At 42.2% G+C, this 57,671-nt stretch carries 56 protein-coding genes (1 of these 56 running past the window's edge); 47 read left to right on the forward strand and 9 right to left on the reverse strand.

From position 1 onward, the window contains the following. The first annotated feature begins 255 nt into the window (after positions 1–255). From SST62_RS0100550 to ftsY, 3 genes are read left to right on the forward strand one after another with little or no spacing between them, the layout of a single operon-like run. Positions 256–1,065 carry a Cof-type HAD-IIB family hydrolase gene (locus tag SST62_RS0100550; RefSeq protein WP_029185878.1) on the forward strand — a complete coding sequence of 270 codons (810 nt, stop codon included), beginning with the start codon at positions 256–258 and terminating at the stop codon, positions 1,063–1,065. Next, positions 1,055–1,867 carry a Cof-type HAD-IIB family hydrolase gene (locus tag SST62_RS0100555; protein WP_029185879.1) on the forward strand — a complete coding sequence of 271 codons (813 nt, stop codon included), beginning with the start codon at positions 1,055–1,057 and terminating at the stop codon, positions 1,865–1,867. The genes SST62_RS0100550 and SST62_RS0100555 overlap by 11 nt, the downstream gene beginning before the upstream one ends. A 1-nt stretch (position 1,868) precedes the next feature. Beyond that, entirely contained in the window at positions 1,869–3,143 is a 1,275-nt protein-coding gene (gene ftsY / locus SST62_RS0100560) for a signal recognition particle-docking protein FtsY (protein ID WP_029185880.1), read from the forward strand. 84 nt (positions 3,144–3,227) lie between these two features. Here ftsY and SST62_RS0100565 read toward each other — a convergent pair whose 3' ends face one another. From SST62_RS0100565 to SST62_RS1000000112740, 5 genes are all read right to left on the reverse strand, one after another. Then, positions 3,228–3,902 carry a DNA alkylation repair protein gene (locus SST62_RS0100565; protein ID WP_029185881.1) on the reverse strand — a complete coding sequence of 225 codons (675 nt, stop codon included), beginning with the start codon at positions 3,900–3,902 and terminating at the stop codon, positions 3,228–3,230. A gap of 199 nt (positions 3,903–4,101) precedes the next feature. Further along, the gene (zwf, locus tag SST62_RS0100570) at positions 4,102–5,589 is read right to left on the reverse strand and encodes a glucose-6-phosphate dehydrogenase (protein ID WP_029185882.1); all 1,488 of its coding nucleotides are present in this window, start codon (positions 5,587–5,589) and stop codon (positions 4,102–4,104) included. Between the two features lie 78 nt (positions 5,590–5,667). Next, entirely contained in the window at positions 5,668–6,483 is an 816-nt protein-coding gene (locus tag SST62_RS0100575) for a TIGR03943 family putative permease subunit (RefSeq protein ID WP_029185883.1), read from the reverse strand. Then, on the reverse strand, positions 6,480–7,385 hold the full coding sequence (locus SST62_RS0100580; protein ID WP_029185884.1) for a permease: 906 nt from the start codon (positions 7,383–7,385) through the stop codon (positions 6,480–6,482). The genes SST62_RS0100575 and SST62_RS0100580 overlap by 4 nt, the downstream gene beginning before the upstream one ends. A gap of 1 nt (position 7,386) precedes the next feature. Beyond that, complete coding sequence (locus tag SST62_RS1000000112740; protein WP_002936026.1) at positions 7,387–7,533, reverse strand: SPJ_0845 family protein; 147 nt, start codon at positions 7,531–7,533, stop codon at positions 7,387–7,389. Between the two features lie 122 nt (positions 7,534–7,655). Between SST62_RS1000000112740 and ligA the strand changes: the two genes are divergently transcribed. From ligA to SST62_RS0100735, 30 genes are all read left to right on the forward strand, one after another. After that, a complete protein-coding gene (ligA, locus tag SST62_RS0100590) occupies positions 7,656–9,614 on the forward strand; it encodes an NAD-dependent DNA ligase LigA (RefSeq protein WP_029185885.1) in 1,959 nt (652 codons plus the stop codon). A gap of 10 nt (positions 9,615–9,624) precedes the next feature. After that, complete coding sequence (locus SST62_RS0100595; protein ID WP_029185886.1) at positions 9,625–10,668, forward strand: diacylglycerol kinase family lipid kinase; 1,044 nt, start codon at positions 9,625–9,627, stop codon at positions 10,666–10,668. A gap of 136 nt (positions 10,669–10,804) precedes the next feature. Further along, positions 10,805–11,005 carry a F0F1 ATP synthase subunit C gene (locus tag SST62_RS0100600; RefSeq protein WP_002936021.1) on the forward strand — a complete coding sequence of 67 codons (201 nt, stop codon included), beginning with the start codon at positions 10,805–10,807 and terminating at the stop codon, positions 11,003–11,005. Between the two features lie 36 nt (positions 11,006–11,041). After that, positions 11,042–11,758, forward strand: coding sequence for a F0F1 ATP synthase subunit A (gene atpB, locus SST62_RS0100605; RefSeq protein ID WP_024407435.1), 717 nt, complete (start codon positions 11,042–11,044; stop codon positions 11,756–11,758). 17 nt (positions 11,759–11,775) lie between these two features. Continuing rightward, complete coding sequence (atpF, locus tag SST62_RS0100610) at positions 11,776–12,282, forward strand: F0F1 ATP synthase subunit B (protein ID WP_002939801.1); 507 nt, start codon at positions 11,776–11,778, stop codon at positions 12,280–12,282. Then, positions 12,283–12,816: a F0F1 ATP synthase subunit delta gene (locus SST62_RS0100615; RefSeq protein ID WP_024400742.1), complete on the forward strand. Its 534-nt coding sequence runs from the start codon at positions 12,283–12,285 to the stop codon at positions 12,814–12,816. It begins immediately after the preceding gene. Between the two features lie 3 nt (positions 12,817–12,819). Next, entirely contained in the window at positions 12,820–14,340 is a 1,521-nt protein-coding gene (gene atpA / locus SST62_RS0100620; RefSeq protein ID WP_032499267.1) for a F0F1 ATP synthase subunit alpha, read from the forward strand. 11 nt (positions 14,341–14,351) lie between these two features. After that, a complete protein-coding gene (locus SST62_RS0100625) occupies positions 14,352–15,230 on the forward strand; it encodes a F0F1 ATP synthase subunit gamma (protein WP_002936012.1) in 879 nt (292 codons plus the stop codon). Positions 15,231–15,249: 19 nt separating this feature from the next. Then, a complete protein-coding gene (atpD, locus tag SST62_RS0100630) occupies positions 15,250–16,656 on the forward strand; it encodes a F0F1 ATP synthase subunit beta (RefSeq protein WP_024407431.1) in 1,407 nt (468 codons plus the stop codon). A 9-nt stretch (positions 16,657–16,665) separates the two neighbouring features. After that, complete coding sequence (locus tag SST62_RS0100635) at positions 16,666–17,082, forward strand: F0F1 ATP synthase subunit epsilon (RefSeq protein WP_002936007.1); 417 nt, start codon at positions 16,666–16,668, stop codon at positions 17,080–17,082. 59 nt (positions 17,083–17,141) lie between these two features. Then, a complete protein-coding gene (locus tag SST62_RS0100640) occupies positions 17,142–17,366 on the forward strand; it encodes a DUF1146 family protein (protein WP_029185888.1) in 225 nt (74 codons plus the stop codon). Between the two features lie 16 nt (positions 17,367–17,382). Continuing rightward, positions 17,383–18,666: a UDP-N-acetylglucosamine 1-carboxyvinyltransferase gene (murA, locus tag SST62_RS0100645; RefSeq protein ID WP_029185889.1), complete on the forward strand. Its 1,284-nt coding sequence runs from the start codon at positions 17,383–17,385 to the stop codon at positions 18,664–18,666. After that, on the forward strand, positions 18,659–18,850 hold the full coding sequence (locus tag SST62_RS0100650) for a DNA-directed RNA polymerase subunit beta (RefSeq protein ID WP_012775177.1): 192 nt from the start codon (positions 18,659–18,661) through the stop codon (positions 18,848–18,850). Before murA ends, SST62_RS0100650 begins: the two co-directional genes overlap by 8 nt. Positions 18,851–18,879: 29 nt before the next feature. Continuing rightward, a complete protein-coding gene (locus SST62_RS0100655; protein ID WP_029185890.1) occupies positions 18,880–19,719 on the forward strand; it encodes a DNA/RNA non-specific endonuclease in 840 nt (279 codons plus the stop codon). A gap of 186 nt (positions 19,720–19,905) precedes the next feature. Further along, positions 19,906–21,459, forward strand: coding sequence for an MFS transporter (locus SST62_RS0100660; RefSeq protein ID WP_029185891.1), 1,554 nt, complete (start codon positions 19,906–19,908; stop codon positions 21,457–21,459). 55 nt (positions 21,460–21,514) lie between these two features. Further along, positions 21,515–22,543 carry a sugar kinase gene (locus SST62_RS0100665; protein WP_029185892.1) on the forward strand — a complete coding sequence of 343 codons (1,029 nt, stop codon included), beginning with the start codon at positions 21,515–21,517 and terminating at the stop codon, positions 22,541–22,543. Positions 22,544–22,558: 15 nt separating this feature from the next. Further along, complete coding sequence (gene uidA / locus SST62_RS0100670; protein ID WP_029185893.1) at positions 22,559–24,358, forward strand: beta-glucuronidase; 1,800 nt, start codon at positions 22,559–22,561, stop codon at positions 24,356–24,358. Between the two features lie 45 nt (positions 24,359–24,403). Beyond that, a complete protein-coding gene (locus SST62_RS0100675; RefSeq protein WP_029185894.1) occupies positions 24,404–25,120 on the forward strand; it encodes a FadR/GntR family transcriptional regulator in 717 nt (238 codons plus the stop codon). Positions 25,121–25,242: 122 nt separating this feature from the next. Next, positions 25,243–25,863, forward strand: coding sequence for a bifunctional 4-hydroxy-2-oxoglutarate aldolase/2-dehydro-3-deoxy-phosphogluconate aldolase (locus SST62_RS0100680; RefSeq protein WP_029185895.1), 621 nt, complete (start codon positions 25,243–25,245; stop codon positions 25,861–25,863). A 1-nt stretch (position 25,864) separates the two neighbouring features. Further along, on the forward strand, positions 25,865–27,265 hold the full coding sequence (gene uxaC / locus SST62_RS0100685; RefSeq protein ID WP_029185896.1) for a glucuronate isomerase: 1,401 nt from the start codon (positions 25,865–25,867) through the stop codon (positions 27,263–27,265). 13 nt (positions 27,266–27,278) lie between these two features. Beyond that, on the forward strand, positions 27,279–28,379 hold the full coding sequence (locus SST62_RS0100690; RefSeq protein WP_029185897.1) for a mannonate dehydratase: 1,101 nt from the start codon (positions 27,279–27,281) through the stop codon (positions 28,377–28,379). A gap of 1 nt (position 28,380) precedes the next feature. Beyond that, positions 28,381–29,220 carry an SDR family oxidoreductase gene (locus SST62_RS0100695; protein WP_029185898.1) on the forward strand — a complete coding sequence of 280 codons (840 nt, stop codon included), beginning with the start codon at positions 28,381–28,383 and terminating at the stop codon, positions 29,218–29,220. Continuing rightward, positions 29,220–30,020 carry an HAD family hydrolase gene (locus SST62_RS0100700; protein ID WP_029185899.1) on the forward strand — a complete coding sequence of 267 codons (801 nt, stop codon included), beginning with the start codon at positions 29,220–29,222 and terminating at the stop codon, positions 30,018–30,020. The genes SST62_RS0100695 and SST62_RS0100700 overlap by 1 nt, the downstream gene beginning before the upstream one ends. Before the next feature lie 46 nt (positions 30,021–30,066). Beyond that, positions 30,067–31,857 (forward strand): glycoside hydrolase family 3 protein, encoded by a 1,791-nt coding sequence (locus SST62_RS0100705; protein WP_029185900.1) that lies wholly within the window; start codon positions 30,067–30,069, stop codon positions 31,855–31,857. A gap of 10 nt (positions 31,858–31,867) precedes the next feature. After that, entirely contained in the window at positions 31,868–33,592 is a 1,725-nt protein-coding gene (locus SST62_RS0100710; protein WP_029185901.1) for a glycoside hydrolase family 3 protein, read from the forward strand. Between the two features lie 412 nt (positions 33,593–34,004). Continuing rightward, entirely contained in the window at positions 34,005–35,048 is a 1,044-nt protein-coding gene (pheS, locus tag SST62_RS0100715; protein ID WP_029185902.1) for a phenylalanine--tRNA ligase subunit alpha, read from the forward strand. Between the two features lie 571 nt (positions 35,049–35,619). Further along, a complete protein-coding gene (locus SST62_RS0100720) occupies positions 35,620–36,141 on the forward strand; it encodes a GNAT family N-acetyltransferase (protein WP_029185903.1) in 522 nt (173 codons plus the stop codon). Between the two features lies 1 nt (position 36,142). Continuing rightward, positions 36,143–38,542, forward strand: coding sequence for a phenylalanine--tRNA ligase subunit beta (gene pheT / locus SST62_RS0100725; protein ID WP_029185904.1), 2,400 nt, complete (start codon positions 36,143–36,145; stop codon positions 38,540–38,542). A 44-nt stretch (positions 38,543–38,586) separates the two neighbouring features. After that, positions 38,587–38,853, forward strand: a complete 267-nt coding sequence (locus SST62_RS0100730) for a DUF2087 domain-containing protein (RefSeq protein ID WP_029185905.1) — start codon at positions 38,587–38,589, stop codon at positions 38,851–38,853. Positions 38,854–39,065: 212 nt separating this feature from the next. After that, a complete protein-coding gene (locus SST62_RS0100735; RefSeq protein ID WP_029185906.1) occupies positions 39,066–42,869 on the forward strand; it encodes a LysM peptidoglycan-binding domain-containing protein in 3,804 nt (1,267 codons plus the stop codon). A gap of 39 nt (positions 42,870–42,908) precedes the next feature. Here the strand turns inward: SST62_RS0100735 and SST62_RS0100740 are convergent, their stop codons facing one another. Next, entirely contained in the window at positions 42,909–43,211 is a 303-nt protein-coding gene (locus SST62_RS0100740) for a hypothetical protein (RefSeq protein ID WP_029185907.1), read from the reverse strand. A gap of 196 nt (positions 43,212–43,407) precedes the next feature. Between SST62_RS0100740 and SST62_RS0100745 the strand changes: the two genes are divergently transcribed. Together SST62_RS0100745 and SST62_RS0100750 are read left to right on the forward strand one after the other, a co-directional pair. Continuing rightward, positions 43,408–44,151: a polyphosphate polymerase domain-containing protein gene (locus tag SST62_RS0100745; protein ID WP_029185908.1), complete on the forward strand. Its 744-nt coding sequence runs from the start codon at positions 43,408–43,410 to the stop codon at positions 44,149–44,151. Further along, positions 44,138–44,815, forward strand: coding sequence for a DUF4956 domain-containing protein (locus tag SST62_RS0100750; protein WP_029185909.1), 678 nt, complete (start codon positions 44,138–44,140; stop codon positions 44,813–44,815). The genes SST62_RS0100745 and SST62_RS0100750 overlap by 14 nt, the downstream gene beginning before the upstream one ends. 64 nt (positions 44,816–44,879) lie before the next feature. On the opposite strand, the gene SST62_RS0100755 is transcribed toward SST62_RS0100750, so the two are convergent. Continuing rightward, positions 44,880–45,362 (reverse strand): NUDIX hydrolase, encoded by a 483-nt coding sequence (locus tag SST62_RS0100755; protein ID WP_029185910.1) that lies wholly within the window; start codon positions 45,360–45,362, stop codon positions 44,880–44,882. A 167-nt stretch (positions 45,363–45,529) separates the two neighbouring features. On the opposite strand from SST62_RS0100755, the gene folE reads away from it, so the two are divergent. Genes folE through SST62_RS0100780 form a run of 5 tightly spaced genes read left to right on the forward strand, consistent with a single transcriptional unit; the run spans position 45,530 to position 49,092 of the window. Beyond that, on the forward strand, positions 45,530–46,093 hold the full coding sequence (folE, locus tag SST62_RS0100760; RefSeq protein WP_002938082.1) for a GTP cyclohydrolase I FolE: 564 nt from the start codon (positions 45,530–45,532) through the stop codon (positions 46,091–46,093). An 8-nt stretch (positions 46,094–46,101) separates the two neighbouring features. Then, entirely contained in the window at positions 46,102–46,914 is an 813-nt protein-coding gene (folP, locus tag SST62_RS0100765) for a dihydropteroate synthase (RefSeq protein WP_029185911.1), read from the forward strand. Further along, positions 46,907–47,269, forward strand: a complete 363-nt coding sequence (folB, locus tag SST62_RS0100770) for a dihydroneopterin aldolase (RefSeq protein WP_012027113.1) — start codon at positions 46,907–46,909, stop codon at positions 47,267–47,269. Before folP ends, folB begins: the two co-directional genes overlap by 8 nt. Next, complete coding sequence (gene folK / locus SST62_RS0100775) at positions 47,266–47,760, forward strand: 2-amino-4-hydroxy-6-hydroxymethyldihydropteridine diphosphokinase (RefSeq protein WP_029185912.1); 495 nt, start codon at positions 47,266–47,268, stop codon at positions 47,758–47,760. The genes folB and folK overlap by 4 nt, the downstream gene beginning before the upstream one ends. Before the next feature lie 21 nt (positions 47,761–47,781). Then, positions 47,782–49,092 carry a GntP family permease gene (locus SST62_RS0100780; RefSeq protein ID WP_029185913.1) on the forward strand — a complete coding sequence of 437 codons (1,311 nt, stop codon included), beginning with the start codon at positions 47,782–47,784 and terminating at the stop codon, positions 49,090–49,092. Positions 49,093–49,162: 70 nt separating this feature from the next. On the opposite strand, the gene SST62_RS0100785 is transcribed toward SST62_RS0100780, so the two are convergent. Further along, the gene (locus SST62_RS0100785; RefSeq protein ID WP_029185914.1) at positions 49,163–50,311 is read right to left on the reverse strand and encodes a cobalamin-independent methionine synthase II family protein; all 1,149 of its coding nucleotides are present in this window, start codon (positions 50,309–50,311) and stop codon (positions 49,163–49,165) included. A 202-nt stretch (positions 50,312–50,513) separates the two neighbouring features. On the opposite strand from SST62_RS0100785, the gene SST62_RS0100790 reads away from it, so the two are divergent. Next, positions 50,514–51,680, forward strand: coding sequence for an MFS transporter (locus SST62_RS0100790; RefSeq protein WP_029185915.1), 1,167 nt, complete (start codon positions 50,514–50,516; stop codon positions 51,678–51,680). A gap of 98 nt (positions 51,681–51,778) precedes the next feature. Here the strand turns inward: SST62_RS0100790 and SST62_RS01000000111335 are convergent, their stop codons facing one another. Beyond that, positions 51,779–51,949, reverse strand: coding sequence for a DUF3042 family protein (locus tag SST62_RS01000000111335; RefSeq protein WP_002941416.1), 171 nt, complete (start codon positions 51,947–51,949; stop codon positions 51,779–51,781). Positions 51,950–52,017: 68 nt separating this feature from the next. Here SST62_RS01000000111335 and miaA point away from each other — a divergent pair, with 68 nt between their 5' ends. From miaA to SST62_RS0100825, 6 genes are all read left to right on the forward strand, one after another. Then, positions 52,018–52,902: a tRNA (adenosine(37)-N6)-dimethylallyltransferase MiaA gene (miaA, locus tag SST62_RS0100800; protein WP_029185916.1), complete on the forward strand. Its 885-nt coding sequence runs from the start codon at positions 52,018–52,020 to the stop codon at positions 52,900–52,902. Further along, positions 52,895–54,145, forward strand: a complete 1,251-nt coding sequence (gene hflX / locus SST62_RS0100805; RefSeq protein ID WP_029185917.1) for a GTPase HflX — start codon at positions 52,895–52,897, stop codon at positions 54,143–54,145. Before miaA ends, hflX begins: the two co-directional genes overlap by 8 nt. Next, the gene (locus SST62_RS0100810) at positions 54,129–54,758 is read left to right on the forward strand and encodes a cystathionine beta-lyase (protein WP_029185918.1); all 630 of its coding nucleotides are present in this window, start codon (positions 54,129–54,131) and stop codon (positions 54,756–54,758) included. The genes hflX and SST62_RS0100810 overlap by 17 nt, the downstream gene beginning before the upstream one ends. Before the next feature lie 10 nt (positions 54,759–54,768). Then, positions 54,769–55,698, forward strand: coding sequence for a ribonuclease Z (rnz, locus tag SST62_RS0100815; RefSeq protein WP_029185919.1), 930 nt, complete (start codon positions 54,769–54,771; stop codon positions 55,696–55,698). Beyond that, positions 55,695–56,450, forward strand: a complete 756-nt coding sequence (locus SST62_RS0100820) for an SDR family NAD(P)-dependent oxidoreductase (RefSeq protein WP_029185920.1) — start codon at positions 55,695–55,697, stop codon at positions 56,448–56,450. The genes rnz and SST62_RS0100820 overlap by 4 nt, the downstream gene beginning before the upstream one ends. A 143-nt stretch (positions 56,451–56,593) precedes the next feature. Continuing rightward, positions 56,594–57,671: the start of a copper-translocating P-type ATPase gene (locus SST62_RS0100825; RefSeq protein WP_029185921.1), read on the forward strand. 1,112 nt of this gene lie beyond the right edge of the window; 1,078 of the gene's 2,190 nt are visible here — the first part of the coding sequence; its start codon is at positions 56,594–56,596; its stop codon lies off the right edge, out of view.

Genomic DNA, 57,671 nt, shown 5'->3' on the forward strand with positions numbered 1-57,671 from the left:
AAAAAGGATAGCCAAACTCCTTGTCCCACAAGGGGTTAGCTATCCTTTGCATTTTTTTATGTGATAAAGTCGGGCAGGAATCTGGCGTGTCCAAGATTGTGTCGGTCAAACTGAAAGATGTGGAAGACTATACAGATTAAGAACTTGAAAAACTTGGAATTTTCCAGGTTTTTTCTTGATGGAAATTCGACTAGACGAAAGGGAAATAGGGCGAAATATGGTATAATAAAAGGAAAAGGACGGAGGTTGTTTGTTATGTATAAGAAAATCATTGCAACGGATATGGATGGGACATTTTTACGAAATGACCATGGATTTGATGCCAGTCGTTTTCGAAGTCTGCTGGCTCAGTTTAAGGAAAAGGGCTATTTGTTTGTAGCGGCTAGCGGTCGTTCTCTGCCGAGTCTCAAACAGTTGTTCGAGGAATTTTTAGACGATATTGCTCTGGTTGCTGAAAATGGGGCTGTTGTTGTCTATCGAAACCAAACCATCTATATAGATGATCCTATTCAGCCATCGACCTATCTAGCCTTGGTGGACGAGCTGGTTAAGAGTGGTTATGTTCATCCGCAGCATGTTACCTTGTCTGGCTTGAAGGCTTCTTATATGTTGGATAAAGTTGAAGATGGGTTATATAGAGAATTATCTGGTTTTTATCATGACATTCAATTGGTGCCGAGTTTTGAAGAGGTTTCTGAAGAGATTATCAAGTTAAATCTTTACATCGATGAAGCTATTCGTGTAGAAGCGCAGGACTGGATCAATCATCATTTTAAACAATTGACCGCTGTGACTACCGGCTTTACATCGATTGATATCATCTTGTCAGGTGTGCATAAGGGAATTGGTCTTTCTCACCTCTGCCAGCACTTAGGGGTGACTGGAGAAAATCTGATTGCCTTTGGGGACAATCAAAATGACTTGGAAATGTTGAAACTGGCGGCCTATTCGGTTGCGACAGAAAATGCTATTGATGAAGTGAAAGCGCAAGCAGATCTGGTCATTGGGCATTGCAATGATGAGGCAGTCATGGCTTATATGGAGGAATTAGTAAATGGCAATTAAGTTGATTGCATTGGATTTGGATGGAACGCTTTTGACGTCGGACAAACGGATTTCAGAAGCTAATAAAAAGGCTTTGCAGGCTGCGCGTGAGCGTGGAGTTTATGTAGTTCTGACAACAGGACGGCCCTTGCAAGCTATCGGTAGTTTTCTAGAAGAATTAGATTTACTTGGTGAAAACCAGTATTCCATCACCTTTAATGGTGGTCTGGTCCAGGAAAATACAGGTCAGGTTTTGGATAAGGTTGGCTTCACTATTGAAGATGTCCGTGCCATCCGTCGTGTGACAAATGATTTGAACTTGCCTTTGGACGTTCTCTATGGTGGCGATGTCTATTCGCTACCTGCTGCCCATGAGTCTCTCTATCTAACAGCCAACCCACTTCTGAATAAAATCCCTGTGACAGATGAGGAACTGCCAGAAGATTTTGTTTACAATAAAGCTGTTTCAGCTGTGGCAGCAGACTTTTTAGATGGGCAAATTCCAAGAATTCCTGCGGAACTTCACGAGCGTTTCGAGATTTTCAAATCGCGTGATATCTTGCTTGAATGGAGTCCAAAAGGTGTCCATAAGGCAAATGGTTTGGCCAAGTTGATCGGACATCTGGGGATTGACCAGTCAGAAGTTATGGCTTGTGGCGATGAAGGAAATGATCTTTCGATGATTGAATGGGCTGGTTTGGGTATTGCCATGGCGAATGCGACTGATGAAATCAAGTCTGCGGCCAACCTTGTCCTGCCAAAAAACAATGATGAAGATGGCATTGCTTGGGCCATCGAGCACTATGTATTGAATGAGGACTAATATGGGATTATTTGATCGATTATTTGGACATGAAAAACAAGAGGAGCAAGTTGCTCTTGTTGAAGAAGTAAAAACGGAGCAGTCGGCTTCAAGCGAAGATACTGCACCTACTGAAGTTGAGTCAGCTACTCAAGAAACGGAAGTGTTCCAGTCTGAAGAAGCAAAGCCTGAATTGACTGCCGAGCAGGAAGCTCAGAAACAACGGACCTTAGACATGATGGCTCAATATTATGCAGCCAAGGAAGCTGCTGCGGCTCGAGTGAAGGAAGCGCAGGAACAAGGCTTTGACCCTGCTATTCAAACCAAGGTCAAGGAAGAGCCTGTTGAGGAAGTTGTTCCAGTAGAGCAAGAAAGTGAGCAGGACAAGTACCAGCGGACCTTGAAAAAGACCCGCACAGGCTTTGGGGCAAGGCTCAATGAATTCTTTGCCAATTTCCGTTCGGTTGATGAAGAATTTTTCGAAGAGTTGGAAGAAATCCTGATTTTGTCAGACGTAGGTGTGCAAGTTGCCTCTACTCTGACAGAGGAGCTCCGCTATGAAGCCAAGCTACAAAATGCCAAGAAGACAGATGAACTCCGTCGGGTTATCATCGAAAAATTGGTGGATATTTACGAAAAAGATGGCCAGTTCAGCGAGCAGATCAATTTCCAGGATGATTTGACAGTCATGCTCTTTGTGGGTGTTAACGGTGTTGGGAAGACGACCTCTATCGGTAAGTTGGCCTACAAGTACAAGCAGGCTGGTAAGAAGGTCATGTTGGTCGCGGCGGATACCTTCCGTGCGGGTGCGGTAGCCCAGCTGGTCGAGTGGGGTCGCCGAGTCGATGTGCCAGTGGTCACAGGTCCAGAAAAGTCAGACCCAGCCAGTGTGGTCTTTGATGGGGTAAAACGTGCCGTGGCAGAAGGCATGGATATTCTCATGATTGACACAGCAGGTCGCTTGCAAAATAAAGAAAACCTCATGGCAGAGCTGGAAAAAATCGGTCGCATCATCAAACGGACCCTGCCTGATGCACCGCATGAAACCCTCTTAGCACTGGATGCCTCCACAGGTCAAAACGCCCTTAGTCAAGCCAAGGAATTTGCAAAAATTACCCCATTGACAGGCCTAGTCTTGACCAAACTGGACGGTACTGCAAAAGGTGGTGTCGTCCTTGCTATCCGTCAGGAACTGGATATTCCAGTCAAGCTGATTGGTTTCGGTGAGAAAATCGATGACATCGGAGAATTCAAATCCGAAGAGTTCATGCGTGGGCTTTTGGAAGGATTGGTGTAGAAAAAAGTCGTTAGTTCAATGAACTAGCGACTTTTTCTATCTGTATGCAGTAGTGAGTAAATGGCGATGTCCACAATACCACGATTATTTCCTCTTCAACAATGCTTCTATCCAGTCTGGTGCGTAGGCAGAAGTACAGCCTTTTGGTACTTTCATGTCCACATAGACAGCGAGCTCCTGACCGATTGCAATACCTTGTTCCAGGTAGTCGGGATAGGCAACTGCAATCTCCACCAAACCTTGGTTCATGGTCCATTGGATAAGCGGGTCTGCGGTTTGTAAATGCTGGCGAATGTGGTCTAGAGATTCTTCGATTTCTTGATTGGAGGCAGTTTTTCCAGCAAAATATTTAGCACGTAGGAACCAGCCAATGCGTTGAAAAATGGCTGAATTTTTGTCCAGCAAGTAGGCTTCCCAATCCTTACTGTCTTTTCGTTTGCTAAGAATGATGGAAGCCAGCTTATCGAGGACATTGACCGAAACTTCTTCATTGAGGCAAGTTTCTAAAGCAGTAGAAGTCAGCTGGTCAGGTTTTGTTTTGGCAATTTGAATAGCTAAATATTGTGCCTCGAGGACCCCTGTTTGCCAGAGTGGAGCAAACAAGTCCAGTCGATTTTTATAGGCCTTGGCGATACCAGAAATAGCTCCCATCGGAACGCCGTAGTAGGGCTTAGTTTCGCCAATTTTTTCATAACGCTTGAGGGTGCCAGCATGGCTGGCTGCTTCAAGTTGGGTGAGAATAGTGTTTAATTCAGTCATAAATATCTCCGAAAAAAACTGGATTGCTCCAGTTTTCATATGTAGTCGTTTAGTTTGCTTTTAGTACAAGGCAACGAGGTGCAGGTTGCTAGAACAGCCTAGAGGCTGTTCTAGGTTGGAAATAAGACATGCGAAGCAAGTCACTTTCGTGGAGTACGGCAAAGCGAGTTAACGAAGTAATCAAAGATAAACTAAATGACTATTTCAACAAACCACGTTCACGATACCAGACGTCTGGAGTCCAAACCCACTTGCAACCGTAGCTTTCTAGCAAGTCAAAGGCTGCTTGTGGTCCCATGGTACCAGCTGGATAGGTGTGGAGTGGGACTTGGTTGCTTGCCCACAAATCAACAATGCGGTCAATCAAGCTCCAGCTAGCTTTCACTTCTTCCCAATGACTAAAGTTAGTAGAATCACCATTTAGGACATCGAAAAATAGTTTTTCGTAGGCTTCAGGTGAATTTCCAAGAGCAGTAGCATTGTGGCGGAAGTTGAGTTTGGCAGGAGTAAGAGCAAAGTGGGAACCAACTTCCTTACCGTTGATAGAGAGCATAAAGCCTTCGGTTGGTTGGATGAAGATGGTCAAGACATTGGCCTCAGAAGGCTGACCAAAAATATCTTCCGCATGCTTGAAGGTGATAGTCACGCGCGTGCCCTTTTCTGTCAGGCGTTTACCTGTACGGAAGAAGAAAGGTACATCACGGAATCGGTCAGTATCGACGAAGAAGACGCCTCCAGCAAAGGTTTCTGTCTGAGAAGCTTCGGCAATATTTGGTTCATCCAAGTAGCTAACGTAGTCTTTTCCGTCGATGGAACCTGCTGCATATTGACCACGGATGAAGTTGCGCTTGAGGTCTTCGTCAGAAGGCTGACGCAAGTGTTGGAAGACCTTGATTTTCTCAGCGCGGACATCTTCCTCCTTGAAGCTGGCTGGCTTATCCATTGCTAGAAGGGAAAGAACTTGAAGGGCATGGTTTTGCACCATGTCTTTTAAGGCGCCAGAATGATCGTAGTAGCCCCCACGATCCTCAACACCAATCGCTTCAGCAAATGTAATTTGGACGTTATCAATGTAATCGCGGTTCCAGATATGCTCAAAAATGATATTGGCAAAGCGAACCGCAAAGATATTTTGCACCATTTCCTTGCCAAGATAATGGTCGATACGGTAGATTTGGTCTTCGTTGAAGGCAGCTGCCAATTCATCATTGAGTTTGCTTGCGGTTGCAAGGCTAGTTCCGAATGGTTTTTCAATAATCAAGCGTTCAAAACCTTGGCCATCAACGATTTGTTCAGATTTAAGGTGTTTGGCAATAGTTCCGAAAAATTCAGGTGCCATAGAGAGGAAGAAGACCTTGTTGTGCTGGGTATCGTATTTTTCACACAAGTCGTCCTGCAATTTCCGAAGAGCTACATAATGTTCCGTGTCATTGACATCATGGCTTTGGTAGTAGAAATGACTTGCAAACTCATGGGCCTGACGTGGTGTGTCAGGCAAATCACCCAGTGATTCGATGACAGTCTGCTCAAAAAATTCCTTGGTCCAAGGTCTGCGGGCTGTTCCAATAACAGCAAAATTTTCTCGGATATGTCCTGCCTTATACAGACGGAAAAGGGATGGATAAAGTTTGCGTTTGGCAAGGTCGCCACTAGCACCAAAAATTGTAAACAATACATGTGATGACATAATTTCATTCCTATCTGTTGAGTATAGACACTATTATAGCACAAATTGTCAGAAAATTCACTTTTTGAATTGGAATTATTAGAAAACACGGTAGACATACGGGGAATCTGGCTGTTCAATCTGAACCATCGATTGTAATTCAAGTGTTGGGAGATTTTGTTTCAACGATGTGTGGTAGGCAATCTTGATTGTTCCTCTGGCTTTTACCCAAGTATTGTTAGGAAATTCTGTGGTAGCACCCGTAGAGAGTAAGCCATATACTCCAGAATCAGCGATGCAGTGAATAATACCAAAGCGGAAAAGGAAAAATTGCTGGCTATTGTCAGGGTCATTGTAGACAAATCCAATCATTTCAATCGTTTTTCCTGAAAATTCCGTAGGATAGTCGTAGATTGCTTCCATCACTTCCATATAGTTTTCATTAGTAACGACAATGGTTTCTTCAGCCAAGTATTTATCAGCAATTTCACGCATCTGGTTTTGATAGGCAGATTTCGTAAAATAAATAGAAGTATCAGGCTTGAGATACTGAACAGTCGTCCCTTCTTGGTTTTGTGTATTAGCATCGTTTTCTGCTGCTAGTGGGAAATGATAGCCCTTGGCAGCAACAGTTGTTGAATCTAGGCTTACCGTGGGAAAGAGCCAGGTTATAGCAAGAGGAATGAGCAATAGTCCAATGCTTGATAGTTTGGCAATTTTGCTTTTTAAATGGCTATGTACTCGAATTTCTTTTACCCAGACATACAATTGTACGATGGCAAGTATGAAAGATAAAACCATGGATAGATAGGCTAGATAGCTATAGTGCAGATTAATGTATTGGTCTAATTTTCCAGAGACATAAAGATACATGGTCATCTCAAAATAGCCTGCAAGAATTAAAAAACGAATCATACTACACCTCCAAGTATCAGACTATATCCCAAAATAACGAGAGTGATAGTAATGATAAAACCGGCTATAAATTTCCCTTTGAAATAATGTTTCATCATGAGCAAGTTTTTAACATCCACCATGGGTCCGATAACTAAGAAAGCCATTACTGAGGCAAATCCGAAGCTGGATAGTAGTGATGCACCAATAAAGGCATCGGCTTCAGAACATAGGGAAAGAAGAAAGGCCAGCAACATCATCAGTAAAATAGCTGTTAATGGACTGTGACCGATGGTAGTCAGGACAGCAGTTGGAATATAGACTTGTACGAGACTGGCAAAGAGACAACCAAAGACTAGGTAACGTCCCGTATCAAAAAATTCATCGATGGCATGAATAAGTGCGAAGCCAACTTTTTGCCAGCTGGTTTTATCTGAATAATCATGCTGGTGCTGGTCAAACTTGCTTCCTTTAAGAATGGGTCCTTTTACGAAAAAACCAAGAATGATTCCCAATACTAGGGATACAATGATGGCTCCTAGGGCTCTATAGAAGGCGAAAAGTAGGGAATTGCCAAAAGCAGTAAAGGTTGCAAAAAGGACGATGGGATTAATCACAGGAGCCGTTACTAAAAAGGGAACAGCAGTATAACTAGGTACTTTTTTCTCTAATAGCCGATTGACAATAGGGACAATACCACATTCGCAAGACGGAAAAATGAAGCCGATAAAGGTTCCAAATAGAATGGCAAGAAACTTGTTCTTGGGAAGGAGTTTATGGACTTTTTCAGGGGTGATAAACACATCAATAAAGCCAGAAATCAATGCTCCAATCAACACAAAGGGCAAGGCTTCAATCATGATAGACAGGAAAATAGCCCCCGCCTGTAGGACGGAGGTAGGTAATTGATCAAGACCGAACATATTATTTTTTATCCTGATTCAAGTTGTTTTTCTCGGAATTTTCTTTTGATTTTGGATCAGGATACTCAATTTCTTCCAGTTTTTCAAATGAAGCAAATTCTTCCAGCATCTTTTCTAAATCATCTTGTCGTTTATAGGTTACAGCCATAGGGCACCTCCAAAAATTTTATATACACATTATACATTTTTTACTAAAAATTATCTAAAGGAATCTGTTTTTATTGAAGCGCAAATATAGTTCGCACCTTCAAATCATGATATAATATTCTTATGAAAACAAGAATATCAGAATTAGTTAGCGTGCTCAATCAATACGCTAAAGAGTATTATCAATTGGACAAACCTAGCGCATCAGATGCAGAATATGATACGCTTTATCGTGAATTAGTAGAACTGGAAACAGCTCATCCAGAACTGATTTTACCAGATAGTCCTACCCATCGGGTCGGGGGAAAGGTGCTAGACGGATTTGAAAAATATAGTCATGTTTATCCTCTTTTTAGTTTGCAGGATGCTTTTTCTCGTGAAGAATTAGAAGCTTTTGACCAGCGAGTTCGCAAGGAATTTCCTCAAGCAACTTATATCTGTGAATTGAAGATTGACGGTCTATCTATTTCCCTGACCTATGAAGCGGGTAATTTAGTCGTGGGTGCTACACGTGGTGACGGTAGTGTCGGTGAAAATATCACAGAAAATCTCAAACGAGTGGCTGATATTCCTTTGACCCTACCCGAAGCTGTGGACATCACTGTCCGAGGTGAGTGTTATATGCCAAAGGCTTCCTTTGACCGTGTTAACAAACAGCGTCAGGAAGCTGGTGAAGCTGAATTTGCTAATCCGCGTAACGCAGCGGCAGGAACTCTTCGCCAATTAGACACAGGTGTCGTGGCCCAGCGTGGTCTTGCTACTTTCCTCTACCAAGAGGCCAGTCCTTCTGAGGCGACCAGCCAGTCACAAGTGCTGGAAAAGCTGGATAGTCTAGGCTTTGTGACCAACCACGACTACCAGTTGGCAGACACGATTGACGAGGTTTGGGCTTTTATTGAAAAAATGGCAGAGCGACGAGACGATTTGCCTTATGAAATCGATGGAATCGTCATTAAGGTCAATGACCTTGCCATCCAAGAAGAATTGGGCTTTACAGTTAAAGCACCTCGCTGGGCAGTAGCCTACAAGTTTCCAGCTGAGGAGAAAGAAGCGCAAATCCTATCGGTTGACTGGACTGTTGGCCGCACGGGTGTCGTTACACCAACTGCCAACCTCAGTCCAGTTCAGCTAGCAGGAACGACTGTCAGTCGAGCGACTTTGCACAACGTAGACTATATTGCTGAAAAAGATATTCGTATTGGCGATACGGTCATTGTTTATAAGGCGGGAGATATTATTCCAGCAGTTCTGAAAGTGGTGGATAAATATCGAAAAGAGCAAGAAATCATGCCTATTCCTAGTCATTGTCCGTCTTGTCAGAGCGACCTACAACACTATGAGGACGAAGTTGCCCTCCGCTGTATCAACCCTATTTGTCCTAGTCAGCTGATGAGTAAGTTGGAACATTTTGCAAGTCGGGATGCCATGAACATTGCGGGACTGGGTAGTTCAATCGTTGAAAAACTCTTTGGAGCAGGCTTGGTACACGATGTTGCTGATATTTATAAATTAACTGTTGATGACCTATTGACTTTGGAAGGTTTCAAAGAAAAATCAGCTGACAAGCTCTATCAAGCCATTCAAACTTCTAAGAGCAACTCAGCAGAACGCCTCCTATTTGGACTGGGTATTCGCCATGTCGGCAGTAAGGCAAGTAAGATTTTAGTAGAAAAATTTGGCGATTTAGAAACCTTAGCATTTGCTGAACAAGAAGCAATTGCTTCGCTAGAAGGTCTTGGTCAGGTTATTGCTAAGTCCTTGACAACTTTTTTTGCTAGTGAGGGTGCGCAGCAACTTTTAACTGAACTTAAGGAAGCTAAGGTAAACTTGACATATCTCGGACAAGTAGTAGATGAAAATGCTGCGCTATCGGGTATGACAGTTGTACTGACTGGTAAATTGGAGCGAATGAAACGAAACGAAGCCAAGGCCAAATTAGAAGCTTTAGGGGCAAATGTGGCAGGATCAGTTTCTAAAAAAACTAATCTTGTGGTTGCTGGAACAGATGCTGGTAGTAAATTGACCAAAGCACAGGAACTCGGTATCGAAATAAAAGATGAGGCTTGGTTGGAGAGCTTGTAAAGGTAAAACGATGGAAGAAAGAAAACGTGCTAGACTAATATATAATCCGACCTCAGGTCAAGAAATCATGAAGAAAAATGTAGCCGAAGTATTGGACATTTTGGAAGGCTACGGTTATGAAACTTCAGCTTTTCAAACAACTGCTGAGAAAGACTCTGCAAAAAATGAGGCTACACGTGCGGCACTTGCGGACTTTGACTTGATTATTGCGGCTGGTGGAGATGGAACGATCAATGAAGTCGTCAATGGAATTGCTCCGCTCGAAAAACGACCGAAAATGGCTATCATCCCAACTGGTACAACCAATGACTATGCGCGTGCCTTAAAAGTGCCCAGGGGAAATCCTGTAGAAGCAGCTAAGGTTATTGGTAAGCAGCAGACCATTTTAATGGATATTGGTTTAGCCAAAAATCAAAAAAATGGTTTTCATCAAGAACATTATTTTATCAACATTGCTGCGGCAGGTACACTTACGGAATTGACCTACAGTGTTCCAAGTCAACTTAAGACCATGTTTGGCTATTTGGCCTATGTGGTAAAAGGAGCAGAACTCTTGCCACAAGTACAATTTACACCTGTTCGTGTAGAGCATGACGAGGGCGTGTTTGAAGGCTCGGTTTCAATGATTTTTGTTGCCTTAACCAATTCAATTGGAGGTTTTGAACAGATCGTTCCAGATGCTAAGTTGGATGACGGCAATTTTACCTTATTAATGGTAAAAACGGGAAATTTATTTGAAATTCTGCATCTGATTCGTCAAGTCTTAGACGGTGGCAAACACATTGAGAGTGATCTAGTTGAATACATAAAAACCAAGAGCCTATCCATCGAAAATCTGAACCCAGATAACCGTCTACTGCTCAATCTAGATGGAGAGTTTGGTGGGGAAGCCCCTGTTCGTCTGTACAACCTATCAAACCATATAGAGTTTTTCGCAGATACAGATCTGGTTTCAGACCATGCAATCACTCTTGATACTGAGCAGATGAATCGAGAAGATATGGCCAAACGATTCATTGAAGAAACAGACCATATTGATGAAGCTATTAAATAGGAAGAAAAGATGAAACCGTCTTTTCTTTTTATTTTGTAAAAATGAATTAAACGCTTACAATGGCGGTATTTTCTTGACAAATAGATGTTTTAGGAGTATCCTTACATGGTATTAAATTTTAAAAGGAGAATTCGTTATGAGTTTAGGCGCATTGGCCCTTGGATTGGCCTGTCTTGGTGTAAGTATCGGTGAGGGACTGTTGGTGGCTTCATACCTTAGTTCGACTGCACGTCAACCAGAAATGCAAAGTAAATTGATGGCTGGTGTATTTTTGGGTGTTGCCTTTATCGAGGGAACTTTCTTCGTAACCTTGGCTATGACATTTGTCTTGAAATAGTAGAAAATAGAGAAATAGAAAAGGGGGGAACCTCCATTGGAAGAACATTTAAGTCCAACCCTTACCCTTGGTCCCGTAACCTTTGACCTGACCATGGTATTGGTTTCTGTCATTACCATTTCCATTATTTTCTTACTTGTTTTTTGGGCTAGTCGTCGGATGGAGCTCAAGCCTAAAGGAAAACAGAATGTTTTGGAGTACGTTTACGAATTGACCATCAATTTTACAAAAGGGAATCTTGGCGATGCGGAAGCAAAGCGGTATTCCTTGTTCTTCTTTACAGTCTTTACTTTTCTTTTGGTTGCCAATAATCTAGGTTTGATGACCAAATTGGAAACAGCAGAAGGACATAATTTGTGGACTTCTCCAACGGCCAATATGGCTTACGATTTCGGTTTGGCAACAATTGCAACAGTATTTTGTCATGTTGAGGGTATTCGTCGTCGCGGTTTCAAGGCATACCTCAAATCTTTTGTGACACCCTGGGCTATGGCTCCAATGAACATTTTGGAAGAAGTGACCAACCTTGTGTCGCTTGCTCTTCGTCTGTACGGTAACATTTATGCTGGTGAAGTGCTTGTCTCTCTTCTTCTACAATTATCTCAACAAAGTGCACTTGCATATCCAATTGCCTTTGCTCTGAACGTTGTTTGGACAGCATTTTCTGTATTCATTTCATGCTTGCAGGGATATGTATTTATCATGTTGGTATCTATGTACTTAAATAAAAAAATTAGTGGTGAGAGTGAATAGGAAAGGGAATGACAACTATGGCAACAACTATTACAATGCAATCTAGTACCATTCTTGGAAACTTTATCTTGGTAACAGTCTCATTTGCAGTACTTATTATTCTTATTCGTGTTTTTGCATGGGATAAAATTACAGGTATTTTTGAAGAACGTGCCAATAAGATTGCAAATGATATTGATGCTGCAGAAGAAAAACTAACAGCAGCAGCGAACCTTGTTCAACAACGTGAAGATGAGTTGGTACAGGGACGTATTGAAAGTCAAAAGATTATTCAAGACGCGGTTGAACGCGCAAAACTAGAGAAAAAACGTATTCTTGAGCAAGCAGATGTTGAAATTCAAGGATTGAAGCAAAAAGCTCAATTGGAAATTGAAGCTGAAAAACGTGAAGCACAAGAAAACTTGCGTGTTCAAGTTGCTGAATTGGCAGTTGATCTTGCAAGCAAAATTATTTTGGAAGATTTGGACCAACAAGCTCATAGTAACTTGATTGACCGTTATTTGGACAAACTAGGAGACAAGTAGATGAACGCTAGAGAAAATGCCATCGTGCAAAAATATGCTCTATCATTTGTTGAAAAAGTCAGTGATCATGCAGATATTTGGGATATGTATGACCAGATTTCTGACTTGATTTCCATCATTCATGATAGTAAGCTGAATCGACTCTTGCTGTCAGCGACAGTATCGAGAGAAGAAAAGGCTGACTTTGTAAGGACGGTACGTCAATCTAGTTTCTGGCAAATCAATGACTTGATTGAAGATGTTATTCGTGATGGTCATGCAGACTTGCTTCTTGAAACCCTTGAGCGTGTCCAATTACAAATCAGTAAATTTAAAAATGAATTTGAAGCCCGTGTGGTTTCGGTCTATCCGTTGACAGAAGCTCAAAAAGAGCGTCTCCGTCACTTGGTAGAACAACGATTTTCCTTGCGTGTACGCAATATCACGGAAGAACTTGATCAAAGTCTCCTCGGTGGTTTTATTGTAACGGTTAACCATAAGGTAATCGATGCAAGCGTTCGGACACAGTTGAAGGACGTTAGAAAAAAACTTTAGAAAATAGAAAGTGGTGTTCTTTTGATTAATGCACAAGAAATTAGCGCTTTACTAAAAAAACAAATTGAAGGCTTTCAGCCTGACTTTGACTACACAGAGACTGGTGTCGTAACCTATATCGGTGACGGTATCGCCCGTGCGCAAGGTCTTGACAATGCCATGAGTGGAGAGCTTTTGGTATTTGAAAATGGCACCATTGGTATGGCACAAAACTTAGAAACCAACGATGTTGGTATCATCATTCTCGGACAATTTACCGATATTCGTGAAGGGTCAGTTGTTCGTCGTACTGGTAAAATTATGGAAGTACCAGTTGGTTCGGCTTTGATTGGTCGTGTCATCAACCCACTTGGTCAACCTGTGGATGGTCTTGGTGAAATTCGTACTAGTAAGACTCGTCCGATTGAATATCCAGCACCAGGTGTTATGCAACGTAAGTCGGTTAATGAACCGCTTCAAACTGGTCTTAAGGCTATTGACGCTTTGGTTCCGATTGGTCGTGGTCAGCGTGAATTGATTATCGGTGACCGTCAGACAGGGAAGACATCTGTAGCTATTGATGCTATTCTCAACCAAAAGGGCCAAGACATGATTTGTATCTATGTGGCTATCGGTCAGAAAGAGTCAACTGTTCGTACTCAGGTTGAAACGCTTCGTCAATATGGTGCTTTGGATTACACAATCGTAGTAACTGCATCTGCTTCACAACCGTCTCCATTGCTTTTCTTGGCTCCTTATGCAGGTGTTGCAATGGCAGAAGAGTTCATGTATGAAGGCAAACACGTCTTGATTGTTTACGATGATTTGTCAAAACAAGCGGTAGCTTACCGTGAATTATCTCTCTTGCTTCGTCGTCCTCCGGGTCGTGAAGCCTATCCAGGGGATGTATTCTACTTGCACAGTCGTTTGCTAGAGCGTTCAGCAAAGGTTTCAGATGAATTGGGCGGTGGCTCCATTACAGCTCTACCATTTATCGAAACACAAGCGGGAGATATTTCAGCATATATCGCGACCAACGTGATTTCTATCACGGATGGACAAATCTTCTTGAAGGACGATTTATTCAACTCTGGTATCCGTCCAGCCATTGATGCGGGTTCTTCTGTATCGCGTGTTGGTGGCTCTGCACAGATTAAGGCCATGAAAAAGGTTGCAGGTACCCTTCGTATCGATTTGGCTTCATACCGTGAATTAGAAGCCTTTACGCAATTTGGTTCGGATTTGGATGCAGCAACTCAGGCCAAACTTAACCGTGGTCGTCGGACTGTGGAAGTCTTGAAACAACCATTGCATAAGCCACTTCCAGTTGAAAAACAGGTTTTGATTTTGTATGCTTTGACAAATGGCTTCTTGGATTCAGTGCCAATTGATGACATTTTGGCATTTGAAGAAGAACTGTACGCATATTTTGATTTGCACTACGATGGTCTTTTGGATGTTATTCGCACAACAAAAGATCTTCCTGACACAGATGAATTGAATGCTGCTATCCAAGCTTTCAAAGACCAGTCTGTCTTTAAGTAAAGGAGTGAATGATGGCAGGTTCTCTCAATGAAATCAAGTCAAAAATTGCATCAACTAAGAAAACCAGTCAAATCACCGGTGCCATGCAGATGGTTTCGGCTTCTAAATTAGCCAAATCAGAGCAATTAGCGCAATCCTTTCAGATCTACGCTAGTAAGGTTCGTCAGATTACAACGGATCTCTTGCGTGGAGAATTGATGGCTTCAGATACAAGCAATCCAATGCTGATTCGCCGTCCAGTTCAAAAATCTGGTTATATTGTCATCACATCGGACAGTGGACTAAAAGGTTCATATAATTCTAGTATCTTGAAGGCTGTGATGGGGATGATTGAACAAGATCATGACTCGAAAGATGAGTATGAGATTATTGCTATTGGTAGCATGGGAGCTGATTTCTTCCGTGCTCGTGGTATCAATCCTGTCTTTGAATTGCGCGGTTTAGCAGACAACCCAAGTTTTGAAGAAGTTCAAAAAATCATTTCTAAGTCTGTTGAGATGTACAAGAATGAACTCTTTGATGAGTTGTATGTTTGTTATAACCACCATGTCAATAGTTTGACCAGTCAGGTGCGTGTACAACAGATGCTTCCTGTAGAAGATTTGGACCACAATGAAGCAGATGGTTATACAGCTACCTTTGAGTTGGAACCAAACCGTGAGGTTATTTTGGAACAACTCTTGACTCAATATGCAGAATCAACTATTTATGGAGCGATTTTGGATGCCAAAACTGCTGAAAATGCAGCAGGTATGACAGCCATGCAGACAGCGACGGATAATGCTAAGAATGTCATTAACGATTTGACAATCCAATACAATAGGGCTCGTCAGGCAGCGATTACTCAGGAAATTACTGAGATTGTAGCTGGTGCCTCAGCCCTTGAGTAATAGAAATAGAGGAAATAGAATGAGTTCAGGCAAAATTACTCAGGTTGTCGGACCAGTTGTAGACGTTGCGTTTGCAGCAGAAGATAAACTTCCTGAGATTAACAACGCACTCGTTGTATATAAAAATGATGATTCCAAACAAAAAGTCGTGCTTGAAGTGGCTTTGGAACTTGGTGATGGCGTTGTACGGACCATTGCCATGGAATCAACGGATGGATTGACACGTGGGATGGAAGTTCTCGATACAGGTCGTCCCATCTCTGTTCCAGTCGGTAAAGAAACCTTGGGTCGTGTCTTCAATGTGTTGGGAGATACCATTGACCTTGAAGAGTCTTTTCCGGCAGATTTTGAACGTGAGCCTATCCATAAGAAAGCGCCAGCTTTTGACGAATTATCTACTTCAAGCGAAATTTTGGAAACAGGGATTAAGGTTATCGACCTCCTAGCACCTTATCTAAAAGGTGGTAAGGTTGGTCTCTTCGGTGGTGCCGGTGTTGGTAAAACCGTTCTTATCCAAGAATTGATTCACAATATTGCCCAAGAACACGGTGGTATCTCTGTGTTTACCGGAGTTGGCGAGCGTACCCGTGAAGGGAACGATCTTTACTGGGAAATGAAAGAATCAGGTGTTATTGAAAAAACGGCCATGGTATTTGGTCAGATGAATGAGCCACCAGGAGCCCGTATGCGTGTTGCTCTTACTGGTTTGACCATTGCGGAATACTTCCGTGATGTGGAAGGGCAGGATGTTCTTCTGTTCATCGATAATATCTTCCGTTTCACTCAGGCTGGTTCAGAAGTGTCTGCCCTCTTGGGCCGTATGCCATCAGCCGTTGGTTATCAGCCAACACTTGCAACTGAGATGGGACAATTGCAGGAGCGTATTACCTCAACCAAGAAGGGTTCTGTTACATCTATTCAGGCTATTTACGTACCTGCGGATGACTATACAGACCCAGCTCCAGCGACAGCTTTCGCTCACTTGGATTCAACAACCAACTTGGAACGTAAGTTGACTCAGCTTGGTATCTACCCTGCGGTGGATCCGTTGGCGTCATCATCTCGTGCGCTTTCTCCACAAATTGTTGGTGAAGAGCACTATGCAGTGGCTATGGAAGTAAAACGTGTTCTTCAACGTTACCAAGAATTGCAAGATATTATTGCCATTCTCGGTATGGATGAATTATCAGATGAAGAGAAGACCTTGGTTGGTCGCGCTCGTCGTATCCAATTCTTCCTCTCTCAAAACTTCAACGTTGCGGAGCAATTTACAGGTATGCCAGGTTCTTATGTGCCAGTAGCTGAAACGGTGAAAGGCTTTAAGGAAATCTTGGACGGCAAACACGACCACCTACCAGAAGATGCCTTCCGAAATGTTGGTTCAATTGAGGATGTGGTCGCTAAAGCTGCTAAAATGAAATTCTAGAGGTGGCTTATGGGACAAATGACTGTACAAATCGTAACACCAGACGGTATCAAATATGACCATCATGCAGCATTTGTTTTGGTCAAAACGGTTGATGGTGAGATGGGTGTCTATTCTGGACATGAAGAACTGATTGCAGTTTTGGAAATCGGTGAAATGAAAGTGCGTCGTGTGGATGATGAAAACCATGTAGACTGGATTGCGGTCAATGGTGGAATCATTGAAGTCAACAAGGATATTATTACGGTCATTTCTGATTCCGCTGAGCGGGAACGGGATATTGATATTAGTCGTGCGGAACGTGCCAAATTGCGCGCGGAACGTGAATTGGAAGAAGCACAGACTGCTCGTAATATTGATATGGAGATGCGTGCAACAGTCGCCCTCCAACGTGCGATAAATCGTATTCGTGTTGGAAAACATTAATCTATATGGGATTGAACTTGGTTCAGTTCCATTTTTTAATTTCATGGTATAATGGAAACATGGTAATTTCAATTTTACAGTTTTTTAGTCATATATTGTTTATCTATCTGGCTCATCATCTCTTGGTTACAACAGTTGATTGGTCACGGTGGTTGAAGGTGACGGGGGACAATCAGCGTAAAATCAACCTACTGATCTTGTTTCTAGCCATTGCTCTAGGATATTTGGTTTCAACATTTTTCTTGGAATTATTGGTGGTAGGTCGTTCATTTGCTAATATTTAATAGAAAAGAGTAGTATATGGATACAATTATTGTTACAGGTAGTCAAAACGGTTTGAAAGGACAGGTTGAGATTGAGGGAGCGAAGAATGCCGTTCTGCCTTTATTGGCAGCAACAGTTCTAGCAAGTCAAGGACAAACCAAATTGACTCAGGTACCAATTCTTTCTGATGTTTATACCATGAATAATGTGGTTCGAGGTTTGGGAGTTCGGGTTAAATTTGATGAAGCTACCAAATCAATCGATATTGATGCAACTGGCAAACTTGGAAATGAAACTCCTTATAAGTATGTGAGTCAAATGCGGGCTTCTATTGTAATTCTTGGTCCGATTTTGGCACGTAATGGCTATGCTAAGGTTTCTATGCCAGGTGGTTGTACCATCGGTAGCCGTCCTATTGATTTGCATTTGAAAGGTTTGCAAGCTATGGGGGCTAAAATTAAACAAAGAGCTGGATATATTGAAGCAAGTGCGGAGAACTTGCAGGGAGCTCATATCTATCTTGATTTCCCAAGTGTTGGGGCAACGCAAAACTTGATGATGGCTGCAACGCTTGCGCAGGGTACAACTGTTTTGGAAAATGCTGCGCGGGAACCAGAAATCGTAGACCTGGCAATTTTCCTCAACAAAATGGGTGCCAATGTTAAGGGGGCAGGTACAGAGACGATTACGGTCACTGGTGTAGAAGAATTGACTGGAGCAGAACATCAAGTGGTGCAAGACCGCATCGAAGCAGGAACCTTTATGGTGGCTGCGGCAATGACTGGTGGCGATGTCTTGGTTAAGGATGCTGTCTGGGAGCACAACCGTCCACTCATTTCTAAGATGTTGGAAATGGGAGTTGAGGTGACGGAAGAAGCTGAGGGGATTCGAGTACGTTCACAGGTGGACAAGCTCAAACCCGTAACAGTAAAAACCTTACCACACCCAGGCTTCCCAACGGATATGCAGGCTCAATTTACAGCCCTAATGGCAGTTGCAAAGGGTGAGTCAACCATGATTGAGACGGTATTTGAAAATCGTTTCCAGCATTTAGAAGAAATGCGTCGAATGGATTTGCATGCAGAAATTTTACGGGACACGGCAATCATCACGGGAGGACAAGCTCTTCAAGGAGCCCAAGTCATGTCAACGGACTTGCGAGCTAGTGCAGCCTTGATTTTGGCTGGTTTGGTCGCTGAAGGTGAAACCACTGTTGGTAAGTTGACGCATTTGGACCGAGGCTATTATCGATTCCATGAGAAGTTAGCTGGCTTAGGGGCAGATATTAAACGTGTCAATAGGGAGGATGAAAATGGATAAGGATAATCTTAGCTATGTTGGTAAAAATTTAATCTTAGTAGCAGTTGTTTTGTTGATTGCTATTTTGGTGTTTATTTTAGGATTAATGGTTGGTTACGGTGTCATAGGAGATGGAGACAATGTATTTGCGGTGTTGTCACCAGCCAAGTGGCAAGAACTAATCGGTAAATTTACAGGAAAGTAGGCTGGACCTGCTTTTTTGATGGAGAGAAAATGGCGAAGAAAAATGTAAAAAAACAAGCAATGAGTCTGCTCAGCTTATTGGCTACGATTGTTGTAGTAGCGGGTGGCTATCTTTTAAGTGATAACAAGAGCAGTAACGTTGCTGAATATTCTTATTATGTCAATCAATCGCAGGCCAGTGAGTCTACCCCGAGTGAGGAATTAGCTCGTTCTGTTTTAACAGAGAGTGTAAAAAAACAACTGGGCAATTCGATTGATTGGAATGGCGCTGGTGCCTTTATTATCAACGGCAATAAGACAGATTTGGATGCTTCGGTCACAAGCAAGCCCTATGCAGATAATAAGACAAAGACTGTGCAGGGAGAAACGGTTCCAACGGTGGCAAATGCCCTGATGACCAAGGCGACGAGACAGTACAAGGACCGCAACGAAACAGGAAACGGAAGTACATCATGGACTCCGGCTGGTTGGCATCAGGTTCAGGATTTGGAAGGGGCCTATGATCATGCGATTGATAGAGGGCATCTGCTGGGCTATGCCTTGATTGGTGGTTTAAAAGGCTACGATGCTTCGACTAGTAATCCTAAAAATATCGCAGTTCAAACAGCTTGGGCCAATCAGGCAAGAGCTGAGGATTCGACGGGGCAAAACTATTTTGAAAGCCAGGTGCGTAAAGCTTTAGACAAGAACAAGCGGATTCGTTACCGAGTCACCTTGATCTATGCTGATGAGGATGATTTGCTTCCAGTTGGAAGTCATCTGGAAGCAAAATCATCCGATGGCAGCTTGGAGTTTAATGTCTTTGTACCTAACGTGCAGAGCGGACTCAGTATTAACTACAATAGTGGGGCAATTACAGTAAATCAATAAATAGTCAGACGAATTCTCCCTCGCTAGATCAAATATATCAGACGATTTTCATATAAAATCGTCTTTTTTTACGTATAATTAAAAATATTTACAAAAACAGTTGACAAATCATCTGATGAATATTAGAATATAGTTAAAGAAAACGCTTACGACTTTGTCGTAGAAAACATTTAGGAGGAATTTCCAATGGAAAAACATGTTGAGCAACGTGTCGAAGACGTTACTTATAATAAAGCCAAGTTATGGCAAATTATATTATTTGCGATGAACAATTCATCGACGAATATTTACTTGGTTGCCTTTACTTTCGTGACTTATTTATCGACAGGCGTGCTTGGTCTGGCAGCCCTGTTTGTTAGTCAACTCATGGGCTATATTCGTATTTTTGATGGGTTCATCGATCCTACAATCGGAGTTATCATTGATAAAACGGATACTAAGTTTGGTAAATATCGTCCCATCTTGGTTTTGGGGAATATCATTACAGCAGCTTCTCTTTTTATGATGTTAGGTTTAAGTGGAGTTAGTGAGAGTCTCCGTCTTCCTCTATTCATCCTTGTAATGATTATCCATAAAATTGGTTATTCATTGCAACAGACTATTACAAAAGCAGGACAAGTTGCGCTTACCAATGATCCAAAGCAACGTCCAATCTTTAATATTGTTGATGGTATTGCCACAACTGTGTTGATGACTGGTAGTCAGGTTGTTGTATCAGGGACATTGGTTCCGAAACATGGTGGTTTCACTCCAAGTTTCTTCCAAGAATTGTTCCTCGGTGTAGTAGTAATTTCAGCTGTTCTGGGTATTCTTGCTATTATCGGTATTTGGGAGAAAGACAATAAGAAATACTTTGGTCTTGGTGAGAAGACACAAGAAACGAAGTTGAAAGACTACTGGAAAGTTATCAAAGGAAACAAACCTTTGCAGGTTCTTTCAATCTCTGCAGCCTTTGTAAAATTTGTTGCTCAACTGTTTGGAGATTCCGTTATCGGGGTTATGCTGTATGGTATCATCTTTGGTGATTATGCCCTTTCAGGAAAGATGTCTATGCTTCTGATTTTACCTGGTATTCTCGTAACTGTTGGAGCAGCTCAGCTAGCTCGTCGTAAAGGTTTACGTTTTGCATATGTAACTGCACTGCAATTAGGTATTACAGGTCTCATCGTTCTAGCAGTTATGCTTCTTTCTGCTAAACCAGGGATGTTAGACTTGTCAAATTGGAATCTCTACACAATCGGTTTCTTTGTTGTTTATATCATTGCTCGCTACGCATCTAGTGCCCCATCTGGTTTGGTATTGACCATGGGTGCGGATATTACAGACTATGAAACATCAGTATCTGGTCGTTACTTGTCAGGTATGATTGGGACTATCTTCTCATTGACAGACTCAATCGCTTCTTCATTTGCTCCAATGGTTGTTGGATTTGTATTAGCAGGTATCGGTTTTGGTAAAGAGTACCCAACTGTTGAAACAGCATTCTCAACAGATTTGAGAATGGCACTGATTGTCCTGTTGACAGTGATTCCAGCAGCGGTATTGAGCGTATCCTTGTTCTTGATGAAATTCTACAAACTAGACCGTGAAGAAATGGCTCGTATTCAAGAGAAAATCCATGTTATGAAAGCGGCAAAAGATGAAGAACGTGTGCGTGCGATTGCAAAAAATGTTCCATTATCTGATATGGATTATGTGGATGTAACTCAATATAAGGTTGACCAGTACGACGATAAATAATACATTAACGACCTAGTTGGAGGCTTCCAGCTGGGTCTTTCATCTAGGAGGCGGTATGAAAAAAATCTTAGCATTTGGAGAAGTTTTATTGCGGCTATCTCCTCCTCATTATCAGACCTTAACACAGGCCACGAGTTTAGATTGTCAGTTTGGTGGTTCGGAGTTGAATGTTTTAGTCAGCTTGGCTCAGCTTGGTCACTCAGTCGAGTTGGTGACAGCACTGCCTAAGAATGAAGTGGGAAAAATGGCAGAACACTTTCTCTTTGCAAGACAGATTGGACAGAAAAATGTGATTCGAAAAGAGGGAAGGCTGGGGCTTTATTATTATCAAAAGGGTTTCTCTCTTAGACCTAGCCAGGTGACCTACGACCGTGATTATTCTGCTTTCAGCTTATCCAAGGAAGAAGATTATGATTTGGAAGGTATGTTTGACGGTGTCGATTGGTTTCATGTGAGTGGTATAACGGTCGCTTTGAATCCTGATATTTATCGACTGGCCTTTCGTTTGATGGAAATGGCAAAGGGGCAGGGTGTTAAGGTCTCCTTTGACTTGAATTATCGAGAAAGTTTGTGGTCTTCTTTTGAAGAAGCGAGGGAGAAATTATCTCCTTTTGTAGGTTTAGCAGATATTTGCTTTGGTCTAGAGCCTATTCAACTCTTCAATGAATTTGGAAAAGATGTGAAGGATGAATTGGGGTTGAAACGTCCCTATGAAAATAAAGAAGTCTTGTTGGCGGTGGTTAAAGGTCTGGCGGAGACTTATTCTTTGCAAAGTCTTGCTTTTACCCAGAGGGAAATGACCTACAATAATGAATATTTGCTGAAGGCATACTTGTATCAAGATGGTATTCTTTATGAAACGGAAAAAGAATCCATTCAGGTTTTGGACCGAGTTGGGACAGGGGATGCCTTTACAGCAGGAATTATTTTGGGCTATTTGCAGGAAAAAACGCCACAGGAAATAGTCGACTTGGGGATGGCTAGTTTTCAATTCAAACATACCATTGAAGGGGACATTAATGTCATCAGTCCTTCAGATATTGATTTGCTATTGAAAAAGGGTTCACGTGAAATAAAACGGTAGAAAGAAGGAAAAAGTATGTTGTATCCAATTCAAACGAAAACACGTTCAGTTTATTCTTTAAATGGAATATGGGCATTTAAGCAAGGGAACAATGATGTTCATACTCTGTTAGATACAGATGAAGTAATGGTTGTACCGAGTTCCTTTAATGATGTTGTTGTCGATAAAGCAAAGCGCAGTTTTGTCGGAGATAATTGGTATGAACTCACGGTGGCTCTTCCTGTCGTATCAGCTGATGAAGAGTTGGTTGTGCGCTTTGGTTCGGTGACGCATCAGGCTAAAGTCTATGCAGATGGTCAGCTAATCGGGGAGCACAAGGGTGGTTTCACACCTTTTGAATGCTTGATTCCATCAAACTTATACGATGCTGACCAATTCCGGTTGACAGTCTGTGCCAATAATGAGTTGAATTACACAACCCTTCCAGTAGGGAATTATAGTGAAGAAGTGGATGAGAATGGTCAAGTTGTAAAGACAGTCAAGGAAAATTTTGACTTTTTCAACTATGCTGGTATCCAGCGGACAGTCCATCTCTATAAACGTCCCAAAAATAGAATTGAGGATATTGTTATTCGGACGGAGCTAAATCAAGATTTGACTCAGGCGGTAGTGAATGTTGATGTGAAGACAGTTGGGCAGTACGATTCCATCCGTATGTCTATTTTAGATCAAGAGGGACAGGAAGTAGGTCTTCTTGAAAATGGACAAATGGTCATTGAATATCCACGCCTTTGGGAGGTCTTGGATGCCTATCTCTATACTGCTAAAGTTGAATTATTTGATGGAGAAAACTTGCTAGATACCTACTCAGAACAATTCGGCATTCGTTGTGTTGCGGTTGAAAATGGGCAATTTTTCATCAATGGAAAACCGTTCTATTTCAAGGGATTTGGTAAACATGAAGATACCTTTATTAATGGTCGTGGTTTCAATGAAGCAGCCAATCTGATGGATTTGAACTTACTGAAGGATATTGGAGCAAATTCTTTTAGGACTTCCCATTATCCTTATTCTGAGGAAATGATGCGGCTGGCAGATCGTTTGGGAATCGTCGTCCTTGATGAGGTGCCAGCAGTCGGACTGTTCCAGCTTTTCAATGCAGCCTTGAATTTGACAGGTGATTCTGAAGAAGTAAAAAATACTTGGGAAGTTATGCAAACCAAGGAGGCTCATGAGCTGGTGATTGATGAATTGATAGCGCGTGATAAGAATCATCCTTCTGTAGTGATGTGGGTTGTTGCCAATGAACCGGCAGGGCATGAAAAGGGAGCACGTGCTTACTTTGAACCTCTGATTCAGCGCATGAGGGACAGAGATCCTTCTAAGCGTCCTGTGACCTTGGTCAATATTATGACAGCAACGCCTGATAAGGATGAGGTGATGGATTTGGTCGATGTTGTCTGTCTCAATCGTTATTATGGTTGGTATGTTGCTCATGGTGAGTTGAAGGCGGCAGAGAAAGGGCTCCGTCAAGAGTTGGAGACTTGGCAAAAACTTTATCCTGACAAGCCGATTTTGATTACGGAATATGGTGCAGATACTCTTCCAGGCTTGCATTCGATGTGGGATATTCCTTATACAGAGGAATTTCAGGTGGATTACTATGAGATGAACCATCGAGTCTTTGATTCTATTCCGAATTTGGTTGGTGAGCAGGTCTGGAATTTTGCTGATTTTGAAACCACGGTTGGTATCATTCGGATTCAAGGAAATCATAAGGGGTTATTCTCACGGAATCGTCAACCGAAGCAAATTGTTAGAGAAATAAAGAAACGTTGGACTGCCATTCCAAACTACCATTATAAGAGGAAATGAGCTATAATAGTAGCAAATAGAAAGTTGTATTGGAGGACCAAGCACATGGCGAAACCCTTGGTAGAAAAAGCTTCGGAACGCTTATTGGAATTGATTTTGGAAAGAGGATATGAAGTTGGTGACAAGCTTCCAAATGAGTATGAATTGGCCCAAGATTTAGAAGTTGGACGTTCGACTGTTCGTGAAGCTGTTCGAAGTTTGGCTACTCGAAATATTCTGGAGGTGCGCCAAGGGTCGGGAACCTATATCAGCTCTAAAAAAGGAGTATCAGAGGATCCCCTAGGTTTTTCTTTGGTAAGAGACCGTGTAAAGTTGACGACAGATTTGTTTGAAGTGCGGTATTTGCTTGAACCGAGAATTGCGGAGCGTGTCGCTCAATTTGCCTCGGACGAAGATATTGCTCGACTAGAAGAAATTGTCCTTGCTATTGAAGAGGCCGTTGCTGCTGGAGACACGAAGCATCTGGAGTTGGATGTGAAATTCCACTGTATGCTGGCTGAGATGAGTGGGAATCTGGCAATGACTAGTCTGATGCCTGTCATTAATCAATCTATTCATCTGATCAATGAAAATTACTCAAATCGTCAGATGAAATCGGATAGTTTACAGGCCCACAGGAACATCTTAATGGCTATCAAGCAACGCCATCCTGTTGCAGCCTATGATAGCATGTTAGCACATATTATATCAGTAAGACAGGTTGTTTTAGGCGAATGGTTCGATAAAGATATGACTTTGCATGGTCTCAATGATCGTAAATAGAAATACAAAATAGACTGCCCAGAAGAATTCTTCTGGGTGTTTTTTGCTTTTTTCTTGACAAATCATCTGACGAATTGTATACTATAGCTATAAATGACAACGCTTTCTAATTGGAGGTCAAGATGTTAAAGCAATTAAAAGAAAATTACTTTTTCGCAGTGATTCGCGGAAAAGATGAAGAAGATGCGAAAGAAATCGCTCGCCATGCGATTTTGGGAGGTATTCGAAATATTGAAATTACATTTTCGACTCCAAATGCAGCGACAGTTATCAAAGAATTACAAGAGGAGTTCTCAGACGATTCTTCCGTAGTCATCGGGGCGGGAACAGTAATGAATCTTAAGCTGGCACAAGCGGCCATTGATGCAGGTGCTAGTTTCTTGGTTAGTCCTCATTTTGATAAAGAAATTCAAGACTTGGTGCAAGAGGCTGAGGTATTCTACTTTCCAGGCTGCGCAACTGCAACAGAGATTGTCACAGCTAGTCAGGCGGGATGTTCTATTATCAAGCTTTTCCCTGGTGGCGTGTTGGGGCCTGGATTTATCAAGGATATTCACGGTCCTATTCCTGACGTAGATTTGATGCCTTCAGGCGGAGTGTCAGTTGAAAATGTTGCAGATTGGAAAAAGGCAGGCGCTTGTGCTGTTGGAGTCGGTTCAGCTCTGGCAAGTCGAGTGCAGGCTGAAGGCTATGAAAGTGTAACGACGATTGCTCGCAGTTTTGTTGCAGCTTTGGAGGGATGAAATGAGTTTTAATGATAAAAACTTTATGCTAAAAAATGAGCCTGCTAAGGAGCTTTACGGGAAAATAGCAGAGCTTCCTATCTATGATTTCCATTGCCACTTGGATCCTAAGGAAATTTTTGAAGATAAGGTTTATGAAGATATTGTTGATTTGTGGCTGGGTGGGGACCATTATAAGTGGCGCTTGATGCGGGCTAACGGTATCTCAGAAGAAGAAATCACAGGTTCAGCAAGTAAACTAGATAAGTTTAAGGCTTGGGCAAGAACCTTGGAACGAGCTTTCGGAAATCCTCTCTATCATTGGAGTCATTTGGAATTGCGACAGGTTTTCGGTGTTGAGGAATTGTTGGCCGAAGAAAATGCAGAGCGACTCTATCATCAGCTCAATGCCTTTTTGCAAGAACATCGAATGAGTCCACGGAAGCTGATTGCGGATGCTAGGGTGACCTTTATTGGGACAACTGACCATCCACTAGATAGCTTGGAATGGCATAAGCGCTTGGCTGAGGACTCAACTATAGATACTGTAGTGGCACCAACTTTCCGCCCAGATGAAGCATTTATAGAACATCGAAATTTCAATCCATTTATTAAACACTTGGAAGAAGTAACAGGGGGAACAGTAAGGGACTTTACAAGTTTTGTAGAGGCACTAGGTCAGCGCGTTTCCTATTTTGCTCAACATGGTTGCCGAGCAAGTGACATCAGTTTTACGGCTATTTCATACGAAGAAGCAAGCCTTGAAGAGCTTGATGATATTTTACTAGCAAGACTTGCAGGTAAAGAAGTTGGCCAATCCAGTATCAATAAATGGCAGACTGCCATCTTTAGAGAACTGTGCCGACTGTACAAGAAACATGGTTTTGTGACACAAGTTCACTTTGGTGCCTTACGGAACAACCATACAGGACTGTTTGAAAAACTTGGAGCAGATGTAGGTGTGGATTCGATTGGAGACCAGACATGTCTGACTGTGAATTTGAATCGTTTGTTAGATAACTTGGTCAAGGAAAATGCCCTTCCAAAAATGATTTGGTACAATCTCAATCCAAGTTACAACATTGCTCTAGCCAATACTTTGGCGAATTTCCAGTCCAATGAGGAAGGGCTTCGTAGCCAGCTACAATTTGGTGCTGGTTGGTGGTTCAATGATACCAAGTTGGGCATGATTGACCAGATGAATGCCTATGCAGAACAGGGTATGCTTGCTAATTTTGTTGGGATGTTGACCGATTCGCGTAGCTTTTTATCTTATCAACGGCATGATTATTTCAGACGCATTTTAGCGACTTATGTCGGCCAATGGATTGTTGATGAAGAAGTGCCTGAAGATTACAATCGTTTAGGGCGGTTTGTAGAAGCCATATCCTATTACAATGCCAAAGAATTTTTTGAACAATAAAGGAGAGTAAATCATGAAAATGTCATTTCGATGGTATGGGAAAAAGGATCCTGTGACACTTGAAGAGATTAAGGCGATTCCTGGTATGCAGGGGATTGTGACTGCTGTCTATGATGTGCCAGTTGGTCAAGCTTGGCCCCTTGAAAATATTCTAGAGCTGAAAAAAATGGTAGAAGAGGCAGGACTTGAAATTACTGTTATTGAATCCATTCCTGTCCATGAAGACATCAAACAAGGAAAGCCAAATCGTGATGCGTTAATCGAAAACTATAAAACTTCCATCCGTAATGTCGGGGCTGCAGGTATTCCAGTTGTATGCTATAATTTCATGCCTGTGTTTGACTGGACCCGTTCAGACTTGTATCACCCACTTCCAGATGGATCGACCTCTTTAGCTTTCCTTAAATCTGATTTGGCAGGTGTTGATCCTGTGGCGGATGATTTGAACTTACCAGGTTGGGATTCATCCTATTCCAAGGAAGAAATGAAGGCCATTATCGAAAATTATCGTCAGAATATTTCTGAAGAGGATTTATGGGCGAATTTGGAGTATTTTATCAAAGCGATTATGCCAACGGCCGAGGAGGCTGGCGTCAAAATGGCCATTCACCCTGATGATCCTCCCTACGGAATCTTTGGTTTACCTCGCATCATCACTGGTCAAGAAGCCGTTGAACGATTTTTGAATCTCTATGATTCCGAACACAATGGAATTACCATGTGTGTCGGATCCTATGCTTCTGATCCGAAAAATGATGTCCTTGCCATGACAGAATATGCTCTCAAACGCAATCGCATCAATTTTATGCATACGCGCAATGTGACGGCAGGTGCTTGGGGCTTCCAAGAAACTGCACATTTGTCACAGGCTGGTGACATTGACATGAACGCTGTTGTTAAATTATTGGTAGACTATGACTGGACTGGTGCCTTGCGTCCAGACCACGGTCGTCGTATCTGGGGAGACCAGACCAAGACACCTGGTTATGGTCTGTATGACCGAGCCCTTGGTGCAACCTACTTTAACGGTCTCTATGAAGCCAATATGCGAGCAGCAGGCAAGACACCAGATTTTGGAATTACAGCCAAAACAATTGGAAATAAGGAGAGCTAATATGTCACGTGTTATTGAATTTAAGGATAAGGTTGTTGTTATTACGGGTGCAGGAGGAGTTCTTTGTGGCTATTTGGCAAAAGAATTTGCTAAGGCGGGTGCAAAGGTTGCGCTTTTGGACTTGAATGAGGCTGCGGCTCAGGTCTTTGTTGATGAGATTGCAGCAGCAGGAGGCGTTGCGAAAGCCTATAAATCTAATGTTCTTTCTAAGGAAAATTTGGAAGAAGTTCGTCAGCAAGTCCTAGCAGATTTTGGTCCTGTAGATATTTTAATCAATGGTGCAGGAGGCAATAATCCCAAAGCGACAACGGACAATGAGTTCCATGAAGTGGGTCTTCCAGCGGATACGAAAACCTTCTTTGACCTAGATGAGGCAGGGATTAACTTTGTTTTCAATCTGAATTATCTAGGAACCTTATTGCCAACACAGGTCTTTGCACAGGATATGATTGGTCGGTCGGGAGCAAATATTATCAATATTTCCAGCATGAATGCCTTTACTCCTTTGACAAAAATTCCAGCCTATTCAGGTGCCAAGGCTGCTATTAATAATTTTACCCAATGGTTAGCAGTCCATTTTTCAAAAGTTGGCATCCGCTGTAATGCGATTGCGCCTGGATTCTTGGTTACCAACCAAAACCGTGGTTTGCTATTTGACGAGTCAGGTCAACCGACCGCACGTGCCAACAAGATTTTGACCAATACGCCAATGGGACGGTTTGGTGAGGCCGAAGAGTTGGTCGGAGGGGTCTTCTTCTTGGCAGATGAGAATTTGGCAAGTTTTGTCAACGGTGTTGTTTTACCGATTGACGGTGGCTTCTCAGCCTATTCAGGAGTCTAATGATGAAGATGGAATACGTATTTTGTGTGGACTCTGATGGCTGCGCCATGGACACCATGACCTACAAACATAAACTTTTTTTCGGCCCCTTGGCTACAGATGTTTTTGATGTCAAAGATAAAGAACCGTTTTTAGCTGAATGGAATCGAGTCAATCTCTACTCTCGAGAACGTGGCATTAACCGTTTTGTAGGCTTGGTTAAAGGCCTAGAATTTGCAGGTGTGACGGGTATAGACAACCTGAAAAATTGGGTCGTGACCACAGATTCTTTGTCAAATGCTTCTCTGGAAAGATTGTTAGAGGAGCAGCCGTCTAAAGATTTGGAACTCGCTTTAAAATGGTCCAATCAGGTCAATCAAGCCATTAAGCATTATAGCGGTCCTGTTTTAGCCTTCATCGGCGTTCACAAGGGCTTGGAAAAATTGAGCCAGTTAGGAAAAGTCTACGTGGTTTCTTCTGCTAATAAGGAAGCAGTAGAAGAAGAGTGGATAGAGCAAGGTTTGATGGACTATGTTACAGAATTGTACTGTCAAGACCGTGGTAAGAAAGAAGATGTCATCAAACTGTTAATAGAGGAAGGGTATTGTCCTGATAAGATTATGATGATTGGTGACTCGCCTGGTGATTTAAAGGCAGCGGAATTGAACGGTGTCCATTTCTATCCTATTTTAGTAGGACGAGAGATGCAATCTTGGGCAGATTTGACAGAAACGATAGCAGATGAATTTGTTCATCAAGCATTCAAAGATGAGAAAGAAACAGAATTGACACAGGCATTTTGGAATAATTTAGACGACTAGAGAAGGGCTAGAGGCGCTATGCCCTCTAGCTTTTTTGGAGGCAAATATGACACATTTAGTAGATTTACGGAAGAAACCTTACAACCTTGACGAAGAGGCTATTTCTTGGATTGAAGAAACCATTGCTCAGATGACCTTGGATGAAAAAATCGGTCATCTCTTTGTCAACATGGGGAGCCAGCGGACGGAAGAATATCTGACTGGAGTATTAAATGATTATAAGATTGCTGCTGTTCGTTACAATCCTGGACCTGCTGCAGATATTTGGGAGCAAAACTATATTTTGCAGACCAAGTCTAAGATTCCCCTTTTGATTGCAGCAAATACCGAATCTGGTGGGAATGGTGCTGTTACGGACGGAACGAAAATTGGGGATGAAATCAAGATTGCTGCGACAGCTGATCCCCGCTATGCTTATGAAATGGGGAAAGTTGCAGGACTTGAAGCAGCTGCGGTAGGCTGCAATGCCTCCTTTGCACCGATTATGGACCTCAGCCGTAATTGGCGCAATCCAATCATTGCAAACCGAACTTGGGGAGCTAATGTAGACCAGGTCATTGAATTATCCAAAGAATACATGCGTGGCATTATGGAACATGGCATTGTGCCATTTGCTAAGCATTTCCCAGGCGATGGTATTGATGAACGTGATCATCATCTCTCTTTTGCTTCGAATCCCATGATCAAGTCTGAATGGATGGAAACATTTGGACGGATTTACGGTGAGATGGCTGACGCAGGCCTTCCAGGTATTATGGCGGGGCACATTCATTTGCCAAATGTTGAGAAAGAAATGCATCCAGAACGTGAATTGGATGACATGTTGCCAGCTTCGCTGAATAAAACCCTCTTGGATGAATTGCTTCGTGGAGAGTTAGGTTACAATGGAGCCATCGTCACGGATGCCAGTCACATGATTGGTATGACAGCCTCTATGCCGCGTCGTGAGCTATTGCCTACAGCTATTGAGGCAGGATGTGATCTTTTCCTTTTCTTCAACGATCCAGAAGAAGATTTGCAATGGATGAAAGAAGGATTGGAAAATGGTCTGCTTTCTGAGGAACGTCTCCATGATGCCCTTCGTCGTACCTTGGGCTTGAAAGCCAAACTCGGTCTTCACTTGTTTGAAGGTCGTCGTCAGGAAATCATGTTGCCAAAAGAAGAAGCGCTGGCTTTGATTGGTAGAGATGAGGCAAAACAGCTTGCAAAAGAAGTGGCTGACAAGGCGATTACTTTGGTAAAAGCCAAGCAAGAAGGAATTTTCCCTGTCAATCCAGAACGCTACAAACGGATTTTGTTGGTAGAAGTAGATGGCTATAAGGGTGGTTTTGGCGCCATGATCAATGCTGGCAAGAAGAGAGCAGCCGATACGCTGAAAGAACTATTAGAAGCTCGAGGTCACCAAGTATCTATCTGGGAAAATACAGAAGCACGGATTGCTAAATTACCAGAAGAAGAAAGACCAGCAGCGATTGCAAATGTCTATGCTTCTAAGCGTCCTATTGCCGAAATCACAGATAACTATGATTTGATTATCAATTTAGTCGATGTCAACTCAGGCGGGACAACTCAGCGGATTATTTGGCCAGCTGCCAAGGGAACACCAGACCAGCCTTTCTATGTTCACGAAATTCCAACCATTGTTGTCTCTGTTCAGCACCCATTTGCACTTGCAGATATGCCACAGGTTGCAACCTATATCAATGCCTATGATGGCTTGCCTGTCACTTTAGAAGCCTTGGTTGCCAAACTAGCAGGAGAGTCAGCATTCACAGGGGTATCGCCTGTAGATGCCTACTGTGGTTTGGTAGATACACGTATTTGGCGAGGAAAATAAGGAGGAAATAATGCCTAGATTGGTTGATTTGCGGAAGAAACCCTTTTGTTTGGATGAAGAGCAAATTGCTTGGGTGGAAAATACCTTGGCTCATCTGACTGATGAAGAAAAAATCGGTCAATTGTTTGTTAATCTATTCTTCTTCGGAGGAGATGCTTTTAGCGGAAATAATCTGAGTAATCAGGAATTGATGAATCGATACCACATAGGTGGCGCCCGCTATATGAATGGCAGTCCAGAACAGGTACAAGAACTGATTAACGAGTTGCAAAGCTATTCAAAAGTACCTCTCTTGGTTGCAGCGAACTGTGACTCAGGTGGAGATGGAGCTGTAAAAGGAGGGACCTATATTTCTTCAGGTGCTCAATCGGAAGCCAGTCGGGATCCTCGTATTCCCTACTTAGCAGGTCTCGTATCTGCGCGCGAGGAGACTGCATTAGGTGTAAATGTCAACTTTGACCCTTGCGTGGACATTGTTCAGAACTGGCGCAATACTATCGTCAATACCAGAGCCTACGGCACAAATGCGGATGATGTGATTGCCTATACCAGTGCCTATTTAGAAGGATTGACTGCTGAAAGAGATGTGATTCAATGTATCAAGCATTTTCCAGGAGATGGTACAGAAGAACGTGATCAGCACCTAGTCCTCGGTGTCAATGAGCTCTCTCCAGAGGAATGGGACAAGAGTTTTGGTCGTGTCTATCGTCATCATATTGAAGCTGGTGTTGAGATGATTATGGCGGGGCATATAGCCTTGCCATACTACCAACAAACATTGAACCCAAGTTTGAAGGATGAAGACATTTTACCTGCAACACTGGCTCCTGAGTTGATTCAAGATTTATTGAAAGAAAAACTGGGATTCAATGGCTTGGTCATAACAGATGCCAGCCACATGTTGGGGATGACAGCAGCGATGCGCCGTGAAGACTACGTACCAGCAGCCATTGCTGCAGGTTGCGATATGTTCTTATTCTTCAATAACTTAGAAGAAGATTTTGAATTTATGCTCAATGGCTACCGCAAGGGAGTGATTACTGAGGAAAGACTTCATGATGCTCTCCGTCGCATTTTAGGTCTGAAAGCCAAACTAAATCTGCATATCAAGCAAGCGGAAGGCACCCTACTAAAATCAGCTGATGAATTGGCTATTATTGGCTGTGAAGAACACTTGGCTTGGCAACGTGAAGCAGCAGACAAAGCGATTACGCTGTTGAAAGATACACAGAAAAATCTTCCAATCAGTCCAGAAACCCATCGCAGAATCCGTTTGTATTACCTAGAAGGCGAAAAAGAAGGGATTATGGCGGCAAGTACAGAAGTGGTTGATAACCTTAAAGCTGCCCTAGAGGCGCGTGGTTATGAAGTGACCGTCAATGATGGTACGACTCGAATCAAAGGAAAAACGTTGCAATACCGAGAAGAAGTTGATTTAGCCTTGACTGTTGCCAATGTCATTGGATATGGGGCGCAGAATAATTACCGCATCCAGTGGAAAACAGCCATGTCCAATGAAGTTCCTTGGTATGTACATGAAGTTCCAACCATTTTCGTTTCACTAAACTATACAACTCACCTTCACGATGTTACCATGGTCAAAACTGCTATCAATGCCTACCATCATAATAAAAACACGATTGAATCCCTCCTTGATAAATTAGAAGGGAAAGATGCATTCTATGGTATGCCAAATGAAAATGTTTGGGCCAATAAATGGCAGGCAAAACTATAAGAACCTGTATCAACAGTTCAGCACTTCCATCTGAAGCTAGTTTTTTTCAAAATACAGTCAGAATTCCTTCAAAAAACTAGTTCTTATTTAAAATACTTCGCTTGTAAGTACATGTTCTAAATGTAAACTCCTTTCTATCCTAGATAGGGGGAGTTTTCTAGGAAGATTTCTTGCCAAACTTTCTTGTTTTTGATAGAATATTCTTAATTGAATAGAAGTCTGTGAGACTAGTACACCTATGGAAACTGCCCAGGGAGTTGAGCCGTGACTGTAAGCTCAATCAGTGAAAGTTGGTCGAATTCACTCACGCAAAGACTTAGAACTAAGGTCTGCTTAGCAGATGAAAACGGATGGTACCGCGTGACAACGCTCCGATACGAGTGGTGTCATGCGTTTTTTTATTGGAGGAATTATGTCAAACATTGAACAACAGTTGGCTGAATTAAGCCAAACTACACTTGAAAAGTTAAAAGAAATCCAGCACCAAGGAGAAAAAGAACTACAAGACCTGCGTGTTGCGGTTTTGGGTAAAAAAGGGTCCTTGACTGACTTGTTGAAAGGCTTGAAAGACCTATCTAACGACATGAAACCAATCGTTGGTAAGCAGGTCAATGAAGTACGTGATGTGCTGACAGCTGCCTTTGAAGAAACCGCTCAGAAGGTTGCAGCCGCAAAAATTCAACAGCAATTAGCGTCAGAAACCATTGATGTGACCTTGCCAGGTCGTCAGGTTAAGGTCGGAAAACGCCATGTCTTGACCCAGACTTCTGAAGAAATCGAAGATATTTTCTTGGGCATGGGCTTCCAAATCGTTGACGGATTTGAAGTGGAAAAAGATTACTATAATTTTGAGCGCATGAATTTGCCAAAAGATCACCCAGCACGTGATATGCAGGATACTTTCTACATCACAGAAGAAATTCTTATGCGTACCCATACGTCGCCTGTTCAGGCACGGACTATGGACCAGCATGATTTCTCGACAGGCGCCTTGAAGATGATTTCGCCTGGACGTGTTTTCCGTCGTGATACGGACGATGCGACCCACAGCCACCAGTTCCACCAGATTGAAGGCTTGGTTGTCGGTGAAAATGTATCCATGGGAGACCTCAAGGGAACTTTGGAGATGATCATCAAGAAAATGTTTGGTGAAGAGCGTCAAATTCGTCTCCGTCCATCATATTTCCCATTCACTGAGCCTTCTGTTGAGGTGGATGTTTCCTGCTTCAAGTGCGGTGGTGACGGCTGTAACGTATGTAAGAAAACAGGCTGGATTGAAATCCTCGGTGCCGGCATGGTCCACCCACAAGTGTTAGAAATGAGTGGTATTGACTCAACCAAGTACTCTGGCTTTGCCTTTGGTCTTGGTCAGGAACGGATTGCCATGCTCCGTTATGGAATCAACGATATTCGTGGATTCTATCAGGGCGATGTACGATTCTCGGAGCAATTTTAACGTAGCACTACTTAAGGCTGACATAGTCAGCTCTTAAGTAGACGGGAATCGCTATTCTGCGACTTCCCTAGCTACCTTACTAGGATTTCAAGCAAAAAATATCGTTTTGCTTGAAATCCGTCGTAATCCGATAAAATTAGTTGATTGTTGTTTGAGAGAAACGGTAGCTGCTATAGCGGTCTTCCTACTCACCTCACTAGGTTTAGAGTTGAAAAAGTATCGTTTTCAACTCTAAACCGTCGGACTCTGATACTCATAAATGGTGCTGAAGCACCTATTTATGAGACGACAGTCGCTATGGCGAACTGTCTAATCGTCTCACTAGGTTTCTGGTTGAAAAAGTATCGTTTTCAACCAGAAACCGTCGGACTCCGATACTCATAAATGGTGCTAAAGCACCTATTTATGAGACGGCAGTCGCTATGGCGAACTGCCTAATCGTCTCACTAGCTCTAAGGTTGAAAAAATGTCGTTTTCAACCTTAGAGCGTCGTAACCACGGACGAGTAAGTGAAGGTGGGAATCGCTATTCTGCGACTTTCCAGGCATATATAGAAAAGGGAGGTGCCAAAGTGCAGATTGACCCAATACAATTAGAAGAAGTTTCTATTCTACAAGATCTGGCTAAACAGACTTTTGCCGAAACCTTTGCTCACGATAATGATCCAAATGAACTGGAGGCATTCTTCGAGGAGGCTTATTCGCTGGAAGTCTTGACTAGGGAGTTATCGGATCCCAACTGCCAGCACTATTTTCTAAGAGTTGATTATCAGATAGCTGGTTATCTCAAGCTCAACCAGGGTCCTGCCCAGACGGAGCAGGAGCTGGAAAACGCCTTTGAAATCCAGCGTATCTATCTCTTGCAAGCTTTTCAGGGCCACGGTCTTGGGAAGGTCTTGTTTGATTTTGCTTTGGAAAAAGCAGAGCAGTCAAGCTGTGATTGGGTCTGGCTGGGAGTTTGGGAACATAATTACAAGGCTCAGAAATTCTATTCTAAATATGGATTTGAAAAATTTGGCCAGCATGAATTTGCGGTCGGTGATAAGATAGATGTGGATTGGCTACTAAAACGGCCTTTGCACCAGAAAGGATAATATGTTAGTAAGTTACAAATGGTTAAAAGAACTCGTTGACTTTGATGCGACAAGCCATGACTTGTCTGAAAAAATGTCAACAACAGGGATTGAGGTAGAAGGGGTTGAGCAAAAGAGTGCTGGTCTTTCTAAGTTGGTTGTGGGTCAGGTTGTGTCTGCTGAGCCAATTCCTGATACCCACCTCAACATCTGCCAGGTCAATGTCGGTGAGGAAGTTACGCAAATCGTTTGCGGTGCTCCAAATGTCAAGCCAGGCATCAAGGTGATCGTCGCTCTGCCAGGAGCTCGTATCGCTGGAAACTACAAGATTAAGAAAGGCAAAATCCGCGGCGTTGAGTCCTTGGGGATGCTCTGCTCATTGAGCGAAATCGGCGTGTCCGACTCTGTGGTGCCAAAAGTATATGCGGATGGAATCTACCACCTGCCTGAAGATGCAGTCGTGGGTGAGCCAGTCTTTTCATATCTGGACCTCGACGACGAGATTATCGAGCTGTCTATCACGCCAAACCGTGCCGACGCCCTCTCTATGCGTGGTGTGGCTCACGAAGTGGCTGCTATCTATGACAGCAAGGTCAACTTCAAGCCTGTGACCTTGGAGGAAAGCGACAAGAAGGCCAGCGATGTGATTGAAGTGGCCATTGAGTCAGACAAGGTGGCTGCCTACACAGCACGTGTCATTGAAAATGTGACTATCGCACCGAGCCCACAGTGGTTGCAAAACCTGCTCATGAACGCAGGTATCCGACCGCTCAACAACGTGGTGGACATCACAAACTACATCTTGCTCTACTTCGGTCAGCCAATGCACGCCTTTGACTTTGACAAGTTTGACGGCAAGAAAATCGTGGCTCGTCAGGCAAAAGAAGGTGAGAATTTGGTAACGCTTGACGGCGAAGAGCGTGACTTGATTACTGATGACATCGTCATTTCCGTTGCGGACAAGGCGGTTGCCCTCGGTGGTGTCATGGGTGGTGCCAACACAGAGATTGACAACAACTCTAAGACGGTTGTGCTGGAAGCTGCCCTCTTTGACGGCAAGTCTATCCGCAAGACCTCAGGTCGCCTCAACCTTCGCTCTGAGTCCTCTTCTCGCTTTGAAAAGGGCATCAATGTGGCGACCTTGAAGGAGGCCATGGACACAGCAGCTGCTATGATTGCAGAGCTGGCTGGCGGTCAGGTCTTGTCTGGTATCGTTTCTGAGGGTAGCGTGGACACTTCTGATGTCCCAGTCACAGCGACCATTGATTACGTTAACCGCTCGCTTGGTACCAACCTTGACTATGCCCAAATCGCAGACATTTTCCGTCGTTTAGGTATGGAAACAACTGGCGATGCAAGTCAGTTTACAGTAGCAGTACCGCGTCGTCGTTGGGACATTCGCATTCCAGCAGATTTGGTAGAGGAAATCGCTCGTATTTATGGCTATAATAATCTGCCGACCACTCTTCCCAAAGAGGACGGAACAGCAGGTGAGTTAACCCTGACCCAGAACATCCGTCGCCAGGTGCGTAGCCTGGCAGAAGGTGCAGGACTGACAGAAATCATTTCCTACGCCTTGACAACACCTGAAAAGGCTGTGGAGTTTGCGGCTCGTCCGACCACAGTGACTGAACTCATGTGGCCAATGACCGTTGACCGCTCTGCCCTTCGTCAGAACATGGTGTCTGGTATGCTTGACACAGTTGCCTACAACGTGGCTCGTAAGAACAAGAACTTGTCCCTCTACGAAATCGGTAAAATCTTTGAACAGTCTGGCAATCCAAAAGAAGACCTGCCACAAGAAATTAATAAATTTGCCCTTGTCTTGACTGGCTTGGTAGCTGAGAAAGACTTCCAGACACCAGCTGTGCCTGTTGATTTCTTCCATGCTAAAGGTATCTTGGAAGCAATCTTTGCTCACTACAAGTTGGCAGTTGACTTTGTGGCAACCAGTGAGATTGCTTCCCTGCACCCAGGTCGTACAGCTGAAATCCATTTGAATGGGGCGGTAATCGGCTTTGTCGGTCAGGTTCATCCTCAAACGGCTAAGGACTACGGTATTCCAGAAACCTATGTGGCTGAAATCAATCTGGATGCGATTGAAGAAGCCCTCCAGCCTGCTCAGCCATTTACCGAAATCTCCAAATTCCCAGCGGTCAGCCGTGATATTGCCCTGCTTTTGAGCAGCGATGTCAAACATCAGGATGTTCTGGATACGATTGCCGGTGCTGGCGTCAAACGCTTGACCAAGGTGACCCTCTTTGACGTCTATGCTGGCAGCAATATTGAGGCTGGTAAGAAGTCTATGGCTTACAACCTGACCTTCCAGAATCCTGCGGACAGCCTGACGGATGAAGAAGTGGCCAAGTACATGGAGAAAATCAGTAAGTCGCTGGTGGAGCTTGGTGCTGAAATTCGTTAATTTGTAAATCCTAGTCTGCGGGCTAGGATTTTTGAGAGGATGATATGAGTACTCAAGATATTCAAGAAAAATTTTTTCGAGATGGGAAGTTGCTTGTCATTCCGAAAAAGCTGAAAAGTAAGCAGGTCTTGTTTGCCTACTTACAAGAAGAATTAGCTAAGAAGGGCTCGACATTCACCGAAAAAGAGGTTAATGCCTTTCTAGCTGAGATTTATGATGACTATGCTATATTGAGACGCTACTTGGTAGACTACGGCTGCTTATCGCGTGACCAGTATGGTTTGGAATACAGAATAGAAGAAAAGAGATGATTGCGGTCATCTCTTTTAATTTAGAAAAATCCGAATATCAACCGCAAATTATTTGACAAGTATATACATATATAGAATAATTGAACTGCAATTGTTTAATCTATCTTTTATTATATTATTTTTCGCTTTCTTGGATTTGGACATATTTCACATATTGTTAAAGAATTTAAAAAGTAAACAAAAATACTATAAAAATAATTAGGAGTACATTTATGGATAAGAAACAAAGTTTTTCTTTGAGAAAATTAAGCGTAGGGTTGGTTTCAGGGGTTATTGGCACTATGCTATGTTTTGGCTTAGTAGTTGTATCTGCTGAAGAACTGGTCTTGTCGGCTGACCAATCGCCTTCTCTTGTAGGAAATGTGACAAATCCGGAAGAGAAGAATGATATGGAGGAGATAGGGGGAAGGCTTATTAATGAGCATTCTGTTGTTGAAATTAATACCAGTAAAGATTATGGAAGTACAGAAGGTAAGATTGAAGATGTAGCTGTTTCAGAACCAGTTGAAAATCTGTCAGACAGCTCAATATTGGACACTGAACAAACTGATAACGTCCTGAACAATGAAACAAAACAAGTAGATGAAAACACAGATTTACAATCAGAAAGTGTTAATCCTATTGAAGCGAAAATTGTTGGAAACAGTTTCAGTGATTCTCAATTTAGTCAAGAAACACGAATAGACAACGAACAAAAACGAGCAATCTCTAAAGTAACAAATATTTGGAGTGCCAATTCAATTTCAGAAGTTAAGGAAGAAATTGAACGCCAGAAAAAACAGGGATTAGAGTCTTATGTTGTCCAGTGGGGGGATACTCTGTCTAGTATCTCAATGGCTAGCAACCATACAGTTAGTAGTCTTGCTGCTATTAATAATATTAAAAATATTGATTTAATTTACACAGGTCAGCTATTAAACGGAGTTATTCCTCAAGTTAATCAAATAGAAAATGCAACTATAGAACTTGAAAAAGAAAAGGCTCTTAAAAAAATAAAAGGAAAGTGGAGATTGAACACTGAAGATGTAGTTGGTAAGGAGATTGCGCGCCAAGAAAAGCTGGGTTTTAATGATTATGTTATCCAGTGGGGAGATACCCTATCTATTATTTCGAAAGTAACAGGAAAACCATTAAATCAAATTGTAAGCGAGAATAGAATTGTTGATCCAAACTTAATTTATACAGGTCATATACTCAAAGGGATTTTGTCTCCTGTCTTAAATTTGAATAAAAATATTGCTATCAATTCAAATTCACAACATGCAGTGCAACTGAGCGATTTGGTAGTTAATGAATTAGAAAATAAACAAGCGGATGAAACCGATCCTAAAAAATCGGAAGTATTGCCTTCAAATACAGAAATTGCTAACAAGAATGTTTTACCTACTCAAGAGGGAAGTTCAGAAAATAGTGCAAAACCAATCACAACATTAGAGATTCAAGTGGGACCTGTAGACGGCACAATTAATAAGGAGATTATTAAAGAAATACCTAGTGAAACTGAGTTAGTTCATCCGAAACCTGAAGAGGAAAAAGTTGAAGAAGGATCTAAAGTAGAAGAGGTAATCAAGCAAGTAGAGGACCCAATAAAAAATGAGGAAGAGCCAGCTAAATATATAGTAGTTTCTGGGTATGCTTACAATAGTGAGAATACTTTGTTAGAGGAGACGGAGATAAAGATTAGCTCGGTAACTTCAGCTTCAATTATTGCTAAAACAGATGTGACAGGTTATTTTTATGCACATTTAAAAGAAGGTGAGGTTCATACTTTAGAAGCAGAAGACTTTAGAGTAGAAGTTGCAACTAAAGTCGGAAATGAACCAGAAATTCATAATATTTTGGGTAAATTTGAAACTGGTAGAGTTTGGTCTGAAGACAATGATGAATTGCGTCTAAAAAGTAATGTTATCTTTTTGGACGATGCAAAATTTGTGACTGAATTTGCAGATGAAAATACGGTAATTTTATCAAACATTGCCGATGTTAGAGTTGGGGATATTGTTGTCGTCCCACCGGCTAAAATCTATGAAGAACCGAGAGTTATCCAGGTTGTTTCAGTTGACACAACTGATGGACGGACAAAGATTCAATATGTAACACCAAATCTTTTTGATGTCATTAATCATTTAGACATTAAGAATGAAGAATTTGATTTAGCTAATGCCTATTTTGTTCCAGCTGACGGAGTGACAGTCTTGAAAGAAGATGTTGCTGATGAAACTGGGATGAGAACTATAGAATTAGGAGTGTCTGTAAAGTATTCAAAAAGTATCGGGGACAAACTTGATTTAACATCAAATTCAGAATTTAGTTTGAAAGGTAACGTAGACTTGAAAGTTGGTGGTAAACTCAAATCAGAGGCCATCACAATACCGGATATTTCAAAGTTTGAACTTGGAAAATTTGATTTACCTCAATTTGATCTTTCTAACAGTTTGGAACTTGCTATTGAAGGAGGCGTCGAGGTTGCAACAAAGACTAAATTAGATAAAGAAGATGTTAAAGTAATATTTGGAAGGCTAATAATTCCAACAAATTTCCCAGGTTTCTCCATAGATATTCCAATTACTGCTAAATTAGAAATCGGGGGGAAATTAAAATATAGCTTCGGAGGAAGCAGTATTATTACTAATACAGTTAAATTGAATAACTTTGTTCCAGAATTTAGTTCAAATGTGGAATTTAAGTTTGATTTAGCTAAATTAAAAGCTGAAGCTGAAATGAAAATTGGACCAGAATTGCAGGTAAAATTAGCTGTCCTATCTCTACCAATTATGTCAATTAATGGATTTGCTGGGTTCGGCGCAAGTACAGAAATAGAAGGGGCTACATATGCTAATGTGAATTTGAACTCTAATGCGGAAGACACAGAAAAGGCTGGAGTAAAAGTATCGAAAAAATTAAGCGGAGAGATATTTGGTTTTGGAGAACTTGAAGGAAGATTTGATCTTATTGAAGATGGTGTGAAAAAAATAAATTTAAACAATAAGGAAAAATTGTTGAAAAATTTAGAAATAAAGTTTTTTGATGCTAAATTTTCACTTCTTAAATACGAACTCCTCCTTGATAGCAATGGCAATATTGTCGGAGAAACTGAAAAGGAGAGTGGAAAATATGAGTTTGTTGGAAGCACAGGTGGCTACGATCAAACAGATAGATTTCAAGTAACCAAGCCCCTTTCTGGATTAAAAATTGAGCAAGATGAAAATAGTGGAGTCAAAGTTTCTGTTAATTTTGATAAAATCAGGCAATATGAAGGGAAAGGTAGACAGATAGCAGAGTATACCTGGGACTCTATCTGGGGGAACAAGGAGTATGGAGAATTTTATGGAAAAACAGAATTTTTTGTGGAAGTAGCAAAAACTCAACATATAAAATTTAATGATAGTAAAAAATTAGATCTCACCCCTTATGGATCAAATAGTGAAATAATGGAATTATTGAAAGATATGTATATTGAAATACCCCAATATGACTTTTCAAGTCCTTGGGATTCAGGTTATTTATTCCATAATCCAGAAGGTACAATACTAGTTGGCAATGAGCTGTATGATTTGAATGACGGAGTGCATAGATTTTCTTTATTGCCAGAAAAAGAGGGTGAGTATGAAATGTTCATTGTCCGTAAGTTTACAAGTAATCCAGGATTTCATGGGATTGTTATCTATCCAATTGTGATTTCATTTGACGATCTCACTCCACCGAATTTTGAAATATACTCTTTGAGTTCTAGCTTTGATAGGTATTTCGTTGATGGAACCAAACCAGGATCTTATCAGGGTGGGGAGTATGATAGGGTATTTGAAAAATCTTATATTACATTCACAAATGAAAAAACGAAACAAAGTATTACGGAACTTACAGAATCAAGAACATTCTTTATTGACAGAGATATTTTTACTGCAAATGCTAGAATAAAAGTAGAAGCTGAGGATATGTATGGAAACAAATCTGAACCATTTTACATTCAACTAGATGACAATGGAAACTTTTATTCAAAAGTAGGAGTTGTTTAGAATAGAAGAAAAGAGATGATTGCGGTCATCTCTTTTGTCTTACAAAATAAAGGGTTCAATCTTCAACTCTATCTGGTTGCCATACTTGGCTAGTAAGTCGTCTGCCAGGGGATGATAGAGTTCTCTTAGTTGTTCAATCTTGTCAGGGAATTGCTTGCCGATGTAGTCAAACTTGCATTCGATGGTTAAGAAAAGTTGGTGGAAGAGTTCGTTCATCTCATTCAATCGGGCAGTCATTTCTTCATCCTCTTTGAGAAAATCAGGAATTTCTGAGCGATTGTTGACAAAACCGTCGATGAGTTTTACGGGGAAAGAGCCGTATTCTAGGACAAATTCGTACATGGGGTTCTCCTTGCCTTACTATTGATAAGACTATTGTAGCATAGTTTGGAATGTGACAAAAGAATTTCAACTTTATTGCAGTTTAAGTTTTGTTTAACATTACTTTCAGTTTCGTTTAAAGGTTGTTCAGTAAACTATGTATTGTAAATGAGGCAGGCAACTGCTAAGAAGTTTTTTAGATAAAAGAGAGAAAAACATGAAAACTAGAATCGTACAAAAACAATTTAAACGTAAAGAAACAAAATACATCGTTGATAAAGAAACATTTGCACTACTTGAAAAAGATTTACAGAAACATATGGTTTCAGACGAGTTTGCAACGTCAACCATTACAAATATATATTTCGATAATGAAGATTTCGATATGATTCAAGATTCTATTGCTAAAAAGAATGGTCGTGAGAAGATTCGCATGCGTGTCTATGATGCCAAACCATCTGAATCTAGTCAGGCCTTCCTTGAAATCAAGAAAAAAGAAAACAAAATCGGTTACAAATATCGTCTTACTTCAAACCCAGTTTCCGTAACAAATTATATTGAAAACGGAGTGATTGATTCAACTATTAAAGATGAAAAAGTCACCTCAGAATTGGAACAATTGAGAGAACGTTACGGTACAATTAAACCTAAAATGTATATTTACTATGATCGTGTTTCCTATAAAGGGATTGAAGATAGAAAAGTTCGACTCACAATTGACAAGAATTTGCTCTACCGCGATTATGATGTAGATGCCATGGAAGGTAAGTTTGGTAAAGACCTTTTGGATCCTACAAAAGTTATCATGGAAGTAAAGGTTCCTGAAGAGCGACCAGAATGGTTGGTAGCCTTGCTTGAAAAATATCAAATTGAAAAACAATCATTCTCAAAATATGGCAATGCCTATAAACTTGCCCACAACATCACCGGAGAGGAAGTAAATCAACATGCAGCTGTTTAATAGCATTTTTTCAACAGCCAATAGCAGTATCACCTTAGCGCAGATGTCCATGGTTTTTGGAGTCAGTCTGGCCATGGGTATCCTGCATGCTGCTGTGTACAAATACAAAGCCAATTACACGAAAGAATTCGTCATTACATTAAGCCTAATGCCAACCCTAATTGCTGTTATCATTGCCTTGGTAAATGGTAATTTGGGTGCAGGTGTTGCGGTTGCAGGGACCTTTAGTTTGATTAAGTTCCGTTCTGCCGCTGGTTCATCAAAAGAGATGTTGGCCATCTTGCTAGCGATGGCAATCGGTTTGGCAACGGGTATGGGATTCCTAGGTTTGGCGATCTTTATGACTCTTGTTTTATCGGTATGTATCCTTATTTTTGAAAATAGTAGTTTTGCGCAAGTCAATCAAAATCGTCGCCATCTTTTGGTAACTGTACCAATGAATTTTGATTACGATCAATTTTTTGAAAAACAATTTGGTAAGTCTTGTAAGCAATCTGATTTAATTTCCCTCAAGTATAAAAAGAAAAAAGAAGCACTTGTCTTAGAATATCAAGTCCTACTCGATAAGAAAATTACAGACAAACGATTGGTCGATACAGTATTATCAGCCGGTCCCTTGGATGTCGTATTGAATAAACAAATGCCTAAGAAGAAATATTTGTAATAGCAAAGAAGCCCAGGACTTCCAAGGGCTTTTTCTGTTTCACTTGTGAAAAGAGGTTCTTAGATTATTCTTCATAAAAATCAACGCTGTAATCCAGCAGTTTGTTCCCATCATAGCGGAAGCAGGCAGAGAAGAATGGACGGTTTTCCAAGAGCCATTCTTGAAAATGCCGATCGCCTTCCCAAGTTGGTTTGGAGAGCACTTGGTCATAAGGAACCCATTCTAAATCTCCTTCGTTGCATTCTATTAGGTTTCCCTCAAAGCCAGTTATCTTAAAGACATAGGTGTACCAGTCAGTGTTTGGAGTAAAGTCTGGAAAGGTGATGACCCCTTTGAGGGCATGCTTGGTGACGGTCAGTCCTGTTTCTTCAAAGACCTCGCGAATGGCACAGGCTTGTGGAGTTTCACCAGGTTCCAACTTGCCACCGACCCCAATCCATTTTCCTTGGTGGACATCGTTTTCTTTTTTATTGCGATGGAGTAGGAGAAATTCTTTGCCATTATCAATGTAGCAAATCGTCGCTAGTTGGACAGGTTTTTTGGTCATAGTAGCTCCTTGAAAATCATTTCCTCCATTATATCACAAAGCTAGTCGATGGGTATGGGCTAGATTAAAATTGGTCGGGGACAGTTTCTGCATTCGGAAGTTGAAAGCCCTTTTCTGAAAACAGTTTTTGAGGTATAATAAGAACATCAAACTATTTAGGATGCACTATGTCAAAACAAGAACAAATCGAACAAACAATTTATCAATTATTGGAATTATTGGGTGAGGACCCGAATCGTGAAGGTTTATTAGATACGCCTAAACGGGTCGCTAAGATGTATTTAGAGATGTTTAACGGCCTAGAAGAGGATCCCAAAGACCAATTTACAGCTGTCTTTTCAGAGGGACATGAAGAGGTTGTTTTGGTAAAGGATATTCCTTTTCATTCTATGTGTGAACACCATCTTGTCCCATTTTATGGTATTGCCCATGTTGCCTATATTCCGAGCAAGGGGCGTGTGACAGGTCTTAGCAAGTTGGCGCGTGCAGTCGAAGTAGCCAGTCGTCGTCCTCAATTGCAGGAACGCTTGACCCATCAGGTTGCCCATGCCCTTCAAGATGCCCTTGAACCAGAAGGTGTTTTTGTCATGGTAGAAGCAGAGCATATGTGCATGAGTATGCGAGGGATTCGTAAGCCAGGTAGCAAGACAGTGACTACAGTTGCCCTTGGCAAATACAAGGAAGATGCCATCTTACGCCGTGAACTCTTGTCCATGATCCACAATAAATAGGAGGTTCTATGTCAATTGAACAATTAGCCCATCAAGTAACCATTATGGGGATTCTCAATGTGACCCCAGATTCATTTTCAGATGGGGGTAACTATAATGAGGTAGAATCTGCCCTGATTCAAGTAGAAAAGTTGTTGGCAGACGGCGCGACTGTCATCGATGTTGGTGGGGAGTCCACTCGTCCAGGTGCAAGCTTTGTGTCTGAAGAAGACGAGATTGCTCGCGTGGTTCCGATTATCCGCGCTATCAAAGAAAACTATGACTGTCTTGTCAGCATCGATACCTATAAAACAGGCACAGCACGTGCAGCCTTGGAAGCAGGAGCAGATATTTTAAATGATGTCTGGGCAGGACTTTATGATGGAAATATGTTTGCACTGGCTGCGGAGTACAAGGTACCAATTATTCTCATGCACAACCAGAAAGACGAAAGCTATGCGGATGTTGTTGGAGAGGTCAAAAACTTTCTGACCGAGCGTGCCCAAGCAGCACTTGATGCTGGTGTTTCCGCAGACCAGATTTGGGTAGACCCAGGATTTGGTTTTTCAAAAAATGTCCAACATAATCTGGACCTCTTGCAAGGTCTGGAACATATTACTGCTCTCGGTTATCCCGTTCTATTTGGAATATCTCGTAAGCGCGTGGTGGACTATCTGCTTGGTGGAAATAGCTTACCGACTGACCGCGATCAAGCAACGGCAGCCTTGTCTGCCTGGGCAGTCCAAAAAGGCTGTAAAATGGTCCGTGTTCACAATGTCGCTGCCAACCGTGACATCGTTAAAGTTTGGGACCAATTGACTTCTGGAGGTCAACATGGATAAGATTTCTCTTAATAAATGTCGCTTTTACGGCTACCATGGTGCCTTCAAAGAAGAACAAGTTCTTGGTCAAATTTTCACAGTTGACTGTGACTTGTTTGTTGACTTGACAGCAGCTTCACAAACTGACAATTTAGAAGATACGGTTCATTACGGTATGGTCTTTGAAACCATTAAAGCAGTTGTGGAAGGCAAACCCTACATCCTTATAGAAAAGGTAGCAGGTGTTATTTGTCAGGAGATTTTTGATCAATTTCCAAAGGTGGAGAAGATTCGCTTGGCCATTTACAAGGAGAATCCGCCTATTGCTGGACACTATGATTCTGTCGGGATTGAATTGGAGCGTGAACGACCATGAAGCATCTAGCCTATCTCAGTATCGGAGGGAACATGGGCAATCGGAAAGCCTATTTACAGGCAGCCCTAGACAAATTAGCCAGTCATCCTGACTGCCGACTTGGTTTGGTTTCACCCATCTATGAAACACCAGCTTGGGGCAAGACAGATCAGGCTAATTTCCTCAATCTGGCCTGTCAGGTTGAAACAGATTTATCTGCCCAAGACTTTTTAGGCCTTTGCCAGCAGATTGAACTGGATCTGGATCGGGTCAGGATTGAAAAGTGGGGCCAACGTACCATTGATTTGGATATTATTTTTTGGGATGAGGAGAAGATTCAAGAAGAGAATCTGATTGTTCCCCATCCTTACGCCCATGAAAGAGCATTTGTTCTTTTACCACTGGCTGATATTGCAGCAGATTATCGACATCCTGGCCTTGGTCAAAGGGTAGAAGAGCTAGTAAGTAATTTAGGAGATACTTCAGACATTAAAAAAATCTCCCTTGACTAAAAAGGGAAACTAAGGGGAACTATGGAGATTTTAGCAATTTTAGGAGTTTTATTGGCTATTGTAGCCATTGTTTATTGGACATCAAAAAATTTACATGTTATCATTGCGGCACCACTAGCTAGTTTAATCATCATTCTGACCAATCAGATGAATGTTTTGGAAGTTATGTTGGGCAAAGAGCAGTCTTATATGGCAGGCTTAGCAGGTTTTTTGATTAATAATTTTGCCATCTTTATGTTGGGGTCTATCTTGGCACGTTATATGGAGGCAAGTGGAGCTACGCAGACGATTGCCAATAGCATTTTGAAAGTAATGGGAAAAGATAGTCCCTATAAGGGCTTGTTAGCCATCACTTTGATTGCTTCCATTCTGACCTATGGTGGTGTGAGTATTTTTGTAGTCATTTTTACCTTGCTTCCCCTTTCACGCCCCCTCTTTAAAGAGTTGAATATCAACTGGGCACTTTTTCCGATTCCTGTCTTTTTGGGAGCAGGTACTTATACGATGACCACGCTTCCGGGTGCTCCGTCTATTCAAAATGTCATTCCGACAAAGGTTTTGGGAACAAGTTTGACGGCAGCTCCATTGATTAGTTTGGCAGCGAGCTTGACACTTCTCGTATTCGGTTTGCTTTATATGGCCTATTGTCTCAGTAAGAGTCTGGCAAATGGTGAAACCTATAATGAAGAAGAGGATGAAGTAGCAGTAATGATAGCTGAAAAGAAACCAAATCTGTTTCTGTCAGTTTTGCCACTCATTAGTCTAATTGGAACAATCTTTCTTCTAAACAAGTTGCCAAATGTCTTGGCAATCGGTTTGCTAGTTTCAATTCTCTTATCGGCCTTGATTTTCTATCCCTATCTGCCAAATCAAAAAGAAATCTTGAACACTGCTGCGACAGCGTCTATTGTACCAGCCTTTGCCACATCTAGTACAGTAGCATTTGGTACAGTCTTGACCTTGTCAGCTGGTTTCGCAGTTATTCAGGAGTGGATCCAACAAATTCCAGGTTCGCCTTTGATTAGCTTGTCTGTGTCAACAGCCCTACTCAGTGGTATTATTGGTTCATCCTCTGGTGCGGTTGGGATCGCTTCAAGTAATTTTCTCCCTGCCTATTTGGAAATGGGGATTAATCCAGAGTTGCTACATCGTGTAGTAGTTGTTGCATCAGCTATCTTGACAGTTGTGCCTCAGTCTGGCGTGATGATTACCTTCCACAATCTTTCGAAATTAAGTATGAAACGTGGACTCAAGTATTCGTTTATCCTAGTGACAGTTGGGCATTTGTTAGCCTTACTTGTGATTTTACTGTTGGCGCCTTTGCTATATTAGGATTGATTAACAAACAAATAAAAGCCCTGCCAAATGGCGGGGCTTTTATGCACGAATAACAAGAAGTGGCTTAAGACCAAAACTTCTCTGCAATTTCTTGGCCTTGTTTAATTTTTGCCCACTGTTGCGGGATGGCCAATTCATTACCTGAATCACATGAAGCGAATCCACATTGATGTGACAAGTAGAGACGCTCTTTTGGAATAATCTTGCTTGCTTCCTCGAGTAATTTATAAACACGTTCTTCATCATCCAAATCAGAAGTTTTACTTGAAAGTAGACCAAGAACGACTTCGACATTCTTATCACGCAAGCTTTCCAAAGCTTTTAAATCACCTGCACGTTCATCATCCCACTCAAGGAAGAATCGATCGTATTTTTGGTCACGCAGGAATTTTTCAGCAATGGCTTCGTAAGTTCCGCCAGCTGCTGAGCGGCTTTCATAGTTACCACGGCAGTTGTGCGTCCAGACGGTCAAGCCAATTTCATGTCCGTAATCAATAACAGCATTATTGATAGCAACAAACTCGTCAGCCAAAGCAGCCAATGCTTCAGAATCGTCTTGTGGCAAGAAAGGTACAGGGTTAGCAGGGTCGAATAATTCCCAAAGGCAGTCATCGAATTGAACGATTTGTCCACCAGCTTCCTTGTACTGGTCTAAAAATTCTCTATAGGCAGCCAATAAAGCTTCTTTCAAATCCTCACGTGTTTTATAAACTTGGTCTGGACCGACTTGACCATTGAAGAGAACAAGCTCGGTAAAGGCATGGGCAGGTCCCCATACAGTTAACTTTGTATCAGTTTCACCAGCTAGTTCTTTAACTTTTTTATAAATGTCAATGAAATGGTGATTTTTTGCTGAAAGAGGACCGGTGATACGTAATCCAATATCCTTACGTGTTTCAAAAATTTGTCCATCATGGTCTTTAAAAGGATAACCATGCTCAGCAATGTAACGCTCGATACCATCGAAGCCCCAGACAAAGTCAAGATGCCACATTGATTTTGAAAACTCACCGTCTGTTACAATATCAATACCATTTGCTTTTTGTTCAGCGACAATCGCTTCGATAGTTGCAGCTTCAGTTTCTTGATAGTCATCAAAGGCATCGTAGAATGGGTATTGGATATTGTCACGATGCTCAATTTTACGTTTAAATTCTCCTAAGTTTGCTGGTCGAAGAAGTGAACCGACTAATTGGAATCTTGAAGTTGTCATATATGTATCTCTCTTTCTTTCGTTTTAGTGATGAACCTATTCTAACTCATAAGCTATCATTTGAAAAATAGTTATTTTCATGGCAAATCCATAGTTAAAAACTATAACTAGAAAAAATAGACGGAAATAACTTTCTATCATTTGTCAACTATGGTATAATCGAAAGTGCTGAAATCCGAACATTAGGAGACTTAGGAGAAAAATGAAAAAACAATCACCCTTTATAATTGCAGGAATCGTCATGCTAGGGGTCGTGATGCGTGCCCCCTTTACAGCTTTACCTGCTATTTTGACAGATGTGGCAGCAGGACTGGGAGTAGAAGTGAGTTCATTAGGAATTTTAACCTCTATTCCGCTCATCATGTTTGCTCTCTGTTCATCCTTAGCACCGCGTCTTGCGGCTAAGTTTGGCATGGAAAAACTAATGGCCCTGGTCTTACTGGTCATGGTGCTTGGTTCAGGGATGCGAGTTCTCAACTTACCAGCCCTTTACATTGGTACTATGCTTGTTGGTGCTACAATAGCGTTTATTAATGTTTTGCTACCAAGTTTGGTTGCGGCTAATTTTCCAAAGAAAATTGGTCTGTATACGACGATTTATATCACTCTCATGGGGGTGGCGGCAACAGTTGCATCCATGATTGCTGTTCCAATTGTATCCTCTAGTTCTTGGGAATTTTTTATTCTGTTAATTACAGGATTGGTGTTTATGGCTTTCCTAATCTGGTTGCCTAATGTAAAAAATAACCATCGATTTGCAAGTGAGAACCAAGGAAAACAGAAATCATCTATCTGGAAAAATAAAGCAGCGATTGCCTTTTTGATATTTGGTGGGCTACAATCAGTCCTCTACTATACAGAGATTACCTGGTTGCCAACCATTTCTCAATCAGTTGGCTTTAGTAAGGCAGAAGCAGGTCTAATGGCTGGTTTCTTTAATATGACAGCTATTCCCATGTCAATGATTATCCCAGCTGTTCTTTCCCGTCAGACAAAAGAAATGCGTCGAAATATCATGCTGGCTATTTCATCTGTTACCTTGCTCGGCTTGGCTATGATGGCATTGATTCCGACCAATCTCATTCTTTGGTCAGCACTTCACATTATTTTAAGTTTTTCAAATGCAGCCCTCTTCCCTTATATGATGTTGAGCTTTACTTTGAAAACAAGCAACAGCCAAGCTACTGCCCAGCTATCAGGAATGGTGCAGACAGGTGGCTATCTCATTGCAGCATTTGGACCAGGCCTTCTCGGTTATAGCTATCCAATCTTCGGAAACTGGATGCCATTGATTCTTGCTCTGGCTATCGTCACACTTGCCATGATGTGGACTATTGTTCTGATCGAAAAAGAAGATATTATCTTATAAAGTATAATCCCTTAAGAAGGCTGGCATTTTTCTGTGAAAATGGCAGAGCTTCTAAGGGATTTTTTGTCAAACAAAAAAGCTGGACTCCTGCCAGCTTTTTAATGTGCGACACGACGGCGCGCAGCTTTTTTGCGATTTTCTTCAATGAAGGCTTCTTTCTTTTCTTCTGGTTCAATGATTGTTTTGTGAACGGTGAAGACTGCACCTGCTGCAAGAGCAACTGTAGAAAGAACACCTGTTAAGAAACCTTTACCAAAACCTTTAGCCATAGTTATTTCTCCTTTACTTGTGTTATAATAGATTTTAGCGAAAAAACAAAATATTTTCAAGGAAAAAGATGAAAACTAAAGTTATTGTGGTCATTGGACCAACTGCGGTAGGAAAAACTGCTTTAGGAATTGAATTGGCCCAGCGCTACAAGGGAGAAATTATCAGCGGTGATAGCCAGCAAGTCTATCGCAAACTGGATATTGGTACGGCAAAGGCTAGCCCAGAAGAGCAGGTTGCTGCGGTTCATCACTTGATTGATGTCAGAGATGTGACCCAGGGCTATTCGGCTTATGAATTTGTAGCAGAAGCCAAAGCTTTGATTGCAGGCATTACCAGTCGTGGCAAGCTGCCTATTATCGTGGGTGGGACAGGGCTTTACATTCAGAGCTTGCTTGAAGGCTACCATCTGGGCGGGCAGGTTGACCAGGAGCAAGTTCTGGCCTATCGGGCGGAACTCGACTGCTTGTCTGACGAGGTTTTGGAAGCAATGGCAGAGCAGGCAGGTTTGACGGTTGATGGAAACAGCCGACGGAGAATTATTCGTGGACTTGAGTTGAAAAAATTTGGAAAAAACTTAGAAAATACAGAGTCAGAATATGAGCCTCTTTACATCTGCCTGACGGATGACAGACAGGTTCTTTACGACCGCATCAATCAGCGAGTGGATAAGATGATGGCGGCGGGCTTACTAGATGAAGTTAGCTGGCTCTACCAAGAACATCCCCAAGCCCAAGCTGCTATGGGAATTGGCTACAAGGAGTTTTTCCCATACTTAGCAGGTCAAATCAACCTAGAAGAAGCAGTTGATAAGGTCAAGCAAAATAGCCGTCGCTTCGCCAAACGCCAATTGACCTGGTTTAGAAATCGCATGCAGGTTCCCTTTTATTCAGTAGGCGAACCAGATTACAAGTTGCAGATTTTCACCGCCGTGGAGGAATTTTTAAATGATTGAAACGCAGAAAGAACAAGAACGCGCTCTCCTGGTCGGAGTGGAATTACAGCAGACAGACAACTTTGACATGTCCATGGAGGAGTTGGCAAGCCTGGCCAAGACAGCTGGGGCTGTAGTCAAGGGAGTCTACACTCAAAAACGGGAAAAATATGACAGCAAGACCTTTGTCGGCTCAGGGAAACTAGAAGAAATTGCCCAGATGGTCGAAGCTGACGAGATTGATACGGTTATTGTCAATAACCGACTGACACCCCGTCAGAATGTCAATTTGGAGGAGATTTTAGGTGTCAAGGTTATCGACCGCATGCAGTTGATTTTGGATATTTTTGCCATGCGGGCACGGAGTCACGAAGGGAAACTGCAGGTCCACTTAGCCCAGCTCAAGTACATGTTGCCACGTTTGGTTGGACAAGGCATCATGCTCAGTCGTCAGGCAGGTGGTATCGGCTCTCGTGGACCAGGTGAAAGCCAGTTGGAGCTCAACCGTCGAAGCATTCGCAACCAGATTCACGACATCGAACGCCAACTCAAAACGGTGGAGAAGAACCGAGCTACTGTCCGTGAACGCCGTCTGCAATCAGGCGTTTTCAAAATCGGCTTGATTGGCTATACCAATGCTGGCAAGTCCACTATTATGAACGCCATGACTGACAAGAGACAGTACGAGGCAGATGAACTCTTTGCGACGCTTGATGCCACGACCAAGCAGATTAACTTGGCCGACAAGTTCAACGTGACCCTGACCGACACGGTTGGTTTCATTCAGGACCTGCCGACTGAGTTGATTTCTGCCTTCAAGTCCACCTTGGAGGAGTCCATGAACGTGGACCTCTTGCTCCATGTCATCGACGCTTCTGACCCCAATCACAGCGAGCAGGAGCAGGTGGTCTTGGATATTTTGAAAGATCTGGATATGCTGGATATTCCTCGTCTGGCCCTCTACAACAAGCTGGACAAGACGGATGACAGCTTTACCCCAAGTCAGTTTCCTCATGTCATGCTGTCTGCTAAGGATGAAAATGCCAAAGGCCATATTCAGATGATGGTCTTGGCCAAGATTAAGACCATGTTTGAACGATTTGAGGTCAGGGTGCCACTTGCTGAATCTTATAAATTGCATGATTTAGCTACTCTAGCCCTAATAGAAAATCGGATCTACGAAGAGGATGTGGAAGTGGTATCAGGCTATATCGCTTCCAGCAATAAATGGAAGTTGGAAGAATTTTATGACGGATTATCTTGATTTGGCAATCAAATACGGTGGCTTTACCAGTCTGGACAAGGTCTATCTGGCTAAGAAATTAGTCGATTTGACTGACCAACAAAAACTAGATTTTATCACGCCACCGCCTTCGGTGCTCAATGCCTATTTTGCGGAAATCTACCAGAAACAAGGAGCAGAAGAGGCGACGAACTACTATCTCACTCTATCTCAGCAGCTCTGCCTTTTTCCAAAAGAACCCAGCTTTGCTGAAAGCAAACCCTTTGTCCGCCTGAATTTATCAGGTAAGTCTTTCGGATTTGCCTATGTGTCGGCTGATGGTCTGGCCCAGGTTTTTTCGGAAGGAGCAGAGGAAGTGACAGATAGCTTGCTCTTTGAAATTGCCCAAGTCTTTCCCCACTATGTCGTCTTTGTGGAGGAGGGCAAGATTTTTATGAAAGTCAATCCCTTTGAGGAGGCCGAGTTAAAGGAAGTTGAAACAGACTACCTTTTGACCCAAGTGGAGACGACAGAAGGTTTGGTCAAGATTTCAGGCTTTAATCAGGAAGAAGTGCTGGAAGTGGCGGACGGATATGCTGGCCAGTATTACTATGTCTGGTCGGGTCGCTCTGCAATTTTATATATAAAACATTAGAAAGTAAACAATGCAAATTCAATTTTTAGGTACGGGGGCTGGACAGCCCTCCAAGGCTCGAAATGTATCCAGTTTGGCCTTGAAACTCTTGGATGAAATCAATCAGGTTTGGTTATTTGACTGTGGTGAAGGAACTCAAAATCAAATTTTGGAAACGACTATTCGCCCACGTAAAGTCGCAAAAATCTTTATCACTCACCTGCACGGAGACCATATTTTTGGACTGCCTGGTTTTTTATCTAGTCGTTCTTTCCAGTCAAGTGAGGAGCAGACTGATATTGATATTTACGGTCCTGTGGGCATTCGTTCCTTTGTCTTAGCAAGTTTGAAAGTATCAGGGACACGCCTACCTTATCGCATTCATTTTCATGAGTTTGATGTGGATACGGTAGGTCAGGTCCTAGAAACAGACAAATTCACGGTATTCGCTGAAAAACTGGACCATACCATTCCTTGTGTCGGCTATCGTGTCATCCAAAAAGATTTGGAAGGGACCTTGGATGCAGAGGCTCTGCGCGCGGCAGGTGTACCATTTGGTCCCCTTTTTGGAAAAATCAAAAATGGTCAAAATGTGACGCTAGAAGATGGGACTGAAATTATCGCGAGTGACTATATTTCTCCTCCTCGGCCTGGTAAGGTGGTGACCATTCTTGGTGATACGCGCAAGTGTCATGCTAGTGTCCGTCTGGCTGTCAATGCTGATGTGCTGGTGCATGAGGCGACTTACGGAAAAGGCGATGAGAAGATTGCTCGCAAGCATGGGCATTCGACCAATATGGAAGCCGCTCAGGTTGCCAAGGATGCTGGTGTCAAGCAGCTGCTTCTCAACCACATTAGTCCTCGATTTTTGGCCAAGGATGTTAGCCAGTTGAGAAATGATGCCAGCAAGGTTTTTGATCATGTTCATATTGTTAAAGATTTAGAGGAAATCGAAGTATGAGAACCATTCTAATCACAGGTGCTTCTGGTGGCTTGGTACAGGAAATGGTGTCCTTGCTGAAGGATGATTTTTTAATCTTGCTAGGTCGTGATGTCGAAAAAATTGAGCAGCTCTATGCTTACCATGAAAAAAAGGCTGTCTTTGATGTAGACATCCGAGATGAAGCAGCCCTGACGGCATTCTTTGAGGAACTGGATAGTCAGTTTGGTCAGATTGATATTTTAGTCAATAATGCTGGCTATGCTATTTATGATGATTTTGAGAATTTTTCCAGCCAGCAGGTGCAGGCCATGTTTGATATCAATACCTTTGCTTTGATGACCATGTGCCGTTTAGTAGGTAAACGAATGAAGGCAAGACGGAGCGGGCAGATGATCAATATCATTTCCATGTCAGGCTTGATTGCTTCAAGCAAGTCATCCGTTTATTCTGCGACTAAGTTTGCGGCCATGGGATTTTCAAATACTATTCGCTTGGAATTAGCCCAGTACGGTGTGACAGTGACTACGGTCAACCCAGGACCTATTGCGACCAGCTTTTTCGATCAGGCTGACCCTGACGGCAGCTACCAAGAGAGTGTTAAGGCTTTCTTGCTGCAACCAGACTATGTTGCCAAGAAGATTGTTTCAGCTATGGGGACGAAGAAACGAGACATCAATCTGCCTTGGTCACTAGCAGCTGCTCATAAGCTATATACTCTTTTTCCGAGACTGGCTGATTATCTGGCCAGTACGGTCTTTAATTTGAAATAAAGAAAAGTGAACACATAATATGACCTAGATGGATTAATGCCATTCTAGTTTTTTTTGATCTAATCGGTTGACATTTTTTGACTACAAGTGTAAACTATAATTGTAAATCGATTACAAATGTAGACAGAAATAGGAGTTATCTTATGAACCATTCAAAAGAAAATAAGCAGGAACACCAACATATGATGCATTCTGAGGAAGTTGGTCAGACCAGCCATCATTCTCATCACCAGGAGCATCCTCATGAAGAGGGGGTTCACGCCAATCATCATTCTGACCATCACGTCCATCACGACCATCATCATGTAGGGGGCTCTGACGTCAGTCATCATTCTCATCATTCTCATCATTCTCATCATTCTCATCATACTCATGATGCTCATCAGCATGACCATGACATGATGGAGCATGGTGGGCACATGATGCACATGGGGGATATGAATACAAAGCTCAAGGTGGCAGTGGCAGTCATGATTCCCCTACTGGCCATTTCTCCAATTGCAGGTTTTACTCTCTTACGTTTTCCGGGTGTTGAACTTGTCCAGCTGATACTAGGTTCTATTATCTTCTTCTACTCAGGAACACCTTTCTTTAACGGAGCTAGAGGGGAGTTGCGAGCTAAAAAACCGGCAATGATGACCCTGATTTCCATGGGGATTATTGTTTCCTATCTTTACTCCGTTTATGCGACCATTTTAGCGTTATTGGGACAAGAAAGCATGAACTTTTGGTTTGAGTTGTCTACGCTGATTGTCATTATGCTGATTGGGCATATCATTGAGATGAAGGCGGTTATGGGAGCAGGCGATGCCCTGAAAGACTTGGCCTCTCTCATTCCGAAAAAAGCCCATCTCAAGGATGGGACAGATGTTGCGGTAGAGGACTTGCAGATTGGGGATTTCCTCCTAGTCAAGGAAAATGAAAAAATTCCGGCTGACGGTAAGATTTTGAGTGTTGCTCATATTGATGAATCCATGATTACTGGGGAATCTCGAGCTGTCAAAAAAGAGGCAGGAGATAGGGTATTCGGTGGTTCGCTCAATCAAAACATGCCCTTTGAAATGGAAGTGACCAGTCTTGGTAAGGACAGCTTTTTGGCGCAGGTGACCGAAATGGTCCGTCAAGCGCAAAACCAGAAATCCAAGCTTGAAAATATGGCTGACCGCGTAGCCTCTTGGCTCTTCTATGCAGCTTTAATTGTGGGGATTTTGGCCTTTATTT

It is taken from the genome of Streptococcus suis YS56 (assembly GCF_000440115.1).
Classification (GTDB): domain Bacteria; phylum Bacillota; class Bacilli; order Lactobacillales; family Streptococcaceae; genus Streptococcus; species Streptococcus suis_L.

Coding starts and splice junctions, on each gene's coding strand:
- SST62_RS0100755 (WP_029185910.1), bottom strand. CDS start 45,362: ATGACCAAAAAACCTGTCCAACTAGCGACGATTTGCTACATTGATAAT.
- ftsY (WP_029185880.1), top strand. CDS start 1,869: ATGGGATTATTTGATCGATTATTTGGACATGAAAAACAAGAGGAGCAA.
- SST62_RS0100730 (WP_029185905.1), top strand. CDS start 38,587: ATGAGTACTCAAGATATTCAAGAAAAATTTTTTCGAGATGGGAAGTTG.
- SST62_RS0100625 (WP_002936012.1), top strand. CDS start 14,352: ATGGCAGGTTCTCTCAATGAAATCAAGTCAAAAATTGCATCAACTAAG.
- hflX (WP_029185917.1), top strand. CDS start 52,895: ATGATTGAAACGCAGAAAGAACAAGAACGCGCTCTCCTGGTCGGAGTG.
- SST62_RS0100780 (WP_029185913.1), top strand. CDS start 47,782: ATGGAGATTTTAGCAATTTTAGGAGTTTTATTGGCTATTGTAGCCATT.
- SST62_RS0100785 (WP_029185914.1), bottom strand. CDS start 50,311: ATGACAACTTCAAGATTCCAATTAGTCGGTTCACTTCTTCGACCAGCA.
- SST62_RS0100710 (WP_029185901.1), top strand. CDS start 31,868: ATGCCTAGATTGGTTGATTTGCGGAAGAAACCCTTTTGTTTGGATGAA.
- SST62_RS0100750 (WP_029185909.1), top strand. CDS start 44,138: ATGCAGCTGTTTAATAGCATTTTTTCAACAGCCAATAGCAGTATCACC.
- SST62_RS0100555 (WP_029185879.1), top strand. CDS start 1,055: ATGGCAATTAAGTTGATTGCATTGGATTTGGATGGAACGCTTTTGACG.
- SST62_RS0100650 (WP_012775177.1), top strand. CDS start 18,659: ATGGATAAGGATAATCTTAGCTATGTTGGTAAAAATTTAATCTTAGTA.
- SST62_RS0100675 (WP_029185894.1), top strand. CDS start 24,404: ATGGCGAAACCCTTGGTAGAAAAAGCTTCGGAACGCTTATTGGAATTG.
- SST62_RS0100660 (WP_029185891.1), top strand. CDS start 19,906: ATGGAAAAACATGTTGAGCAACGTGTCGAAGACGTTACTTATAATAAA.
- SST62_RS0100705 (WP_029185900.1), top strand. CDS start 30,067: ATGACACATTTAGTAGATTTACGGAAGAAACCTTACAACCTTGACGAA.
- rnz (WP_029185919.1), top strand. CDS start 54,769: ATGCAAATTCAATTTTTAGGTACGGGGGCTGGACAGCCCTCCAAGGCT.
- zwf (WP_029185882.1), bottom strand. CDS start 5,589: ATGTCATCACATGTATTGTTTACAATTTTTGGTGCTAGTGGCGACCTT.
- atpF (WP_002939801.1), top strand. CDS start 11,776: ATGGCAACAACTATTACAATGCAATCTAGTACCATTCTTGGAAACTTT.
- SST62_RS0100580 (WP_029185884.1), bottom strand. CDS start 7,385: ATGTTCGGTCTTGATCAATTACCTACCTCCGTCCTACAGGCGGGGGCT.
- SST62_RS0100695 (WP_029185898.1), top strand. CDS start 28,381: ATGTCACGTGTTATTGAATTTAAGGATAAGGTTGTTGTTATTACGGGT.
- SST62_RS0100565 (WP_029185881.1), bottom strand. CDS start 3,902: ATGACTGAATTAAACACTATTCTCACCCAACTTGAAGCAGCCAGCCAT.
- SST62_RS0100820 (WP_029185920.1), top strand. CDS start 55,695: ATGAGAACCATTCTAATCACAGGTGCTTCTGGTGGCTTGGTACAGGAA.
- SST62_RS1000000112740 (WP_002936026.1), bottom strand. CDS start 7,533: ATGGCTGTAACCTATAAACGACAAGATGATTTAGAAAAGATGCTGGAA.
- SST62_RS0100680 (WP_029185895.1), top strand. CDS start 25,243: ATGTTAAAGCAATTAAAAGAAAATTACTTTTTCGCAGTGATTCGCGGA.
- SST62_RS0100740 (WP_029185907.1), bottom strand. CDS start 43,211: ATGTACGAATTTGTCCTAGAATACGGCTCTTTCCCCGTAAAACTCATC.
- miaA (WP_029185916.1), top strand. CDS start 52,018: ATGAAAACTAAAGTTATTGTGGTCATTGGACCAACTGCGGTAGGAAAA.
- SST62_RS0100640 (WP_029185888.1), top strand. CDS start 17,142: ATGGTAATTTCAATTTTACAGTTTTTTAGTCATATATTGTTTATCTAT.
- atpD (WP_024407431.1), top strand. CDS start 15,250: ATGAGTTCAGGCAAAATTACTCAGGTTGTCGGACCAGTTGTAGACGTT.
- SST62_RS0100655 (WP_029185890.1), top strand. CDS start 18,880: ATGGCGAAGAAAAATGTAAAAAAACAAGCAATGAGTCTGCTCAGCTTA.
- folE (WP_002938082.1), top strand. CDS start 45,530: ATGTCAAAACAAGAACAAATCGAACAAACAATTTATCAATTATTGGAA.
- SST62_RS0100700 (WP_029185899.1), top strand. CDS start 29,220: ATGATGAAGATGGAATACGTATTTTGTGTGGACTCTGATGGCTGCGCC.
- SST62_RS0100635 (WP_002936007.1), top strand. CDS start 16,666: ATGGGACAAATGACTGTACAAATCGTAACACCAGACGGTATCAAATAT.
- SST62_RS0100665 (WP_029185892.1), top strand. CDS start 21,515: ATGAAAAAAATCTTAGCATTTGGAGAAGTTTTATTGCGGCTATCTCCT.
- SST62_RS0100745 (WP_029185908.1), top strand. CDS start 43,408: ATGAAAACTAGAATCGTACAAAAACAATTTAAACGTAAAGAAACAAAA.
- uidA (WP_029185893.1), top strand. CDS start 22,559: ATGTTGTATCCAATTCAAACGAAAACACGTTCAGTTTATTCTTTAAAT.
- SST62_RS01000000111335 (WP_002941416.1), bottom strand. CDS start 51,949: ATGGCTAAAGGTTTTGGTAAAGGTTTCTTAACAGGTGTTCTTTCTACA.
- SST62_RS0100600 (WP_002936021.1), top strand. CDS start 10,805: ATGAGTTTAGGCGCATTGGCCCTTGGATTGGCCTGTCTTGGTGTAAGT.
- ligA (WP_029185885.1), top strand. CDS start 7,656: ATGAAAACAAGAATATCAGAATTAGTTAGCGTGCTCAATCAATACGCT.
- SST62_RS0100575 (WP_029185883.1), bottom strand. CDS start 6,483: ATGATTCGTTTTTTAATTCTTGCAGGCTATTTTGAGATGACCATGTAT.
- pheT (WP_029185904.1), top strand. CDS start 36,143: ATGTTAGTAAGTTACAAATGGTTAAAAGAACTCGTTGACTTTGATGCG.
- folB (WP_012027113.1), top strand. CDS start 46,907: ATGGATAAGATTTCTCTTAATAAATGTCGCTTTTACGGCTACCATGGT.
- SST62_RS0100615 (WP_024400742.1), top strand. CDS start 12,283: ATGAACGCTAGAGAAAATGCCATCGTGCAAAAATATGCTCTATCATTT.
- murA (WP_029185889.1), top strand. CDS start 17,383: ATGGATACAATTATTGTTACAGGTAGTCAAAACGGTTTGAAAGGACAG.
- SST62_RS0100735 (WP_029185906.1), top strand. CDS start 39,066: ATGGATAAGAAACAAAGTTTTTCTTTGAGAAAATTAAGCGTAGGGTTG.
- pheS (WP_029185902.1), top strand. CDS start 34,005: ATGTCAAACATTGAACAACAGTTGGCTGAATTAAGCCAAACTACACTT.
- SST62_RS0100550 (WP_029185878.1), top strand. CDS start 256: ATGTATAAGAAAATCATTGCAACGGATATGGATGGGACATTTTTACGA.
- SST62_RS0100810 (WP_029185918.1), top strand. CDS start 54,129: ATGACGGATTATCTTGATTTGGCAATCAAATACGGTGGCTTTACCAGT.
- SST62_RS0100790 (WP_029185915.1), top strand. CDS start 50,514: ATGAAAAAACAATCACCCTTTATAATTGCAGGAATCGTCATGCTAGGG.
- SST62_RS0100595 (WP_029185886.1), top strand. CDS start 9,625: ATGGAAGAAAGAAAACGTGCTAGACTAATATATAATCCGACCTCAGGT.
- folP (WP_029185911.1), top strand. CDS start 46,102: ATGTCAATTGAACAATTAGCCCATCAAGTAACCATTATGGGGATTCTC.
- folK (WP_029185912.1), top strand. CDS start 47,266: ATGAAGCATCTAGCCTATCTCAGTATCGGAGGGAACATGGGCAATCGG.
- SST62_RS0100690 (WP_029185897.1), top strand. CDS start 27,279: ATGAAAATGTCATTTCGATGGTATGGGAAAAAGGATCCTGTGACACTT.
- uxaC (WP_029185896.1), top strand. CDS start 25,865: ATGAGTTTTAATGATAAAAACTTTATGCTAAAAAATGAGCCTGCTAAG.